Annotated in this window: 50 protein-coding genes; 19 read left to right on the forward strand and 31 right to left on the reverse strand. The window is 73.5% G+C overall.

Annotated features, from left to right (window positions below; genetic code table 11):
* Positions 1 to 111: 111 nt before the first annotated feature.
* The 3 genes from JFN87_RS09650 to JFN87_RS09660 all read left to right on the forward strand — a co-directional run bounded on the left by JFN87_RS09650 (position 112) and on the right by JFN87_RS09660 (position 2,832).
* Positions 112 to 1,284, forward strand: a complete 1,173-nt coding sequence (locus tag JFN87_RS09650; RefSeq protein ID WP_209339530.1) for an exo-beta-N-acetylmuramidase NamZ family protein — start codon at positions 112 to 114, stop codon at positions 1,282 to 1,284.
* Positions 1,285 to 1,573: 289 nt separating this feature from the next.
* Complete coding sequence (locus tag JFN87_RS09655; RefSeq protein WP_209339531.1) at positions 1,574 to 2,194, forward strand: hypothetical protein; 621 nt, start codon at positions 1,574 to 1,576, stop codon at positions 2,192 to 2,194.
* 173 nt (positions 2,195 to 2,367) lie between these two features.
* Positions 2,368 to 2,832, forward strand: coding sequence for a MaoC family dehydratase (locus JFN87_RS09660; RefSeq protein ID WP_209339532.1), 465 nt, complete (start codon positions 2,368 to 2,370; stop codon positions 2,830 to 2,832).
* Between the two features lie 19 nt (positions 2,833 to 2,851).
* On the opposite strand, the gene JFN87_RS09665 is transcribed toward JFN87_RS09660, so the two are convergent.
* Together JFN87_RS09665 and JFN87_RS09670 are read right to left on the reverse strand one after the other, a co-directional pair.
* On the reverse strand, positions 2,852 to 3,820 hold the full coding sequence (locus JFN87_RS09665) for a NifU family protein (protein ID WP_209339533.1): 969 nt from the start codon (positions 3,818 to 3,820) through the stop codon (positions 2,852 to 2,854).
* 237 nt (positions 3,821 to 4,057) lie between these two features.
* Positions 4,058 to 4,699, reverse strand: a complete 642-nt coding sequence (locus JFN87_RS09670) for a TetR/AcrR family transcriptional regulator (protein WP_209339534.1) — start codon at positions 4,697 to 4,699, stop codon at positions 4,058 to 4,060.
* 318 nt (positions 4,700 to 5,017) lie between these two features.
* Here JFN87_RS09670 and JFN87_RS09675 point away from each other — a divergent pair, with 318 nt between their 5' ends.
* Entirely contained in the window at positions 5,018 to 5,647 is a 630-nt protein-coding gene (locus JFN87_RS09675; protein WP_307865378.1) for an acetate uptake transporter, read from the forward strand.
* Positions 5,648 to 5,750: 103 nt separating this feature from the next.
* On the opposite strand, the gene JFN87_RS09680 is transcribed toward JFN87_RS09675, so the two are convergent.
* Entirely contained in the window at positions 5,751 to 6,902 is a 1,152-nt protein-coding gene (locus JFN87_RS09680) for an acyl-CoA dehydrogenase family protein (RefSeq protein ID WP_209339536.1), read from the reverse strand.
* A gap of 72 nt (positions 6,903 to 6,974) precedes the next feature.
* Between JFN87_RS09680 and JFN87_RS09685 the strand changes: the two genes are divergently transcribed.
* Positions 6,975 to 7,625, forward strand: a complete 651-nt coding sequence (locus tag JFN87_RS09685; RefSeq protein WP_209339537.1) for a TetR/AcrR family transcriptional regulator — start codon at positions 6,975 to 6,977, stop codon at positions 7,623 to 7,625.
* Positions 7,626 to 7,689: 64 nt separating this feature from the next.
* On the opposite strand, the gene JFN87_RS09690 is transcribed toward JFN87_RS09685, so the two are convergent.
* The gene (locus JFN87_RS09690) at positions 7,690 to 8,769 is read right to left on the reverse strand and encodes a zinc-binding dehydrogenase (RefSeq protein ID WP_209339538.1); all 1,080 of its coding nucleotides are present in this window, start codon (positions 8,767 to 8,769) and stop codon (positions 7,690 to 7,692) included.
* Positions 8,770 to 8,930: 161 nt separating this feature from the next.
* On the opposite strand from JFN87_RS09690, the gene hmgA reads away from it, so the two are divergent.
* The 3 genes from hmgA to JFN87_RS09705 all read left to right on the forward strand — a co-directional run bounded on the left by hmgA (position 8,931) and on the right by JFN87_RS09705 (position 12,582).
* Positions 8,931 to 10,331, forward strand: a complete 1,401-nt coding sequence (gene hmgA, locus JFN87_RS09695) for a homogentisate 1,2-dioxygenase (RefSeq protein ID WP_209339539.1) — start codon at positions 8,931 to 8,933, stop codon at positions 10,329 to 10,331.
* Entirely contained in the window at positions 10,328 to 11,236 is a 909-nt protein-coding gene (locus JFN87_RS09700) for a GntR family transcriptional regulator (RefSeq protein WP_209339540.1), read from the forward strand. Before hmgA ends, JFN87_RS09700 begins: the two co-directional genes overlap by 4 nt.
* Before the next feature lie 167 nt (positions 11,237 to 11,403).
* Positions 11,404 to 12,582, forward strand: coding sequence for a type ISP restriction/modification enzyme (locus JFN87_RS09705; RefSeq protein ID WP_209339572.1), 1,179 nt, complete (start codon positions 11,404 to 11,406; stop codon positions 12,580 to 12,582).
* Positions 12,583 to 12,790: 208 nt separating this feature from the next.
* Here JFN87_RS09705 and JFN87_RS09710 read toward each other — a convergent pair whose 3' ends face one another.
* Entirely contained in the window at positions 12,791 to 13,054 is a 264-nt protein-coding gene (locus JFN87_RS09710; RefSeq protein ID WP_209339541.1) for a hypothetical protein, read from the reverse strand.
* 326 nt (positions 13,055 to 13,380) lie between these two features.
* Positions 13,381 to 14,217, reverse strand: coding sequence for an SGNH/GDSL hydrolase family protein (locus JFN87_RS09715; protein ID WP_209339542.1), 837 nt, complete (start codon positions 14,215 to 14,217; stop codon positions 13,381 to 13,383).
* 635 nt (positions 14,218 to 14,852) lie between these two features.
* Between JFN87_RS09715 and JFN87_RS09720 the strand changes: the two genes are divergently transcribed.
* From JFN87_RS09720 to JFN87_RS09730, 3 genes are read left to right on the forward strand one after another with little or no spacing between them, the layout of a single operon-like run.
* A complete protein-coding gene (locus JFN87_RS09720) occupies positions 14,853 to 15,809 on the forward strand; it encodes a glycosyltransferase family 2 protein (protein WP_372449210.1) in 957 nt (318 codons plus the stop codon).
* The gene (locus JFN87_RS09725) at positions 15,806 to 16,843 is read left to right on the forward strand and encodes a glycosyltransferase family 2 protein (protein WP_209339543.1); all 1,038 of its coding nucleotides are present in this window, start codon (positions 15,806 to 15,808) and stop codon (positions 16,841 to 16,843) included. The genes JFN87_RS09720 and JFN87_RS09725 overlap by 4 nt, the downstream gene beginning before the upstream one ends.
* Positions 16,840 to 17,667: a polysaccharide deacetylase family protein gene (locus JFN87_RS09730; RefSeq protein ID WP_209339544.1), complete on the forward strand. Its 828-nt coding sequence runs from the start codon at positions 16,840 to 16,842 to the stop codon at positions 17,665 to 17,667. The genes JFN87_RS09725 and JFN87_RS09730 overlap by 4 nt, the downstream gene beginning before the upstream one ends.
* Before the next feature lie 787 nt (positions 17,668 to 18,454).
* Here JFN87_RS09730 and JFN87_RS09735 read toward each other — a convergent pair.
* A complete protein-coding gene (locus JFN87_RS09735; protein WP_209339545.1) occupies positions 18,455 to 18,826 on the reverse strand; it encodes a GntR family transcriptional regulator in 372 nt (123 codons plus the stop codon).
* Positions 18,827 to 18,906: 80 nt separating this feature from the next.
* Here JFN87_RS09735 and JFN87_RS09740 point away from each other — a divergent pair, with 80 nt between their 5' ends.
* Complete coding sequence (locus tag JFN87_RS09740) at positions 18,907 to 19,836, forward strand: GNAT family N-acetyltransferase (protein ID WP_209339546.1); 930 nt, start codon at positions 18,907 to 18,909, stop codon at positions 19,834 to 19,836.
* Positions 19,837 to 19,851: 15 nt separating this feature from the next.
* Here the strand turns inward: JFN87_RS09740 and JFN87_RS09745 are convergent, their stop codons facing one another.
* From JFN87_RS09745 to JFN87_RS09765, 5 genes are all read right to left on the reverse strand, one after another.
* Positions 19,852 to 20,967 carry a methyltransferase domain-containing protein gene (locus JFN87_RS09745; RefSeq protein WP_209339547.1) on the reverse strand — a complete coding sequence of 372 codons (1,116 nt, stop codon included), beginning with the start codon at positions 20,965 to 20,967 and terminating at the stop codon, positions 19,852 to 19,854.
* Positions 20,968 to 21,017: 50 nt separating this feature from the next.
* Positions 21,018 to 21,485: a GNAT family N-acetyltransferase gene (locus JFN87_RS09750; RefSeq protein WP_209339573.1), complete on the reverse strand. Its 468-nt coding sequence runs from the start codon at positions 21,483 to 21,485 to the stop codon at positions 21,018 to 21,020.
* 26 nt (positions 21,486 to 21,511) lie between these two features.
* A complete protein-coding gene (locus tag JFN87_RS09755; protein ID WP_209339548.1) occupies positions 21,512 to 22,471 on the reverse strand; it encodes a DNA polymerase Y family protein in 960 nt (319 codons plus the stop codon).
* The gene (locus JFN87_RS09760) at positions 22,468 to 25,986 is read right to left on the reverse strand and encodes a DNA polymerase III subunit alpha (RefSeq protein ID WP_209339549.1); all 3,519 of its coding nucleotides are present in this window, start codon (positions 25,984 to 25,986) and stop codon (positions 22,468 to 22,470) included. The genes JFN87_RS09755 and JFN87_RS09760 overlap by 4 nt, the downstream gene beginning before the upstream one ends.
* A 233-nt stretch (positions 25,987 to 26,219) precedes the next feature.
* Positions 26,220 to 27,320, reverse strand: a complete 1,101-nt coding sequence (locus JFN87_RS09765; RefSeq protein WP_209339550.1) for a S1 family peptidase — start codon at positions 27,318 to 27,320, stop codon at positions 26,220 to 26,222.
* A gap of 599 nt (positions 27,321 to 27,919) precedes the next feature.
* Between JFN87_RS09765 and JFN87_RS09770 the strand changes: the two genes are divergently transcribed.
* Complete coding sequence (locus JFN87_RS09770) at positions 27,920 to 28,357, forward strand: cell division protein SepF (protein ID WP_209339551.1); 438 nt, start codon at positions 27,920 to 27,922, stop codon at positions 28,355 to 28,357.
* A 58-nt stretch (positions 28,358 to 28,415) separates the two neighbouring features.
* Here JFN87_RS09770 and JFN87_RS09775 read toward each other — a convergent pair whose 3' ends face one another.
* Positions 28,416 to 29,612 (reverse strand): acyl-CoA dehydrogenase family protein, encoded by a 1,197-nt coding sequence (locus JFN87_RS09775; RefSeq protein WP_209339552.1) that lies wholly within the window; start codon positions 29,610 to 29,612, stop codon positions 28,416 to 28,418.
* A gap of 308 nt (positions 29,613 to 29,920) precedes the next feature.
* Between JFN87_RS09775 and JFN87_RS09780 the strand changes: the two genes are divergently transcribed.
* On the forward strand, positions 29,921 to 30,919 hold the full coding sequence (locus tag JFN87_RS09780) for a phosphatase PAP2 family protein (RefSeq protein ID WP_209339553.1): 999 nt from the start codon (positions 29,921 to 29,923) through the stop codon (positions 30,917 to 30,919).
* A gap of 50 nt (positions 30,920 to 30,969) precedes the next feature.
* On the opposite strand, the gene JFN87_RS09785 is transcribed toward JFN87_RS09780, so the two are convergent.
* Positions 30,970 to 31,185: an I78 family peptidase inhibitor gene (locus JFN87_RS09785; RefSeq protein ID WP_030907851.1), complete on the reverse strand. Its 216-nt coding sequence runs from the start codon at positions 31,183 to 31,185 to the stop codon at positions 30,970 to 30,972.
* 273 nt (positions 31,186 to 31,458) lie between these two features.
* Positions 31,459 to 32,304, reverse strand: a complete 846-nt coding sequence (locus tag JFN87_RS09790; protein WP_209339554.1) for a hypothetical protein — start codon at positions 32,302 to 32,304, stop codon at positions 31,459 to 31,461.
* Between the two features lie 270 nt (positions 32,305 to 32,574).
* On the opposite strand from JFN87_RS09790, the gene JFN87_RS09795 reads away from it, so the two are divergent.
* Positions 32,575 to 33,354, forward strand: a complete 780-nt coding sequence (locus tag JFN87_RS09795; protein WP_209339555.1) for a DUF8842 C-terminal domain-containing protein — start codon at positions 32,575 to 32,577, stop codon at positions 33,352 to 33,354.
* A gap of 164 nt (positions 33,355 to 33,518) precedes the next feature.
* The gene (locus JFN87_RS33585; RefSeq protein WP_245179073.1) at positions 33,519 to 33,800 is read left to right on the forward strand and encodes a hypothetical protein; all 282 of its coding nucleotides are present in this window, start codon (positions 33,519 to 33,521) and stop codon (positions 33,798 to 33,800) included.
* 76 nt (positions 33,801 to 33,876) lie between these two features.
* On the opposite strand, the gene der is transcribed toward JFN87_RS33585, so the two are convergent.
* From der to JFN87_RS09855, 11 genes are all read right to left on the reverse strand, one after another.
* Complete coding sequence (gene der, locus JFN87_RS09805; RefSeq protein WP_209339574.1) at positions 33,877 to 35,343, reverse strand: ribosome biogenesis GTPase Der; 1,467 nt, start codon at positions 35,341 to 35,343, stop codon at positions 33,877 to 33,879.
* Between the two features lie 103 nt (positions 35,344 to 35,446).
* On the reverse strand, positions 35,447 to 36,118 hold the full coding sequence (locus JFN87_RS09810; RefSeq protein WP_209339556.1) for a lysophospholipid acyltransferase family protein: 672 nt from the start codon (positions 36,116 to 36,118) through the stop codon (positions 35,447 to 35,449).
* Complete coding sequence (gene cmk / locus JFN87_RS09815) at positions 36,115 to 36,849, reverse strand: (d)CMP kinase (RefSeq protein ID WP_209339557.1); 735 nt, start codon at positions 36,847 to 36,849, stop codon at positions 36,115 to 36,117. The genes JFN87_RS09810 and cmk overlap by 4 nt, the downstream gene beginning before the upstream one ends.
* Positions 36,850 to 37,018: 169 nt before the next feature.
* A complete protein-coding gene (locus JFN87_RS09820; protein ID WP_209339558.1) occupies positions 37,019 to 38,104 on the reverse strand; it encodes a prephenate dehydrogenase in 1,086 nt (361 codons plus the stop codon).
* Positions 38,101 to 38,463 (reverse strand): chorismate mutase, encoded by a 363-nt coding sequence (gene aroH / locus JFN87_RS09825; RefSeq protein ID WP_209339559.1) that lies wholly within the window; start codon positions 38,461 to 38,463, stop codon positions 38,101 to 38,103. The genes JFN87_RS09820 and aroH overlap by 4 nt, the downstream gene beginning before the upstream one ends.
* Before the next feature lie 133 nt (positions 38,464 to 38,596).
* Positions 38,597 to 39,631 carry an ADP-ribosylglycohydrolase family protein gene (locus tag JFN87_RS09830; RefSeq protein WP_209339560.1) on the reverse strand — a complete coding sequence of 345 codons (1,035 nt, stop codon included), beginning with the start codon at positions 39,629 to 39,631 and terminating at the stop codon, positions 38,597 to 38,599.
* Positions 39,628 to 40,380: an NUDIX hydrolase gene (locus tag JFN87_RS09835; RefSeq protein ID WP_209339575.1), complete on the reverse strand. Its 753-nt coding sequence runs from the start codon at positions 40,378 to 40,380 to the stop codon at positions 39,628 to 39,630. Before JFN87_RS09835 ends, JFN87_RS09830 begins: the two co-directional genes overlap by 4 nt.
* A 44-nt stretch (positions 40,381 to 40,424) precedes the next feature.
* On the reverse strand, positions 40,425 to 41,510 hold the full coding sequence (locus JFN87_RS09840) for an AAA family ATPase (RefSeq protein ID WP_209339561.1): 1,086 nt from the start codon (positions 41,508 to 41,510) through the stop codon (positions 40,425 to 40,427).
* Positions 41,507 to 42,172: a nicotinamide riboside transporter PnuC gene (gene pnuC / locus JFN87_RS09845; RefSeq protein WP_209339562.1), complete on the reverse strand. Its 666-nt coding sequence runs from the start codon at positions 42,170 to 42,172 to the stop codon at positions 41,507 to 41,509. Before pnuC ends, JFN87_RS09840 begins: the two co-directional genes overlap by 4 nt.
* 132 nt (positions 42,173 to 42,304) lie before the next feature.
* Complete coding sequence (locus tag JFN87_RS09850) at positions 42,305 to 43,678, reverse strand: APC family permease (protein ID WP_209339563.1); 1,374 nt, start codon at positions 43,676 to 43,678, stop codon at positions 42,305 to 42,307.
* Entirely contained in the window at positions 43,678 to 44,532 is an 855-nt protein-coding gene (locus JFN87_RS09855) for a carbon-nitrogen hydrolase family protein (protein ID WP_209339564.1), read from the reverse strand. The genes JFN87_RS09850 and JFN87_RS09855 overlap by 1 nt, the downstream gene beginning before the upstream one ends.
* A 201-nt stretch (positions 44,533 to 44,733) precedes the next feature.
* Between JFN87_RS09855 and JFN87_RS09860 the strand changes: the two genes are divergently transcribed.
* Positions 44,734 to 45,336 (forward strand): TetR/AcrR family transcriptional regulator, encoded by a 603-nt coding sequence (locus tag JFN87_RS09860; protein WP_209339565.1) that lies wholly within the window; start codon positions 44,734 to 44,736, stop codon positions 45,334 to 45,336.
* Between the two features lie 69 nt (positions 45,337 to 45,405).
* On the opposite strand, the gene JFN87_RS09865 is transcribed toward JFN87_RS09860, so the two are convergent.
* The 5 genes from JFN87_RS09865 to JFN87_RS09885 all read right to left on the reverse strand — a co-directional run bounded on the left by JFN87_RS09865 (position 45,406) and on the right by JFN87_RS09885 (position 52,841).
* Positions 45,406 to 48,498 carry a glycoside hydrolase family 38 N-terminal domain-containing protein gene (locus JFN87_RS09865; RefSeq protein WP_209339566.1) on the reverse strand — a complete coding sequence of 1,031 codons (3,093 nt, stop codon included), beginning with the start codon at positions 48,496 to 48,498 and terminating at the stop codon, positions 45,406 to 45,408.
* 24 nt (positions 48,499 to 48,522) lie between these two features.
* On the reverse strand, positions 48,523 to 49,728 hold the full coding sequence (locus JFN87_RS09870) for a glycoside hydrolase family 76 protein (protein WP_209339567.1): 1,206 nt from the start codon (positions 49,726 to 49,728) through the stop codon (positions 48,523 to 48,525).
* A 14-nt stretch (positions 49,729 to 49,742) separates the two neighbouring features.
* On the reverse strand, positions 49,743 to 50,552 hold the full coding sequence (locus tag JFN87_RS09875) for a carbohydrate ABC transporter permease (RefSeq protein ID WP_209339568.1): 810 nt from the start codon (positions 50,550 to 50,552) through the stop codon (positions 49,743 to 49,745).
* Position 50,553: 1 nt separating this feature from the next.
* Positions 50,554 to 51,396 carry a carbohydrate ABC transporter permease gene (locus JFN87_RS09880; protein ID WP_245179077.1) on the reverse strand — a complete coding sequence of 281 codons (843 nt, stop codon included), beginning with the start codon at positions 51,394 to 51,396 and terminating at the stop codon, positions 50,554 to 50,556.
* Between the two features lie 107 nt (positions 51,397 to 51,503).
* Positions 51,504 to 52,841: an ABC transporter substrate-binding protein gene (locus tag JFN87_RS09885; RefSeq protein WP_209339570.1), complete on the reverse strand. Its 1,338-nt coding sequence runs from the start codon at positions 52,839 to 52,841 to the stop codon at positions 51,504 to 51,506.
* 256 nt (positions 52,842 to 53,097) lie between these two features.
* Between JFN87_RS09885 and JFN87_RS09890 the strand changes: the two genes are divergently transcribed.
* Together JFN87_RS09890 and JFN87_RS09895 are read left to right on the forward strand one after the other, a co-directional pair.
* Positions 53,098 to 54,849, forward strand: coding sequence for a class I mannose-6-phosphate isomerase (locus tag JFN87_RS09890; protein WP_307865380.1), 1,752 nt, complete (start codon positions 53,098 to 53,100; stop codon positions 54,847 to 54,849).
* On the forward strand, positions 54,846 to 55,688 hold an 843-nt coding region (locus JFN87_RS09895), incomplete at its 3' end, for an ROK family protein (protein WP_209339571.1). The genes JFN87_RS09890 and JFN87_RS09895, both read left to right, overlap by 4 nt.

The raw sequence follows: 55,688 nt of genomic DNA on the forward strand, positions 1-55,688 counted from the left end.
CGGGAGGGCGGCGCCGTCAGGGCGGCCGACCTCATCGAGGCGGAGCTGGCGGCGCACCCGCGACGGTGACCCCGCTCGGGGACGCGCCGGGCGCCCGCGGCCGCCGGCGGGGTGCTCGGCGGCGCGGGAGCCGGGGGGCGCGTGCGCACCGGTTTCGACCGGCTGAGCGCGGACGGCTACCGGCTGCTGTCGGGCCAGAAGGTCGGGATCGTCACCAACCCGACAGGCGTCACCCCCGACGTGCGGCACATCGTCGACGTGATGCACGCGGACGACCGCGTGAACCTCGTCGCGGTGTTCGGCCCCGAGCACGGCTTCCGCGGCACCTCGCAGGCGGGCGGCGGCGAGGGCACCTCGAAGGACCCGGCGACCGGGCTGCCCGTCTACGACACGTACCAGGTCAGCGGACGGCCGCTGGCCGACGTCTTCACGAAGTCGGGCGTGGACACGGTCGTCTTCGACATTCAGGACGCCGGCGCGCGCTTCTACACGTACATCTGGACGCTCTACGACTGCATGGAGGCGGCCGCGCTGGCCGGCAAGCGGTTCGTGGTGCTCGACCGGCCGAACCCGGTCACGGGACGGCAGGCCACGGGCCCGGTGCTGCACGAGGAGTTCGCCTCCTTCGTGGGCCGCAAGCCGATCTCGCAGCAGCACGGCATGACGGTCGCGGAGCTGGCCGCGCTCTACAACGGCGAGTTCCTGGCCCGCCCCGTCGAGCTGTCCACGGTCACCATGACGGGCTGGCGGCGGTCGATGTACTTCGACGAGACCGGGCTGCCCTGGGTGCTGCCGAGCCCCAACATGCCCACGGCCGACACCGCGCTGGTCTACCCGGGCACCTGCATGTTCGAGGCGACCAACCTGTCCGAGGGGCGCGGCACCACGCGCCCCTTCGAGCTGCTCGGCGCGGAGGGCCCAGGCAGCGCGTGGGCGAGGGCGGCGTCCGCCGAGGGGCTGCCCGGCGTGCACTTCCGCGAGGCGTACTTCGCGCCGACGTTCTCCAAGTTCAGCGGCAAGACCGTGGGTGGCCTGCAATTGCACGTCCACGACAGGGACGCCTTCGACTCGGTGCGCACCGGCATCGCGCTGCTGATCACCGCCAAGCGGGTGTACAAGGACTTCGCCTGGCGGGCGGACAACGACATCGCCACCCTCACGGGGTCGGACCTGGTCGGCACGATGATCGACGCGGGCGCGTCCACGGACCAGGTCGTCGCCGCCTGGCAGCGAGAACTCGACGCGTTCCGCGCGGTGCGTCGCCGTTACCTCGTCTACCGCTGATCCGCACGGCGGGCAGTACTCACAGCCTCTCGGCCCGCGCGCCGGATCGCACTACCCGGCACGCGGCTCGACGGCGGGCGCGGACCGTGTGAACGAAGGGGGGAGTTTTCGCACGCCAGTCGTCATACGGATGTAAAGCACCAGCTCACGGGAGTAATCGCCGGGCAAAAACCAGCGCGTTCGCATAATCGCCGGATCCGGTCTCTTTTTGATGGAGCCGAATGGGGCAGGCGTACGTCCATTCCACAACGCCGGTTTTCCGGAGATCCACTGACGGAGGTGGCATGTGATGGCCGGATTCAGAAGTCTCGCGAGACAAGTCCGCGACCCGCGCTGCGATCTGGCCTTGCGGCGGTATTCACTGCGCAAGTGCCTGGAGCGGTTCGCCCCGTACGGGCACCGGGCGACGTGGGACCACCTGTGCGCGAGGCACGGCATAGAGCCCGAGGACCGCTCCCCCGAGCCGGCGAGGCTGATCGCGGCGCTGGACGAGCTGGAGGCCGCGCGGGCGGTCTGGCTCGCCTACGAGGGCGACTTCGCCGAGCGCCGCAAGCGCGAGAAGCACGACGGGCTGCGCCGGCCCGGCAGCTTCGACGACTGGCACCGGCTCACCTGGGGCGGCAACGGCGTGGCACGCTGCGACGATCCCCGCGTCCACCCCTCGGGCTCGCTCGCCGAGGTGCTGCGCAGGCTGATCGCGGGCCTGGAGGGCGACCCCGGGGACGCGTGCCCCGTGTGCGGCGCGGTCCGCGGTCTCGTCTGGCGCCCCGCCCTCACGCACGCACACGGCTCGGGACCTGTCTGCACCGGCTGCGGCATCGTCGTGCCGCGCCCCGTACTGACGTCCGAGGCACTGGACCAGGTGCGGGCCGGACGCTCCTCCTCCGCCAGGACACTGACCGCGGCCTGACGCACCACGACAGACTCTCTTTCCCTCGCACGGCCGCGGCCTCGCACCGTACATCCACCCCACGACCACCACGCCCTGCCTCGTTGACAGACGTGCCGCGACGCGACCATTCTGAGCAAGCGCTTGGACAGTGGGCGGAGCGCCGCTCAGCACGACGACAGGGAGCCGGGGAAATGACCGAGCCGAGGACCTTCACCTCCGTCGAGGAGCTGCGCGCCGGGATCGGCGAGCAGCTCGGGTACAGCGAGTGGGTGGAGGTGGACCAGAAGCGCATCGACCTGTTCGCCGAGGCCACGGGCGACCACCAGTGGATCCACGTGGACCCCGAGCGGGCGGCGGCCGGGCCGTTCGGCACCACCATCGCGCACGGCTACCTGACCCTGTCGCTGCTGCCGCTGCTGCTGCCGCAGGTGCTGCGCGTGGAGAACGTGAAGATGGGCATCAACTACGGCACGAACAAGGTGCGCTTCCCCTCCCCCGTGCCCGTCGGCTCGCGGCTGCGGGCCACGGGCGTGCTGGCGGACGTGACCGAGGCGAGCGGCGGCGCGGTCCAGGTGACCGCGCGGGTCACGGTCGAACGCGAGGGCGGCGAGAAGCCGGCGTGCGTGGCGGAGTCCGTCTCCCGCTACTACTTCTAGTTCCCGGTCGCGTCGCGGGTCACGCCGCGGGCACCGCGACGGCGACGGTCGCGCCGTCGCTGAGGACCGGCAGCGGCTCCAGGTGGAGGCCGTCCTCGTCCAGGCAGGCGCCGGCGCCCCGCACGTCGTAGTGCGCGCCGCAGACGGGGCAGCTCAGTGCCGCGTCGCCCGGCGCGCCGCCGAGGTGCCTGGCCAGCACGGTACCCGTCAGCGGCCGCTCGCAGCGCGCGCACAGGTCGCGGAAGGCGAACAGGCCGGTGCCGACGCGGCAGCCGACCACCGGCACACGCCCGACCGTGAGGTGCCGCGTCTCGCCCGGCCCGAGGCCGGCGAACTCGGCGACGATCCGCCACGAGGAGCCGCCGCCGGCGGGGGCGCCCCTCTCGTACACCCGGTGGAACAGGGTGCCGGTGGGCGCGGCGGGGCCGCCCGTACCGTCCGGGCCCGTACCGGCGGCGTTCGTGCCGGCTGCGTTCGGGGCCTTGGACGGGGCCGCGACGTCGATGGCCGTGACCTCCGGGGCCGCCGCCTGGACCACGCCGCGCACCGCCAGTTCCAGCGTGGCCGGCGCGGAGGGGCAGCCGTCGCAGCCGCCGAGCAGCCGCAGCCGGACGGCGCCCTCGCCGGTGACGCCGAGCAGTTCGACGTCACCGCCGTGCGAGGCGAGGTAGGGGCGTACGGCGCCGAGCGCCTGCTCGACGCGGGTCTCCACGCCGTACGGGTGCAGGCCGTGCGCCAGCAGCAGGCCGGCGACCGCGTCGTCGTCGGCCAGCGCGGTGAGGATCTCGTCGCTCAGGGCGCCGTGCTCGTGGAGCACGTACAGGAGCCGTTCGAGGCCGTCGCCGTAGAAGCCGGTGACGAGCCTGACCAGTTCCTCGCTGCGCTCGCGGGCCGCGGCCCCGTCCCCGGCGCTCGCGGCGAGCAGCGCCTCGACGCGCTGCACGGTCTCGCGCCTGCGGGCAGCCCCGAGGGCGGCTTGTACGGGCATCGCGTTCGCCTCCCCGTTCCGGCGCCCCGGTCCCGCGCATCACTGGGTGCGCTCGCGCACCAGGGCGTGGTGCCGTCCCCATTGCTACCACCCACCGCCCGCCGAAACGGTTCGGCAACGCGGGTGGCAGTAGTTTTCACGCGAGCCGCGGGGCCGCGGACCCCCGGCGGGCCGGGCACCCGGCGGGCCAGGCGCGCGGCGAGGCCGGGCGCGCGGCGAGGCCAGGCACACGGCGGGTCAGGCGCGCGCGCCCACCATCCGCAGCACGAGGTCGGCGTAGAGGTCGCCGACCTCGTCGGGCGACCTGCGCCCCGCCTCGTCGAACCACCGCGCGACGTCGACGCAGAGCGAGAGCACCGCCAGCGTGGTGCCGCCGACGTCGGGCACGTCGAATTCGCCGTCCCGCACGCCGTCCTCCAGGATCCTGCGCACCACCGCGTCGCTCTGCCGCCGCAACTCCAGGATCTCGGGGCGGTGTTCGGGTCCGAGGGCGTCGAGTTCGTACTGGACCACCCGTGCGGTGGTGTGTTGCTCGGCGTGCCAGCGGACGAAGGAGCGCACGACGTCCGCCAGACGCTGCGCCGAGGTGCCACCGCCCGCCTCGGCCTTGCGCAGGACGGCCAGGGCGCGGTCGTGGCCGATCCTGCTGATCCGGTGCAGCAGTTCTTCCTTGGTCTTGTAGTGGATGTAGAGGGCGGCGGGGCTCATGCCCGCACGGCCCGCGATGTCCCGCGTGGTGGTGGCGTGGTACCCGCGCTCGGCGAACGCCTCGACGGCCGCGACCAGCAGCCTCCTGGCGGCCTCGGGAGAGACCTCGGCCCAGGCCGCGGTGGTAGCGCGGCGGCCGTCGTCGTCGCCGACCGGTTCGGCCGTACGCATGGTTCGCCCCTTCCGTCCGGTGCTGTGCTGCCGCAGGGCAGGACGAACACCATACCGCGAAGGTGAGCAAGCGCTTAGAAGCGCATGGCCGAGCCTTCGTTCGAACCGGTGATCGAAGGTGCAACGAAAGGTGCGTAGCTCCTTGACCGCCTCATGACACGAGGCCAAGATGATGTTCCCCCACACGGAGCGCAGCGCCGACCACGGACCGTTCCGACGCCACACCACACCCGGGGCCGGCACTTTCCCGGCGGGGCACCGCCACCGCCGGCGCGCGCCGGAGGTCCGTCAGGCGCATCTCGCGGAGAGGATCCACCCGTGGCATCAGCAGAACCGAAGACCGCTGCCGGCGACGCCCGGCCGCCCGCCCCACCCGCGTCCACAGAGACCATCGCGGATCCCGGCGCCCTCGGGCTCGCCGGCTTCGCGATGACCACCTTCGTCCTGAGCGCCTTCAATGCCGGGCTGCTCAGCGACACGCTGGAGACCGTGGTGCTCCCGCTCGCCCTCTTCTACGGAGGGCTCGCGCAACTCCTCGCCGGCATGTGGGAGTTCCGCAGGGCCAATACCTTCGCCGCCACCGCGTTCAGCTCGTACGGCGCGTTCTGGATCGGGTTCGCCTACTACATCACCCAGGTCGCGCCGAAGCTCCCGGCCGCCCACGCCTACCAGGCGACCGGGCTGTTCCTGCTCGCCTGGGCCATCTTCACGACCTACATGATCATCCCCGCGATGCGCACGAGCGGGGCCGTGCTCGCGGTCATCGCGCTGCTCGCCCTCACGTACATCCTGCTCACCATCGGCGCGTTCGCGCAGTCGACGGGCATCGACAAGGTCGGCGGCTGGGTGGGCTTCGTCACCGCGGTGGTGGCCTGGTACGCCTCCTGCGCGAGCGCCGCGAACAGCACCTGGAAGAGGACCGTACTTCCGGTGTGGCCGCTCGGCTGACGCGTCACCGGGACGGCTCCCGTCCCACCGCACGGCTGTGCCCCGCCCGCGTGGCGGGGCACAGCCGTGCGGCCGTGGTGCGGCCGGGGTGGGCGACGCACCGTCAGAAGGCGGACACGCCGGTGAGCGCGCGGCCGATGATGAGCTTCTGGATCTGGCTCGTGCCCTCGTAGAGCGTCATCACCCGGGCGTCCCGCAGCAGTTTGCCGACGGGGTACTCGTCGATGTAGCCGTAGCCGCCGAAGACCTGGACGGCGTTGTTCGCCGCGCGCACCGCCGCCTCGGAGGCGAACAGCTTCGCCTTGGACGCGGCCGTCGCGAACTCCTCGCCCCGGTCCACCAGGTCGGCCACCCGCCAGGTCAGCAGCCGCGCCGCGTCGACGTCCACGGCGATGTCGCTGATGAGCTCCTGGACCAGCTGGTAGTGGGCGATCGTCGAGCCGAACTGCTCGCGCTCGCCCGCGTACCCGACGGCCGCGTCGAGCGCGGCCTGCGCGATGCCGACGCTGCCGGCCGCGACCGCCATCCTCCCCTTCGCCAGCGCGGACATGGCGATCGAGAACCCCTTGCCCTCGGGCCCGAGCAGCGCGCCCGACGGCACCCGCACCCCGTCGAAGGCCAGCTCGGCCGTGGCCTGGCCGCGCAGCCCGAGCTTGCCGTGCAGGGTGCGGCGGGTCAGCCCGGGCGTGTCGGTGGGTACGAGGAAGGCCGAGACGCCGCGGTGGCCCGGCGCGTCGTTGGTGCGGGCGAACAGCAGGACCACATCGGCCCAGGTGCCGTTGGTGATGAACATCTTCGAACCGTCGATGACCCAGTCCCCGCCGTCGCGCACCGCGCGGGTGGCGAGATTGCCGGCGTCCGAGCCGGTGCCCGGCTCGGTGAGGCCGAAGCAGCCGATGGCCTCGCCCGACGTGATCCGCGGCAGCCACGCGCGCTTCTGCTCCTCGTCGCCCCAGGCCAGGATCGTCTTGCCGACCAGGCCGAGCGAGACGGAGACGATGCCGCGCACGGACGAGTCGCCGCGCCCCAGCTCCTCCGTGACCAGGCAGTACATCAGGTGGTCGCCGTCCGAGCCGCCGTACTCGGCGGGCACGGTCATGCCGAGCAGGCCGAGCGCGCCGAGCTTGCCGACGATGCCGCGGTCGACGCTCTCCGCACGGTCCCACTCCACCACGTGGGGGGCGATCTCGCGGGCCACGAATTCCCGCGCGAGCGCGCGTACGTCGGACTGCTCCTCGCTCAGCTCCAGGTCCATGGCGGGCGGCTCCTCGCTCCGGGTTTAATTAGCACTGCTAGTTTACGGCGGTCAGGCCCTACTATGTGCGCCATGGCCCGCCCGCGCAAGCCCATGCTGAGCAGAGAACGCATCGTCGCGGCGGCGGGCGCGCTCGTGGACGCCGAGGGCCTCGAAGCGGTGTCCACCCGGCGACTGGCCGCGGAGCTCGGCGTAAGCGGGCCCTCGCTGTACAACCACTTCCGCACCAAGGACGCGATCCTGGAGGCCGTGGCGGACGCGGTGAGCGGCCAGATCGACCTGTCGATGTTCGACGAGGGCGACGCCAGGGACTGGCGCACCGCGCTGCACGACTGGGCGGTGTCCTACCGCGCGGCGCTCGCCGACCACCCGCGTCTCGTGCCGGTGCTGGCCCGCGGCCCCGGGCGCCGCCCGGCGGGGCTCAGGGTGGCCGACGCGGTCTTCGGCGCGATGGTCAGGGCGGGGTGGCCGCCCGCGCAGGCGACCAGGATCGGCGCGCTGATGCGGTACTTCGTCACGGGCTCGGCGCTGTCATCGTTCGCGCAAGGATTCGTGGACGACGCGGCCGCCTACGACCCGCGGGAGTACCCGCACCTCGGCCAGGCGCACCTGCTCGCCGAGCACCACCACCGTGTGGACGAGGGCGCGTTCGAGACCGGGCTGCGCGCCCTGATCGACGGGCTCGCCCTGGAGTACGAGCGGCAGCGCGGCGCGGCGCCGTAACGCGTCGGAATAGCACCCGCCAGGACAGCACGCGCCACGACAGCTCGGGTCAGAACAGCTCGCGTCAGAACAGCACGAGCGCGCGGCCGCCGCGTCCCGCCGGCATCGCGTCGAGCGCCGCGGGCACGTCGTCGAGGCCGATGCGGTCCGTGACCATGAGGCCGAGGTCGAAGCGGCCCGCCGTGATGTGGCCGCCGATCACCGGCAGGTCCCTGGCCGGGTCGCTGTTGCCGTAGACGCAGCCCGCGAGCGTGCGGCCCCAGGTGAAGATCTCCAGCGAGTTGAACGTGACCTGCTGGTCCTTGCCGCCGATGCCGACGACCGTCGTGCGCCCGCCGCGCCGCGTCGAGCCCCAGGCCGCGCGGATGGTGTCGCCGCGGCCCACGCAGTCGATCGCGACGTCCGCGCCCCGTCCGCCGGTCAGCTTCCTGATCTCCTTGGACGTGGTGTCCGATGCCACGACGTACGAGGTGGCGCCCGCGGCGCGCGCGAGGTCCTCCTTGTGGGGCGAGACGTCGACCGCGACGACCTCGGCCGCGCCGGCGATCCTGGCGGCCTGCAGCACCGCGAGGCCCACGCCGCCGACGCCGAAGACCGCGACGCTCTCGCCGGCCCGCACCCGTGCCGCGTTGTGCACGGCGCCGTAGCCGGTGAGCACGGCGCAGCCGAGCAGGGCGGCGTCGGTGAGCGGGACGCCGGGCGGCAGCGGCAGCACGCAGTTCGCCGCGACGACCGTCTCCTCCGCGAACGCCGCCACATTCAGTCCTGGGTGCAGCGGAGTGCCGTCCGACGCCGTGGCGTGCACGGCGGACGCGCCGGCCAGCGCATTGGCGCACAGCCAGACCTCGCCGTCGGCGCACGCCGGGCAGGCGCCGCAGGACGGCGCCCAGTTGAGCACCACCTCGTCGCCCGCGGCCAGGTGGCCGGCGCCCTCCCCCACCGCGACCACCGTGCCCGCGCCCTCGTGGCCGAGCACGGCGGGCACGGGGACCCGCATGGTGCCGTCGGCCAGCGAGAGGTCGGAGTGGCAGACGCCCGCGGCGGCGAGGCGGATACGCACCTGCCCGGGCCCGGGCGCCGGCAGCTCGATGTCGTCGATCCGCAGCGGTGCTCCCACGGCGGGCAGGACGGCGGCGCGGGTCATGGGGCATGCCTCCTCGTCGGCGGGTTCGCGGCCGGGGGCCGCGAGTGACTCGTCCGAAGGTACCCGCGGGCGCCCCCGGCGCCCAGGGCCGTTGACGGGCCCAATCCTCTGGTGAACCATAGGATTGGCAGGCAGGGTCCGATCCTCACGAGGGAGTGGCGATGAGCGGCAGCGGCGGCACGGCGGGCGCGGGCGGCGCGGGGCGGTCCACGGGCGGCGGCGAGGCGGCGGGTACGGACGCCGTCGAGCGGGCGAGGAAGGCCGCGGGCGGTCTCGCGGGGCTCTCCGGCTTCGGCAACGAGCACAGCTCGGAGGCGGTGCCCGGCGCCCTGCCGACCGGGCGCAACGCCCCGCAGCGCGCGCCGCTCGGCCTGTACGCGGAGCAGCTGAGCGGCACGGCGTTCACGGAGCCGCGCGCCCACAACCGCCGCTCCTGGCTCTACCGGATCCGGCCGTCGGCCGCGCACCCCGCCTACCGCAGGATCGACAACGGCACGCTGCGCGGCGCCCCGTTCACCGAGACGGAGCCCGACCCCAACCGGCGGCGCTGGGACCCGCTGCCCGAGCCGGCGCCCGGCACCGACTTCCTTGCGGGTCTGTGGACGCTGGGCGGCAACGGCGACGCGACGCAGCGTGTCGGCATGGCGATTCATCTCTATGCCGCCAACGCCCCCATGCGGGACACGGTGTTCGGGAACGCCGACGGCGAGCTGCTGATCGTCCCCGAGGATGGGGGGCTGCTGCTGCGCACCGAGTTCGGGCTGCTGGCGGCGCGTCCCGGCGAGGTCGCGCTCGTCCCGCGCGGCGTCAGGTTCCGCGTCGAGCCACTCGACGGGACTGTCAGGGGCTACGTGTGCGAGAACTACGGCCGCCCCTTCGAGCTGCCCGAGCTGGGCCCGATCGGCGCCAACGGCCTGGCGAACGCACGGGACTTCATGGCGCCGGTGGCGGCGTACGAGGACGTCGAGCGCCCCGTGCGCGTGGTGCACAAGTTCTGCGGGAACCTGTGGGCCGCCGAGTACGACCACTCGCCGCTCGACGTGGTCGCGTGGCACGGCAACCACGTGCCGTACGTCTACGACCTGCGGCGCTTCAACGTGATCGGGTCGATCAGCTACGACCATCCCGACCCGTCGATCTTCACGGTGCTCACCTCCCCGTCCGACACCCCGAGCCTCGCGGGCGTCGACTTCGTGGTGTTCGCGCCGCGCTGGCTGGTGGGCGAGGACACGTTCAGGCCGCCCTACTTCCACCGCAACGTCATGAGCGAGTACATGGGCCTGGTGGAGGGCGCGTACGACGCGAAGCAGGCGGGCAAGGGCGGGTTCGTGCCGGGCGGCGGCTCGCTGCACAACATGATGTCGGCGCACGGGCCCGACCGCACGACCTACGAGCGTGCCAGCACCGCCGAGCTGAAGCCGCAGAAGGTCGACGACGGCCTGGCGTTCATGTTCGAGACCCGGTGGCCGGTCACGGCCACGGCGCAGGCGGCCGGCGCCTCCCAGCTTCAGCCGGACTACGACCGGGTGTGGCAGGGCCTGGAGCGCCACTTCCGGGCATGAGCGGCGTCGCGGACGGCCCAGGCGGCCGGAGCGGCCGGGACAGCCGGGACGGCCGGGACGGCCGGGGGACGGAAGACGCGGGCGCGGGGGTCCCGGCGGGCGGCGCGGGGGCCCCGGCGGCGGTGGGGAACGCGGGGGCCCAGGCGGGCGGCGCCGGGGCCGGCGCGTTCGCGCCCGACTCGCTCGTCCTCAACCGCAAGCTCCCGCTCTGGTACCAGGTCTCCCAGTCGCTGCGCGCCTCGATACTCGGCCGGCACCCGGGCGACCCCCTGCGGCTGCCCACGGAGGAGCGCCTGGCCGCGCACTACGGCGTCGGTGTCCTCACGATGCGCCAGGCGCTCGGCGAGCTGGAGACCGAGGGCCTGATCAGCAGGCACCGGCGGCGCGGCACGTTCATAGAGCCGGGGGCGCGGCGCAGCGCCCCCCGGCGCCTGCTGGGCTCGGTCGACGCGGTCGTCGCGCAGCAGTCGGGCGATGTGACGACGGTGCTCGGCCACGGCCCGGGGAAAGTCACCGGCGAATTGGCCGAATACTTTCCCGATCTGGCCGAGATCATGTCGTACACCCGGCTGCGCCGCGACCGGGCCACCGACGAGCCCGTGAGCTGGGCGGAGAACGCGGTACGCCCGGACGTCGCCGCGCGCCTCGACGCCTCCGACCTGGTGGACGCGCCGATGACGAAGGTGCTGCGCGACGTCGCGGGGGTCGCCATCGGCAGGATCACCGACACGGTTCGCGCCACCCTGGCCGACCCGGTGACCGCGGACCTGCTCGGCGTGCCGCTGCTCAGCCCGATCCTCCACTACACCGGCGTGACGCACGACGAGGCGGGCAGGGTGGTGGACGTCGCCAGGATCCGTTACCGCGGCGACCGGTTCTCGTTCTCGGTCACCGTGGAGGCATGACGGCCGGGAGGCGTCCGGGGTCGTTGGGTCCGGGGTCGTTGGGTCCAGGGTCATTGAGCGTCCGGGGTCGTTAGGCTTCCCGGCGGGACCGCCGACCGATCAGGAGGGGGTACGGGGTGGCCGACACGTCCGGGGTGCCAGCCGGGGCTCCGCAACTCGCCGACCTCATGCCCTGGTCCGTGGCGCCGCTGCGGCTCGGCAGGACGTGGGCCATGGCGCCCGACGCGGCGTCGCTGACGGCGCGCTGGGACCGGCTCGTGCGGGCGGAGGGCGCCGAGCGCGACGCGCTGTTCGCCCCGTCCCGCGCACGCACCCAGCACACGCCGGTCGCCGCGCTGCCCGGCGGCGCGCCGTCCACGACGCGCTTCGCCCGGGAGGACGGCCGCTGCCCGCCGCCGCTGCGCGTGGCGCACGGCCCGTTCGACGAGCAGTGGCTGATCCCCGACCACCGGCTGATCGACGTGGCGCGCCCGGAGTTGTGGCGGGTCGCCGACGAGCACCAGGTGTTCGCCGTCGAGCAGGGGCACGTGCCGGGCGACGAGGGCCCGTCCCTGCTGGTGTCGGCGACGCTGCCCGACGGCCGCTCCCCCGCCGGGCGGCCGGGCCGAATCCGCCCGCTGTACCGCAGGCCGGGCGGCACGGAGGCGAACATCGCGCCCGGGCTCACGGCCCTGCTCTCCGCGCGCCACGGGCGCGACGTCGGCGCGTACGAGGTGCTCGCCTGGGCGCTGGCGGCGGCGCGTACCACCCCGCGGGGGTGCGCCGTGCCGCTGCCGTCGGACGCCGCGCTGTGGGAGCGCGGCGTGGAACTGGGCGGCGAGCTGGCGCGGATACAGACGCGCGGCGCGCGGGGCGGCGAGCGTCCCAGGCTGCCCGGCGGGCGGCGCCCCTACGTGCGGGCCGCGCTCCCCGCGCGCCCCGGAGGCCTGACGTACAGCCCCGAGGACGAGACGCTGCACGTGGGCGACGCGGGCCGGATCTCGCCGGTCCCCGAGGGCGCGTGGGCGTACCGGGCGGGCGGCGTCCGGGTGCTGGAGCTGTGGTTCGAGCGGCGCACGGCACGCGGCGAGCCGGGCACGCTGGACGCGATCGTCCCCGCGGTGTGGCCGCAGGCGTTCACGTCGGAGCTGCTCGAACTGATCACGGTCCTCGCACTGCTCGCGGATCTCGCGCCCCGCCAGGAGGCGCTGCGCGCCGAGCTCGGGGCCGGCCGGGCGCGCACCACGATCGGGAGGGCCGAACTGCGGGCGGCGGGTGTGCTGCCGGTACCGGCAGCGGCGCGGCGCCCCGCGTCGGTGCTCGACCACTACGAGGAGGGCCCGGACGGGCAGTTCGCCCTCATCTGAGCCATCTGAGCCAGGGACGCCCGCACCAGGCCCGTACGGCGCCGGGTGGGCTCGTACGCCGCCGGGTGGGTGGGGAGGCGGCGGACGAGGACGGCGCGGCGCGCCTGACGGGCCGTCGACAAGGACAGGCCCGTCCCGGGCGAGCGGGCCCGGGTCAGGCTGCGGGCTTGGATCGGGACGCGGGCTCGGATCGGGCCGGGGGCCCGGGTCAGCCGCGGTTGCCGAACAGGGAGCGGCGAAGCCGCCTGAGAGGCGCGAACAGCGAGACCATGGCGCCCTTGCGCGTACGCGTCCGCGTCTCGTCGCGCGAGGTGAGCTCGCGCATCAGCAACGTCGCCTCCGCCGACTCGCGCGGAGGCACGGCGGGACCGCCGAGCACCGCGAGGTGCCGGTCGAGACGCGAGCTCGTCGCGCTCGTCCCGCACGTGATCGCAGGGACTCGCGCCCTGCTGTGCGCCGTTATCTGCTTCATCTCACTCCCCACCCGTACGACTGGGCCCGGCCCCGGGCACATTAACCCTATCGCTACACCGCGACACCCGTGTATCCCGTCTCAGGCACCAAGCACACCCGTACGAGTCGGGCCGGCGTCCGTTCTGTACTGGCTATTTCAGGGCGAGTTGGACAGATCGGCTGCCAACTCCCGGCAGGATGTCCGGTTCATGCGGTTACGCGCGAGATCGCACCCCCGAAAAGAATGCCGTGCGCGGCTGGAATTCCCGTGCACGGCTGGAACGCCACACGTAGCTCCGGCCCGCCCGCCGGGCGGCTGCGGCAGGCGGGCCGGGGACGCCGGCGTCAGGAGGCGGCGGAGGTGAGGACCGGCAGGTAGCCGCCGGACTGGCCGGCCGCCGTCGGGTGGTACGACTCGCTGATGTGCAGGATGTTCACGCTGTGCAGCCATGAGGTGCCCGAGGAGCAGATCTCGTGGCCGGCGAACCTCTGGGTGACGTCGCCGAAGGTGAAGCCGTGGTCGGCGGCGCGCTTGGCCGTCACGGAGTTGAGGTGGTCGGCCGCGTCGTTGATGGCGGACCGTTCGGTCTCGCTGAGGCCGACGAAGCACGAGCCGTTCAGCTCGTAGAAGCGCGGATAGCCGAGGACGACGACATGGGCGCCGGGCGCCTTGGCGCGGATGGCGTCGTAGAGACTGTCGAGAGAGCCGGGAAGCGTCTTGTCGATATAGCTGTTGGCGGTGGCGAGGTCGCTGAGGCAGGTCGACTCCGACTTGAGCACGCACGCCGTCATGACGTCGGAGAATCCCGCGTCGTTGCCGCCGATGGTGATCGAGACGAGATCGGTCGCCGAGGACAGCGACGAGAGCTGGCTCGCCTTGACGTCACCCGTACGAGCGCCGGAGCAGGCGGCGAACGTGAACGTGGCGGGCGCGTGCGCGGCCGCCCAGAGGGCGGCGTAGGCGCGCGGGGTGCGCTTGCAGTCGCCGCTCGCGCTGTCGTAGTCACCGGAGCCGAGGCCGGAGGAGTACGAGTCGCCGAGCGCCACGTAGTCGACGCCGGCCGCGGCGGGCGCGGCGTGCGCGGCGGCCGCCCCGGTGAAGGCCAGGGTCACTCCGAGTGCGAGCGAGGTCGCGAGGGCCGCGAGTCTGGAACGCGTACGCCGTGTGGTGGGACGTTGCATGAGACCTCCCGTAGCAGTTTCTGCCGCCGCTCAGCGGTGTGCCGCCGTCAACGTTGGTACCAGCAGAGCCGCTTCACCGGTAGTGGACATGACAGGATCGTTACCGGCGAGTACCGGGGACGCCGGCGCCGCGGATACCCGTACCGTAGATATCGGACGCCACTCCGTCCCGCAGAAACGCTGGTGACTTCGATACGCGTGGGGCGGAAGAAACTTCTGGGGCGGAATGGACGATCGAAGTCGACCGCCTCTTTACGTAATCGACCGTCGAAGAACGGCCAATGTACGGAAAAGCCCAGCCGCCCTCCGGGTCTTGCCATACAGTCCCTTTCGTCAATACCGTCGTACATCCACCGGCATCGGTTCTTGATGTACACCGGCCCAAGGGGAGGGCTCAGAAGCCGGAAAAGGACCGGAGCGGGGCGCGGTAGGGGGGTGCCGTGCTCGGTTGTCCTCGGACAGTCCTGTCCGCGGGCAGCGCCGAGTCGCGGGCCGCGCGCGGGAAGTAACACCAGCTCAGCAGGGTGCACGGAGCTCGCTTCCGCATGCCCTGGCTGAGAACCCCCCTTTCGAACCGGTAACTCAGCCGGACCGCCCGGGGGTGGGCGGTCCGCCGGACGAGAGGGAAATGACTCGTGAGCTCCATTCTGCGCCCGGCCGCCTCGGGCCTCGATCGGTTGACTTCTCCCCGCCGCGAGGCACGGGACTACCGGCCGATCTCCTCCCACCTCGCGATCGCCCCGCCCGTCAGTGTGGTCATCCCGGCCATGAACGAGGCGGAGAACCTTCCGTACGTGTTCAAGACGCTGCCCGACTGGATTCACGAAGTCGTCCTCGTGGACGGCAATTCGACGGACGGCACGATCGACGTGGCGAGACGCCTGCGGCCGGACGTCAAGGTCGTCGAACAGCGCGGCAGAGGCAAGGGGGACGCCCTGATCAGCGGCTTCGCCGCGTGCACCGGGGACATCATCGTGATGGTGGACGCGGACGGCTCGGCCGACGGCCAGGAGATCGTCAGCTATGTCTCGGCGCTCGTCTCCGGCGCGGACTTCGCCAAGGGCTCACGCTTCGCCAACGGCGGCGGCACCGACGACATGACGTTCGTCCGCAAGCTCGGCAACCGCGTCCTGTGCGCCACGGTGAACGCCAAGTTCGGGGCGAGATACACCGACCTCTGCTACGGGTACAACGCGTTCTGGCGCCACTGCCTGGACGCCATCACGCTGGACTGCACGGGCTTCGAGGTCGAGACCCTGATGAACATACGGGTCGTCAAGGCAGGCCTCAGGGTGCAGGAGATACCGAGCCACGAGTACGACCGCATCCACGGGGTCAGCAACCTGAGCGCGGTGAGGGACGGGTTGAGAGTGCTCAAGGTGATACTCAAGGAGAAGGGCGTACCGCGCTCGGGGCGCCGCTGGACGGGCCGCCCCGGCGCGTTCGGCAGGGCGCCGCTCGGCGTCGTCGCGGGCGGCGCGGCCGCCGGGGACGACGGGCGCGGCGAGACGCGGCTCGGTGAGGCACGGCTCGGCGAAGCACGGCTCGGCGAAGCACGGCTCGGCGAGGCTCCCGTCGGGGAGGCCCAGTGAGCCGACGCTCCTGCTCGGTGGTGATCTGCGTCTACACCGAGGAGCGGTGGGCGGACATCCTCGCGGCGGTCGACTCGGTACGCGCACAGGACCCGGCACCGCTGGAGACCCTGCTCGTGGTCGACCACAACGAGGCGCTGCGTGCGCGGCTGACCGCCGCGTTCGCGGCGGCCGGAGGGGTGCGGGTGCTCGCGAACGCGGGCCCCCGCGGCCTGTCAGCGGGGCGCAACACCGGTGTGGCGGCGGCACGCGGCGAGGTCATCGCCTTCCTCGACGACGACGCCGTGGCCCAGCCGGGCTGGCTGCGCCACTTCGACGAGGCGTACGACGACCCCCGGGTGCTCGCGGTCGGCGGCCGCACACTGCCCGCCTGGGCGTCGGGGCGGCGCCCCGGCTGGTTCCCCGAGGAGTTCGACTGGGTCGTCGGCTGCACCTACCGCGGGCTGCCGGCGGGCCGGGTCCGGGTGCGCAACGTGCTCGGCGGCAACGCGTCGTTCCGGCGCTCGGCGTTCGACGCCGCCGGCGGGTTCGCGACGGGCATCGGACGCGACGGGGACCGGCGGCCCCTCGGCTGCGAGGAGACCGAGCTGTGCATCCGCCTCGCGCGCGCGGTGCCGGACGCGGTGGTGCTCATCGACGACAGGGCCGTCATCCACCACAAGGTGCCTCCCGCGAGGGAGCGGTTCGGCTACTTCCGCACGCGCGCGTACGCGGAAGGGCTGTCCAAGGCGCTCGTCGCGCGAAGCGTGGGGGCGGGCAAGGGCCTGGAGTCGGAGCGCCGCTACGCGACGCGCGTCCTGCCGGCCGGGATCGTACGGGGGCTGCGCGACGCGGCGCTCCTGCGGCCCGGCGGCGCGGCCAGGGCGGCGGCGATCGTCGTGGGCGTGCTGACGACGGCGGGCGGCTACGCGGTCGGCCGGGCACGCACGCGCGGCGGCGCCGCCACGTTCTCGTCGGGGCCGATCGCGCCGGCGGCGCCCTCGGCGCCCGCACCCGCACCCGCGCCCTCGCCCGGCGGGGCGGAGGCGGCATGAGGGCGGCAGCGGCGGGCACGGCCCCCGTCCCGATCCTGATGTACCACGCGGTCGCGCGGACGCCGTCACCCGCGGCCCGCGCGCTGTCGGTTACGCCGGAGGCGTTCGCCGCGCAGATGGCGCTGCTCAGGGAGCGCGGCCGCACACCGCTGACGACGGCGGCGCTCGGCGAGGCGTGGCGGCGAGGCGGCGCGCTGCCGCCGCGCCCCGTGCTGATCACCTTCGACGACGGGTACGAGGGCGTGCACCGGCACGCCCTGCCGGTCCTCGCCGGGCACGGCTTCACCGCGACGGTGTTCGTGTCGACGGGATGGCTGCGCGGCGGCCACGGAGCGGGCGGCGGCGCGCCCGACACCATGCTCGACTGGGACCAGGTGCGCGAACTCGCCTCGGCCGGCCTGGAGATCGGCGGCCACAGCCACACGCACCCGCAGCTCGACCAGCTCGGCGAGGGGCGGCTGCGCACGGAGATCGAGCGCTGCCGCACGATCACGGCGGAGGAGACGGGCACGGCGCCCGTGTCGTTCGCGTACCCCTTCGGCTACTCGGACCGCCGGGTGCGGCGGGCGGTGCGGGAGGCGGGCTTCGCCCAGTCCCTCGCGGTGCGCAACGCGCGAGCCGTCCGCGGGCAGGGCCCTTACGCCCTGGCCCGGCTGACGGTACGCCGCAGGACGGGCATCGAGGAGTTCGGCCGGCTGATCGACGGGGTGGGCGTGGCCCGGGCGTTCGCCGTGGACCACGCGCTGACGAAGGGATACGCGGCGGTACGCAGAGCACGAGCGGCAACCCGCACGCTCACCACGGCGGGCGCAGCCCGCCACTGACCCCGCGGGCCCGGGGGGCCTGGGGCCGTTGGTCACCCCGTCATGCGCTGACGGCCGGAGCACCCGAACCCGAGACCGCGCCGAGCAGTCTGCCCGGGGACCCGACGGGCGGAAGCCAGGGCGCCCGGGGCGCGCCGCCCGTCCGCGCGGGGCCACGAGACGGCCACCGCCGCCGGCCGGAGGCCCGGGGCCCCGCCCTCGTGCCGGGCGCGTGCGGCCTCGGGCCGCCACGGCCCGGCTCCCGGTGTGTTGACGGCACGGGGCAGGTGACGGGCCGCCCAGGGAAGTCCTGCCCGGGACACAGAGCTGGGCCCCGAGTCGGCCACCGCCGCCGACCAGGCACACGGCCGGAAGGCCCGGGGCCCCGCCCGACGCCGGGCACTAGCGACCTCCGGCAGCCAAGGCACCGGCCCCGGCCGTGTTGACCACACGGGGGTAGGCGACGGGCCGCCCGGAGAAGCCCTGCCCGGGACACACCGGCTACCCGAGCGGGGCCACGAGTCGGCCACCGCCGCCGACCGGGCACACGGCCGGAAGGCCCGGGCCCCCGCCTGACGCCGGACACCGGCGACCTCGGGCAGCCAAGGCCCGGGCACCCACAGGGCCTCTCGGCCACACGCGCCCGGGCTGAGTCCGCACCCCGCGCGTCGGCCCGTCACGCACCGGCGGCCGTACGGCCCCGCCGCCCACTGCCCCGCCTCAGCCGGGCGGCCCGGAGCCCGGATGCCCGGGATCCATTCCCGGCATGGCGCGACCCGGGGGCGTAGCGCCCCCGGTCCGGGCGGCGCTACGCGTATGCCGCGCGCAGGGCCGCGTCGAGCGCGTCCCGGGCCTCGCTCGGGGTCAGGCCGAGGCGCCGTGCCCGGAGGGCGAACGCGCGGGCCGCCTCCGCCACCTCGCGCGCCGCCGCGTCCCCCGCCGCCGCGACGAACGTGCCGTTGCGGCCGCGCGTCTCGATCACGCCGTCCGTCTCCAGCGCCCGGTAGGCCTTCGCCACCGTGTTGGCCGCGAGGCCGAGGTCGGCGGCGAGGCCGCGCACGGTGGGCAGCTTGTAGCCCACGGGCAGCTCGCCCTCGCGCACCAGCTCCGCGACCTGGGTCCTGAGCTGTTCGTAGGGGGCGTCCGCGCCCTCGGGGTCGATCACGATACGCAACGTCACGCCGCCGATTGTCCTCCCCTCCCCGCCGCGGGGAAAAATGGCGCGCGCCAGGGCGGCCGCACCGCGTACGGTCTCCGGCCATGGCCTTGATCGTCCGTGACTTCCGCACCGACGACCCGGAGGACGCCGCGGCCGTCGTCCGGGTCAGGCTCGCGGCCGTGCCGCACCTGGTGCTCAGCGAGGAGTACGTCAGGTACCGGGCCACGACGGCCCACCCGGCCGAGTGCTTCCGCATCTTCCTGGCCGAGGAGGACGGCACCGTCGCCGGCGTCTGCGAGACGCTGCTCTTCCACGACAGCCCTGTGCCGGGGCAGGGTTCGGCCAACCCGCAGGTGCATCCCGGCCACCGTGGCCGGGGCGCCGGCGCGCTGCTGCTGCGCGCGGCGGAGGACCATCTGGCCGCCGCCGGGGCGAGCGCGGTCTTCTCCTGGGTGCTGGACGAGCCGGCCCCGCGCGCGTTCGCCGCGCGCCACGGCTACCGCCCGGGCAGGAGTGCCCGCTTGCAGCACCTCGACCTGACGGCCGCGCGGCTGCCCGAGCCCGGCCCGCTGCCCGCCGGGGTGCGGCTGCGCACGTTCGCCGGGTACGCGGGCGACCCACGCCCGCTGTTCGCGGCGGACGCGGAGGTCACGGCCGACGAACCGGGCGACGTAGCGGCCGAGTTGGCGGACTTCGACGACTGGCTGCGCCACACCTGGCACGACCCGCGCCTCGACCGGGACCTGACGTCCGTGGTCGAGGTCGACGGGCAGGTCGCCGCGTTCTCCCTCGCGCACACCGACGGAGGCAGCCGCTACTGGTCCGGCATGACGGGCACCCGGCGGGCGTACCGCGGCCGCGGCCTCGCCCGGCTGGCGAAGACGGACTCGCTGCGCAGGGCGCGCGCCGCGGGCTTCACCGACGCCCACACGGGCAACGACGCGGAGAACGCCCCGATGCTGGCGGTCAATCGCCGCCTCGGCTACCGCGTCTCGGCCACGGAACTGCGCCACGTCAAGGCCCTCGGCTGACGCTCTCCCCGTACATCACCCCCGCCCCGGCAGCCGGCTGAGCGGCAGCGCGACCGCCCGCGAGGGGCCGTCCGGCGCGTAGGCGATCGTGTCGCCGTCCTCGTGCCAGTGCAGCACGAACCGCTCCCCCGCCCGGTAGGCCGCGAGGCCGGCGGCGCAGTACGCCACCATGTCGCCGGGCAGGTCGGCGAGCGGATGCCAGGACAGGCCCGCGCACTTGTCCGGCTCCCTGTTGCGCGGCTCGGTGTCGGGCGCGATCCCCGCGCCGTACTCCGCCTCGAAGAACCAGCCGGTGCGCGGGGCCCCGCCGGGGCCGCGGTGCTGCATGACGAGTGCCGCCCTGACGTCCTCCGGGGCGAGGCGCACCCCGATCTCCTCCCAGGTCTCGCGCAACAGGGCGGCGCGCACGTCCTCACCGTCCTCCACGTGTCCGGACGGCGCGTGCAGCAGCCCGTCCGCGTACCCGGTGCCCGAGCGGCGCGCGAGCAGGACCTCGTCGCCCCTGCGCAGGATCAGGTGGACGTCCACGATCTCCGCGTGCCGCCCGGTGGAGGCCGCGCCGCCGAGTACCGCGTAGCGGTCGTCGTCGACCTCCTTGCCCCACAGGGCGCTGTCGGCGGAGAGCGGGACGTGCTGGACCCTCTCGACCAGCGGGGCGAGTGCCTCGACGACCCGTTCGTGCGGCAGGCCCGCGCCGTGCCATACGCCCTCCACGAGCACCAGCCGGCCGCCGGGCCGCAGCAGCGAGACCCAGTGGCGCAGGACCGCGTCCGGGTCGGGCAGCGCCCACAGCACGTGCCGTACCAGCACCACGTCGAAACGGCGGGCGCCGACCGGTGGCTCCGCGGCATCGCCCAGCAGGACCTCGGCGTCCGTGCCGGCCAGCTTGGTGCGCGCCCGCTCGGTCATGCGCGGCGACAGGTCGACGGCCGTGACGTGGTGGCCGCTCTCGGCGGCGAACAGCGCGAGCGAGCCCGTGCCGCAGCCGAGGTCGAGGACGGCGGACGCCTTGGCGGGCAGCCAGTCGGCGAGGCGGGCGGCCCAGGCCGCGCGTACCTCGGGCCGCTTCAGGCCGTGGTCCGGTTCGTCGTCGAAGGTGGCGGCCGCCGCGTCCCAGTCTGTGGTGGTCATGGTGCGATGGTGCCGCACGCCACTGACAACGGGCCCCGGTCCCGAGTACGTCAGGACCCGGGAGGGGCGACGGCCTTGCGGTAGTGCACGCGGTCGTAGCGGCCCTCCGTCGCGCGGCCCGTGCGGACGTAGCCGATCCGCTCGTACAGCGCCTGGTTCTCCGTCATCAGCGCGTGCGTGTACAGCCTCACCTCGTGCAGGCCGAGCGCGGCGGCCCGCCGCTCGGTGAACTCCAGCAGGGCGCGGCCCGCGCCCGTGCCGCGCGCGTCGGGGTGGACGGCGACCGACGCGAGCAGGAGGTGGTCCTCGTGCGGCTCGATGACGAGGACGCCGGTGACGGGCCGGCCGGTGACGAACACCCGCCCCGCGGCGATGTCCGCCGCGTGGTCGGCCTCCATCGGCACGGGCGCCAGGCCGATGCGGGCGACGTAGGGGCGGTACGCCGCGTCCGTGACGGCCGCCACGCGCGGGGCGTCGGCGGTGACGGCGGCGCGCACCGGGTGGTCGTGGTCGTCCATACCGGCACCGTACGCCGGCGCCTCACTCACGCCGCGAGCGTGCCCGGGCGGATCGCCGACGGGCCGAAGCGCGCGCGTGCGCGGTCGGCCGTCTCCTCCAGGCGGCGGGCGCGTTCGTCCGCGGGGTCGAGGGTGAGCTGGCGGGTGGCCCTGGCCTCGGGGGCCAGCCCGTCGGCGCGCAGGGAGAACGCCCGCACCCTGGCCCGCTGCAGGCCGAGCGCGTCGTGCATGCGGTACGCGGTGGCGGTGAGGGCCGGCGAGTGGGCGGTCGCCTCGGGGAGGGTGCGGGTGCGCTGGGTGGTGGAGCCGTCCGCGTAGCGCACCACGAGCGTCAGCGAGCGGCACACCTGGTGGGAGTCGCGGAGTCGGCCGCCCAGTTCGCCGGCCGCGGACAGCAGCGCGCGGCGCTGGGCGTCGCGGTCCACCTCGTCGTGGCCGAAGGCGCGCTCGGCGGCGAGCGTGCGGGCGCCCTCGTCGGGGACGACGCGCGTGCGGTCGATGCCGAGCGCCTTCTCGTGCACCTCGCGCCCCACCCGTACGCCGAGGAGCCGCTGGAGCGTCGCCAGCGGCACGCCCGCGGCCTTCCCGACGGTGTCGAGCCCGTAGGTCCGCAGGGTCCTGGCGGTGGCGGCGCCGACGCCCGGCAGCGCGGTGACCGGCTTCGGCGCGAGGAACGCGGCCAGTTCGCGCGGGTCGTCCGCCACGACGAGCGTCGTGCCGTACGCCGCCTGCCTGGCCGCCATCCGCGCGGGCAGCGGGGTGGCGGCCACGCCGATGGCGCAGTCGGCGCCGGCGTGCGCGAGCGCGCGCACCCGCAGCACCGAGGCGATCCCCGCCGCGTCCTGGCCGAAGTAGCGCCGCGCGCCCGCGACGTCGATGAGGGCGGTGTCAGGCGGCAGCGCCTGGGCCACCGGGCTGATGTCCTCGGCCACCCCGAGCAGGTCGGGCAGTGCCGCGCCGTCGCGCAGCCGTACACAGATGATCATCTTCCCGCGCTCCCCGGGCTCGAATGCCACAACTTCCTTCCCGTGGCCGGGCCTTCGCCGGCGGGGCGCAGGTCGGCCCAGGGGTTCATCTCATAGCCGGTCGGCAGCTGGATCCTGCGGCCGCCGCCAGGTGCGGGCGCGCCGTCGCCGGACGCGCCGTCGCCCGCCACGGGCGCCGCGAGCGCCGCCGCGACCGCGTCGAGCCCCTCACGCTCCCGCAGCTCCACCAGTTCCGCGAGGTTCCAGGCCCTCGCGCCCACCACGCTCAGGCTGCGCGGCCCGCGCCGCTGCACGACCCCGCGCACCAGCAGCAGCCAGGAGTGGAAGACGGGGAACGCGCACGCGTCGTGCGAGTCGTCGAAGAACGCCAGGTCCACCAGGCCCGTGCCGTCGTCGAGCGTGGTGAAGATGACCCGCCTGCCGGACCGGATCGGCGGCGTCTGGGTGGCCACCTTGGCGCCCGCGACCAGCACCGTGCTGCCGTGCGGCGCGTCCCGCAGCCGTTTCGCCGAGTGGACGCCGAGTTCGGTGAGGAAGGCGTGGTGGTCGTCCATCAGGTTCCTGGACGCGTCCATCGACAGCACGCCGAGCTCGGCGCTCAGCCGCTCCGTGTCGTCCAGGTCGGGCAGCCCGGCCGCCGCGGTGCCCCGCCCCTCCCCCAGCGGCAGCTGCGCTCCGCCGGCCGCCTTGCCCCGCTGCGCGCCGTGCAGTTCGGAGAGGTGCAGCAGCAGGTCGCGCCGGTTGGCGCCGAACGCGTCCAGCGCGCCGACCTGCGCGAGCCGCTGCGCCACCGGCCTGCCGGGGCGGGCGCGCTGCCAGAAGTCGAGCAGCGAGGCGTACGGCTGTCCCGCCTCGATCCGCGCGCTCTCCGCCTCGCTGATGCCGTGCACGTCGGACAGGGCGAGCCGGAGTCCGTACCGGCCCGCCACCGGGCCGTCATCAGACACCAGTTCGATTCGATGGGCGACCGCCGACCGGTTCACGTCGAGGGGCAGCACCGGCACCCCGCGCCGCCGCGCGTCCGCGAGCAGCAGCCGCTTGGGGTACATCCCCGGGTCGTGGGTGAGCAGTCCCGCGTAGAAGGCCGCCGGGTGGTGGGCCTTCAGCCACGCGGACTGGTACGTCGGCACGGCGAACGCCACCGCGTGCGCCTTGCAGAAGCCGTACGAGCCGAACGCCTCGACGATCTCCCAGGCGCGCGCCACGGTCTCGGGCGCGTAGCCCTTCTCCCCGGCCGCCCGCTCGAACCAGGCGCGGATCCTGCTCTGCGACTCGGGGTCCGACAGACCGCGGCGTATCCGGTCGGCCTCCTCCAGGCCGCAGCCGGTCATGGTGTTCAGCATCCTGATGATCTGCTCGTGGAAGACGACCACCCCGTACGTCTCACGCAGCGCGTCCTCCAGGTCCTCGTGCGGGTAGCGGGCGGGCGCCTTGCCGTGCCGCGCCTCGATGAAGGGCCGCACCATGTCGGCGGCGACGGGTCCTGGCCGAAACAGCGAGATGTCCACGACCAGGTCGTGGAAGGTGGCGGGCTGGAGCCTGCCGACGAGGTCGCGCTGGCCGGGCGACTCGATCTGGAAGCAGCCGAGCGTCTCGGCGGAGCGGATCAGCCGGTACGTCTCCCGGTCGCCCTCCGGCACCTGCGCCGGGTCGTCGAGGTCCACCGCCCTGCCGGTGGCCCGGCCGATCTCGGCGACGGCGTGCGCCATCGCCGACTGCATCCGCACGCCCAGCACGTCCAGCTTGAGCAGCCCCAGGTCCTCGACGTCCTCCTTGTCGAACTGGGACATGGGGAAGCTCTCCCCGCTGGTCGGCACCACCGGGGTGCGGCGCAGCAGCGAGGCGTCGGAGAGCAGCACGCCGCAGGGGTGCATGGCGACGCCGCGTGGCAGCGCGTCCAGCGACTCCACCAGGTCCCAGAACCTGCCGTAACGTTCCTTCTCCTCCGCCAGGTCCTTCAGCTCGGGCAGCTCCGCCAGCGCGGCGCGCGCGTCGCGCGCCCTGATGTGCGGGAACGCCTTGGCGATCCTGTCGATCTCGGCCGGGTGCATGGACAGCGCGGCGCCGACGTCCCGCACGGCGTGGCGCACCCGGTACGTCTCCGGCATCGCGACGGCCGCGACCCGCTCGGGACCGAACCGGGCGAGGATCGCGCGGTAGACCTCGAGGCGGCGCGCGGACTCCACGTCGATGTCGATGTCGGGCAGGCCGGGGCGGCGGCTGGAGAGGAACCGCTCCATCAGCAGGCCGTGCGCGACGGGGTCGGCGGGCGCGATTCCCAGCAGGTGGTTGACCAGGGATCCCGCGCCGGAGCCGCGGGCGGCGACCCGGATGCCCATGTTCCTGATGTCGTCGCTCACCCCGGCGACGGTGAGGAAGTACGAGGCGAAGCCGAACGCGTCGATCGTGCGCAGCTCCTCGTCCATCCGCCGCCAGTACTCCCGGCGGTCGGGGCGCAGGTCGTAGCCGCGCGCGACCATCCCGGCGGCGGCGCGCGAGCGCAGCACGCGGGAGGCGGTGCGGCGGCCGGCGCCGACCAGGCGGGGCTCGGGGAAGTGCACGTTGTCCTCGCCGAACCCCTTCGACGGCTCGATCAGGCCGATGTCGTCCGCCGGGTCGACCAGGCAGGCGGCCGCGGTCCGCTCGGTCGCGGCGAGCAGGCGGTGCGCGGCGTCCCGCCCGAGGCCCGCGGCCTCGGCGACCAGGCCGGCGGTGCGCGCCATCGCCGCCGCGTCCTTCAGCCACCGCTCCCCCGTGTCGAGGCCCCTGCGGGGGTCGACGGGGACGAGCCGGCGTGCCGCGTCGAGCACGTCGGCGACCGGCCCCTGCCCGGGGTCGGCGTACCGCACGGCGTTGCCGAGCACCGCCCGCACGCCCTGCTCGGCGGCGAAGCCGAGGGTGCGGGCGGCATGGCGCAGCGAGCCCGGCCCCGCGCCGGTACGGCCGTGGTGCACGACCTCCAGGCGCAGCGCGTCGCCGTACGCCTCGCGCCAGGGAGCGAGCAGCCGGGCGGCGCGGTCGGGCCGGCCCGCGGCGAGGGCGCGGCCGACCTCGGAGTCGGGGCCGAGGAGGACGGTGAGGGCGTCGCCGTGGTTGTCGCGCCAGGTCAGCAGCGGTCCCGACGATCCCGTGCCGTGCGCGGTGGACACGAGCCTGCACAGGTCGGCCCACCCGTCGGCGCCGTCGCGCGCGAGGAAGACGGCGCGGGCCGCCGACTCGTCGACGAAGGCGCCGCCCCGTACGGGGGTGGCGCGGCGCCGCGCCGCGGCTTCGCCCGGGCCCGCGGCGCCGGGGAGGGCGCCCGCCACGGCGAGGTCCACGCCGAACACCGGCCGCACCCCCGAGGCCTCGCACGCCTTGGCGAACCTGACGGCGCCCGCGAGGGTGTCGCGGTCCGTGAGGGCGAGGGCGTCCATGCCGCGCTCGCCGGCGCGCTCGGCCAGCAGCTCCGGGTGGGAGGCGCCGTAGCGCAGGGAGTACCCGGAGGCGGTGTGCAGATGCGTGAACGTCTCCACCTCCACCTCCCGCGCTGTCCGAAACTCGCCCCCACGGTCCCCACCATAACCAGTTTCGAACGCTCGTGCGAATGATGTGAGGGGGCTCGCCCCTGGCGGCTCCGAGCCCGCTTCCACCTGGGCGAATGCCACCCCGGAGGGGCCGGGACAGGAGGAGGGGCGGACGGGAACAGTCCCGTCCGCCCCTCCCGCGCCCCGCGGGCCGGCCGCGGCGCCAAGGCCGGCCAGGCGTGTCAGCCGATCTGCGCGCCGAACGCCGACAGCGCCGCGGGCACCGGCTGGAAGAACGTCTCGCCGCCCGACGTGCAGTCGCCGCTGCCGCCCGACGTCAGGCCGATCGCCGAGCTGCCGGAGAACAGCGAGCCGCCGCTGTCGCCCGGCTCCGCGCACACGTCGGTCTGGATCAGCCCGTTCACGACGTCGCCGTTGCCGTAGTTGACCGTGGCGTCGAGCCCCGTCACGGTCCCGCCGTGCACGTGCGTCGTGGAGCCGCTGCGCTGCACGCTCATGCCGACCGTCGCGTCGGCGGCGCCCGTGATCTTCTGGGTGCTGCCGTTGTAGAGGTCGACCTCGCTCGGGTGCGGGGTGCCGGGCGACGCGTACTTCACCAGGCCGTAGTCGTGGCCGGGGAAGTCCGACCCGGCGTTGGAGCCCAGCTCGTTGCCCTGCGCGTCCGTCCAGTCCTGGATGGCCTGGGTGCAGTGACCCGCCGTCAGGAAGTACGGCTGGCCGTCCTTGACGACGTTGAAGCCGAGCGAACACCGCCCGCCCGAGCCCTGGATGGCGTCGCCGCCCGCGATGAACGGCTTGAACTCCCCAGCCGTCCGCTTCAGCTCGACCTTGGAGCCGAGCCCCTTCACCACGCCGCTGAGCCTGGCCAGCTCGTCGCCCTTGACCGTGCGGTCCGCGGTGACGACGACCTTGTTCGCGACCGGGTCGATCGACCAGGACGTGCCGGCCACGGACGACGCCGCGCCGGAGAGGGTCTTCCTGGCGCTCTTCAGCTCGCTCAGCGAGTTCGCGACGACTCTCGCCCTGCCGCCGGCCTCGCGCACCGCGTCCGCCGCGTCCTCATTGAGGACGTTCACCACGAGCGCCTTCGACTTCGCGTCGTAGTACGAGCCGGCGGAGTCGTTCACGCCGAGGTCCTTGACGAGCGAGGAGGAGAGCTTTCCGGCCGCCAGCGGGGTCAGTGACTTCACCGTGGACTGCGGCGACCCCTCGGACGCGTTCGCAGTCTGGAAGGTGATGCCCGCCAGTACGAGCGCGGCCACAGCACCTCCCGCGACGGCGGTGCGCCTCCCGGTTATTCGCCTGTGCTGACCATCTTTCATGTACGAGCCTCCTGTGGGGGGACCGCACCGAAGCCATGTGGGGTGCTCCGATACGGAAGATGTGGCCGCCCACTATGGCGAAACCCGCGAGTAACCCACAAGACCCCCTTCAGGACTCGTCTGTGGCGAGTACCACATCGGCGCGCCGGCCCGCCTCGGCAGGAGCAGCCGTGGTCGTTCCGATCGCGAACACCGCGTGCGATCACAGCCACAGCACAGGGTGATGATTCCGGATGGCCGAAAACAGTCCATGCGCCTGTGCGGCACCTGTGGGCCCGTCAGGATCCGGACGGTCAGGGCCCGATCGCGTGAAACCCGTGGCCCGGAGGCGAGAGCAGGGGCGGCGGCGGTCCGGGGCGCGCGGCACGGTCCGGGGTCACCCGGACGCCCGATAGATCACCCGTCTGGGCCGAAATTCATATTTCGTGCTGATTCATCGTCTCCGCAGGGGAAGAACCCTGACGAACCGCCATATCCTGTGTGCCAGAAGCGTCACGAATCATCTGCACGGCGGTTATCCCCTTGGCGCCGGATCAGCATGATGGATGACCATAGAGGGGATGCGGAACCACAAGTGACCGCGGTGAAAGGAGGCGTCCATGGGATCGGTGCGCAAGGCGAGCGCCTGGCTGGGCCTCGTCGAGGACAATGACGAGCGGTACTACGACGACGACGAGTACTCCGAGGGTGTCGAGAGCGGCGACGCCTGGAAGACCGACCTCCGTCTCCGCGGCGCGTCGGAGGCCGCCCAGGAGCAGGACCGCAGGATCGCGACCGTGTCGCCGGACAGCTTCCGGGACGCGCGCGGCATCGGCGAGCTGTTCCGCGACGGCATCCCCGTCATCGTCAACCTGACGGCGATGGACCCGTCGGACGCCAAGCGCGTGGTCGACTTCGCCGCGGGCCTGATCTTCGGCCTGCGCGGCTCCATCGACCGCGTCGCCAACCGCGTCTTCCTGCTGACCCCCGCCCACACCGAGATCGTCTCCGACGACGGCAGCAGCCACCCCCAGGACGGTTTCTTCAACCAGAGCTGAGCAAGGGCCGCTCACCGGCCCCGGTGCGTGCCCCGGCGGGCACCGCCGGGACGCGCCCTCACCGGAAGGCGTCGAGACCGGTGAGCGCCTTGCCCAGGACCAGCTGGTGCATCTCCACGGTGCCCTCGTAGGTCAGCACCGACTCCAGGTTCGTCGCGTGCCGCATCACCGGGTACTCGAGCGAGATGCCGTTGGCGCCGAGGATCGTCCGCGCGGTCCTGCAGATCTCGATCGCCTCGCGCACGTTGTTCAGCTTGCCGAAGCTCACCTGCTCGGGGCGGAGCGTGCCCGCGTCCATCCGCCGCCCGAGGTGGTGGGCGAGCAGGATGCCCTTGTGCAGTTCGAGCGCCATGTCGGCCAGCTTCGCCTGGGTGAGCTGGAAGCCGCCGATGGGCCTGCCGAACTGCTCGCGCTCGCGCGCGTAGCCGAGCGCGGCCTCGAAGCACGCGCGCGCGGCACCCATGGCACCCCACACGATCCCGTAGCGCGCCTGGTTCAGGCAGCTGAGCGGCCCGCCAAGACCCCGGGCCTCGGGCAGTTCGGCGCCGGCGGGCAGCCGCACACCGTCGAGGACCAGTTCGCTGGTGACGGAGGCGCGCAGCGACCACTTGTGCTTGATCTCCGGCGCGGAGAAGCCCGGCGTGTCCGTCGGCACCACGAACCCGCGCACTCCCTCGTCGGTGGCCGCCCAGACCACGGCGACCCCGGCGACGCTCCCGTTGGTGATCCACATCTTGCGGCCGTCGAGCACCCAGTCACCGCCGTCGCGGCGCGCCCTGGTGCGCATCGCCGCGGGGTCGGAGCCGTGGTCGGGCTCCGTCAGGCCGAAACAGCCGATCGTCTCGCCCGACGCCATGGACGGCAGCCACCGTGTCTTCTGCTCCTCCGAGCCGAAGCGGTGGATCGCGTACATCGCGAGCGAGCCCTGCACGGAGACGAGGGAACGGATGCCGGAGTCGGCGGCCTCGAACTCCAGGCAGGCGAGTCCGTACTGCACCGCGCTCGCGCCGGCGCATCCGTAGCCCTCCAGGTGCATGCCGAGCGCGCCGAGGCCGCCGAGCTCGCGGGCGAGCTCGCGCACGCCGGGCAGCTCGCCGCGCTCGTACCAGTCGGCGATGTCGGGCAGGACGCGGTCGGCCGACCAGGCGCGCACGGTGTCGCGCACCGCGAGGTCCTCGGGACCGAGCAGGTCGTCGATGCCGAGGGGGTCGCCCGGGTCGAAGGGCGGGCGCTTGGCGGCGGACGGCTTGGACATGGTGTTACCTCCGGCGGCACCTGAAAACTAGCAGTGGTAGTCAACGGCCGTGCCCGACGTTACGGGCAGTGCGGCCGGGGCGTCCAGGGCGAGCGGACGGGAAATCCCGCGCGACGCTTCCGTGAACCAATTCACGGCAGCACGGGGAATCGCCTCGCACGGTGTGTCGAATAAAAAGAACAAGATCACTTGTATTTCGGGAACCGCTTCGGATAAACCGTGATCTGAGACATACTCCACATCACATCGTCATCACAAAGAGACCTGATCGACCTGCCCGCTCACTCACTCGCTGTAACGTCGATTGGGTGCGTACCGACATCTTTGCCCGCCTCGACCGGGAGCCGGTGCCGCCGAAGATAGTGATCCCGCGGATGAGCTCCACCCGCACGGCTCTCTTCGGCGGGACGTTGGCGTTCTACGTCTTCGTCGTGGCTGCCGTGCTCACCGACTCCTGGCTGGTGGCGCTGGACTGGAAGACCTTCCTCTTCCGGCCCTACCAGCAGTGGCCGGGGCTGCACGCGTTCCTCGACTACTTCGTGGTCCTCGGGCAGCGCGGGCCCACGGCCGTGATGATCGCCGCCTGGCTCGGCTGGCGGTCGTGGCGCCAGCACACGCTGCGGCCGCTGTTGGTACTCGGCACGTCGCTGCTGCTGCTGAACGTGACGGTCGGCGCGGTGAAGCTGGGGCTCGGCAGGCAGGGCCCGCACTACGGGACGCAGGTCGGTTCGCCCGAGCTCTTCTCCGGCGGCGACATATTTCCCTCGGGCCACACCGCCAACGCGGTCGTGACCTGGGGCATCCTCGCCTATCTCGCCACCACCCCGCGCACCCGCCGCTACCTCTCGCTCGGCTCGTCCGCGCTCGCCCTCGGCGTCGGCGCGACGACCGTCTACCTCGGTACGCACTGGGTCAGCGACGTCCTGCTCGGCTGGGCGGCCGGCCTGCTGATCCTGCTGGCCATGCCCTGGTTCGAGCCGATGATCGGCCGCGCCGAGCTGGCGATCTTCGCCGCACGCGACCGGCTGCGCGCCTACCGCGGTGCGAGAGCGGGCGCGCCGGCGTCGCCGGGCGAGGACGAGCCGCAGCCGCCAAGGCGGCCCAGTGACGGCGAGCCGCCGCGCAGGCCGGTCGGGGCCGCGCGCTCGGGGCGTGCGGGAGCCGCCGGCTCCTCCGTCGCGCCGGGTCAGGCCAAGGGCACGCTGGCGCAGTCGCGGACGCACCACCCGGTGCGCTCGGACCGCCCGCCGGTCACGCCCGCGGGCAACCGCAGGCCGCCGCAGTCCCGGCAGATCGCCGGCGGCTGACCAGAAGGGCCGTGCCTGGCGTCGGCGGCGTCCAGCGGTGGCGGCAGGCGTCAGCCGCGCCAGCAGCGGACCACGGAGCCGTCGTCCACCTCGAAGTTCAGGCGGCCCTCGCGGAACTCGAGCGTCACGACGGAACCGGGCGGCAGCGCGCGCACCGTGGTCCAGCCGTGCTCCCGTGCCCTGCGCTCCGCGCTCTCGGCGTCGAGGCCGACGTACGCCTCCGTGGCGTCGTCAGGGCCCTGCTGGGGTCGGGGTGTCGGTGCCATGCCCTCACCGTAGGTCGGCCCCGCCCGCGGCGGAAGGCGGCGGCCGGTGCGCGAGGGCGCGGCACCCCCTTTCGGCCCACCGGAGTCACACTTCTGTCACAGGATCTCGACAGCTGGCAGAGGGTAATGGCGAAGCGGACACCGGGCCGCCATATACCGTCCCCCTGAATTTCACGCGGCCGGGACCGGAGAAATTCCGTTTACCGCATTACTCGTGTCCATGACGACTCGCCGCGGCAGCACTTTCGAATACCGGAACGTGCGGTAATTCGCTCACGAGGTGGCGGCCGCGAGGTGCGCCGGTTCCAGCCGCACGCTCAGTCCGTTGTCCTCCGTGTAGCACGGCAGGGCGCTGACGCCCGCCGACTCGTGCGCCGGACCGACCGTCCAGCGCCGCTTGTCCCACACGTCGTCGAGGATCCGGGAGATCCGTGCCGCCGGGAGGCCATCGCCCGGCACCAGCCATAGGTCCCACCACTGACGCCGGCCCGCGCACGCGCGGGCGAGCGGCCTGTACGGCAGCGTGAAGGCGAAGACGCCGCCGCGCCCGGTGGCCGGCACCCGGTGCACGAGCCCGCCGCCGCGCAGCCGCGCCTCGACGACCGCGCCGCCCGACCCGCCCGCCGTCCCGTACGAGACTCCCTCGACGGTGACGGCGCCCGGCAGGCAGTGGATCTCGCCCGCCTCCGCGTGCGGCTCCCTGACCCAGCTGCGCACCGCCAGGCCGCCGTCCGCCGTGGGGTACGGCAGGCGGACCGAGACGGGGCCGGCCTCGGGCACCCGGCCGACCAGGGCCCGCACGTCCCGCACCCCCGTGCGCAGCGGCTCGTCCGCCTCCGGGGTGTCGCAGCGGACGTCCCAGTGGCCCTCGGCCAGCTCGACGGTGGAGGGCAGGACGGCGCGCCTGCGGCCGTCGTCGGCGGCCATGAGCGGCAGCCTGACGTCGGCGCGTCCACCGCCGTCCCCGCCGCCGTCCCCACCGCGGGCCCCCAGCACGAGGACCGCGCGCTCGGGCAGCCCGTCGCACGGGATGTCGAACGTGATGCCGCCCGCCGAGTCCGCTCTGCAGTCGACGGCGTACCCGGTCGCCGGCGCGATGTGCTCGGTGGAACCGTTCATGCGGTCTGGCTTCCTCGTTCTTCCGCTGTCTGGTGGCTGGAGTCCGGCGCACGGCACCGCGCGCGTCCCGGCGGGCCACGGCGGCCCGCCCCACGAGTGAGATGCGGAATACGGACGTTCGGTGCCGTTTCCCCGAAGATCGGTGCCGTTTCCCCGAAGATTCGACCCTTCTGTGCGGCGCCGCAGCGTGACCCCGGCCACTGATCGCCCGTTGTCTTCGTACGAGCCGGGAAGAACCCGGCGCCACGTACCGAGTTCGAGGAGCCACCCGTGCCGCGCATGCTCGACGTCAGCGAAGACGTACGCGCCGAGATCGGCGACGAAGAAGCCGAACGGCTGCTCACCGGCGACAACTCGCCCGGAAGCTACGACTGCACCTCCTGCCGCACGCCCGGCGACTCGGAGCAGGAGCGTACGAGCACCGTGCTGTTCGTCGGCGAGGAGACCGCCGTGCTCGCCTTCGCCCACGCATCCTGCATCCCTTCGCAGGTCGTGCAGGTGGCGGAGGACCAGCTCCAGGGGGCGGTCAGGTCCATCACCGGCGGCGAGGGCGATGCCGCCACCCCGTCGGGCCGGCCCGAGCAGGCCGTGCTCGGCGTCACCAGCGGGCTCGTCCTGATCGACGGCGCCCTGCACCCCGCCCTGGTGGTCGAGCCGACGGCGCCCATCGCGCGCCCCGGCACGACGGGCCCCGACCAGTTCCTCGAACTGCTCGTGGAACAGGGCTTCCAGTCCGTGCACGACCTGTCCGCCGCGCCCGAGGCGCTGCCCGGCTGGTCGGTGCTGCTCGCCATGGGCAAGCTGCACGCGGTGCTCCAGCCCGGCGCGAACGGCGGCGGGCAGGTCGCCTGGTGGCAGGCGCACCAGCCGCTCCAGGTCACCGAGGGATGGCGGGCCGAGGCCAGCAAGTCGAGCCGGGTACTGGTCTTCGCCGCGCCCGTCGGCTCGATCGGGCAGCAGCCGCGCGAGGATCTGCTGCGTGACGCGCTGGACAAGGCAGCGGCCAACGGCCGCCTCGTCGCCGCCGCCATGCCGCTGGCGGGCACGTGACGGGCCGTCACACGGCCGGCCACCGGCGGCCCGACGAGCCGCCGGTGGCCGGGGACCCGTACAAAAACAGGGCAATAACGCCCGATACCCCGCATCCCGAAGGTCGCGGGGTCGTTGGGCGTCACGTGTACGCCTACGAACCGACCCGCGCCCACCTTCCCTCGATGCGCCCCGCGCAGGACCTCGTCGACGGGTACAGCACGACGCCGATCTACGACGCGCTGTACTCCGAGTACCTGAGGTCGTTCAGAGCCCTGCCGGGTGACAGGAGCGGTGAGGAGGACCTCGGCTTCACCGCCTTCGGGATCCGTCCCGTCCCGCGCGGCGGCTACGCCGGCCGGTACGGGGAGCGGGCCGTCCAGCCCGGGGGGTGGCAGCGCGACCCGTACCAGCAGCCGCGCCACGCGCAGGCCGCGCTGCCGCCCGCGCGGCGGCGCCCCGTGTGAACGTCCCGCGCCGCGGCGCCCCTTGTGAGGCGCCCCGGCCACGGGGCTGAACGCGGCCGCTCGGCCGTCGCCGGAATCACTTCTTGCGGCCGCGCTTCTCCCGCACCCGTACGGAGATGTGGATCGGGGTGCCCTCGAACCCGAACTCCTCGCGGAGCCTGCGCTCGATGAAGCGCCGGTAGCCGGCCTCGATGAACCCGGACGCGAACAGCACGAACCGGGGCGGCCTGGTGCCCGCCTGGGTGCCGAAGAGGATGCGCGGCTGCTTGCCGCCCCTGATCGGGTGCGGGTGGCCCGCGACGAGCTCGCCGAGGAAGGCGTTGAGCCTGCCGGTCGGGACGCGCGTCTCCCAGCCCGCGAGCGCCGTCTCGATCGCCGGGACGAGCTTCTCCATGTGGCGTCCCGTGCGCGCCGACACGTTCACCCGCGGCGCCCAGGAGACCTGCCCGAGCTCGGAGTCGATCTCGCGCTCCAGGTAGTACCTGCGCTCCTCGTCCAGCGTGTCCCACTTGTTGTACGCGATGACGAGCGCGCGCCCGGCGTCCACGGCCATCGTGAGGATCCGCTGGTCCTGGACGCTGATGGACTCGCTGGTGTCGATGAGGACGATCGCGACCTCGGCCTTCTCGACGGCCGCCGCGGTGCGCAGGGAGGCGTAGTAGTCCGCACCCTCCTGCATGTGGACACGGCGGCGGATGCCCGCCGTGTCGATGAACTTCCATGTCGTCCCGCCGAGTTCGATGAGCTCGTCGACCGGGTCGCGGGTGGTGCCCGCCAGTTCGCTGACGACGACGCGCTCCTGGCCCGCGACCTTGTTCAGCAGGGACGACTTGCCGACATTGGGCCTGCCGACGAGCGCGATGCGGCGCGGGCCGCCGACGGCGCCGCCGAACGTCTCCTTCGGCGCGTCGGGCAGCGCTTCGAGCACGGCGTCGAGCATGTCGCCCGTGCCGCGCCCGTGCAGCGAGGAGACCGGGTGCGGTTCGCCCAGGCCCAGCGACCAGAGCATGGCCGCGTCGGCCTCGCCGCTCGGGCCGTCGACCTTGTTGGCGCAGAGCACGACCGGCTTGCCTGCCTTGCGCAGCAGCCTGACGACCGCGCCGTCGGTGTCGGTGGCGCCGACCGTCGCGTCCACGACGAAGATCGCGGCGTCGGCCGCGTCCATCGCGTACTCGGCCTGGGCGGCGACGGAGGCGTCGATGCCGAGGACGTCCTGCTCCCAGCCGCCGGTGTCGACGACCTTGAAGCGCCGGCCCGACCACTCGGCCTCGTAGGTCACCCGGTCCCTGGTGACGCCGGGCCTGTCCTCGACGACCGCCTCGCGGCGGCCGATGATGCGGTTCACGAGAGTCGACTTGCCGACATTAGGGCGGCCGACGACGGCGACGACGGGAAGCGGCCCGTGGCCGGCCTCGTCGAGCGCGCCGTCGACCTCCTCGGGGTCGAACCCCTCCTGCGCGGCGATCTCCATGAACTCCGCGTACTCGGCGCCGCCGAGCTCCCCGTGCTCGTCGCCCGAGCCGGTCCCGATCTGGTCGTCCATGAAGTGCGTTCCTCGTTCGTGGTGGTCGGTGGCCGCCGGGAGGCGGTCCACCGGGTGAAGTGTGTGCGGCCGCGCCGGGTGCGCGGCGCGTGCCCGGCGCCCTCTACCGGCCGGTGAGCTGCCGGGCGGTCTTCAGGTGGCTGGTGAGCCGCTCCTGCACCCGCACGGTGGCGTCGTCGAGCGCCGCGCGCGTGCGCCGCCCCGACGGCACCTCGAAGGGGTCGCCGAAGACGATGTCGACACGGCTGCGCAGCGCCGGCAGCTCCCGTATCAACCGTCCGGGCCGCTCCGCGCTTCCCAGCACGGCGACGGGCACGACCGGCGCCCCGGACCGTACCGCGAAGTACGTGAGTCCCGCGCGCAGCGCTCCGAAGTCGCCGCCCCCTGCCCTGGTGCCCTCGGGGAATATCCCCAGCACCTTGCCCTCGGCGAGCACGCCGAGCGCGTCCGTGACGGCCGAGCGGTCGACTGCCTCGCGGTCGACGCTCAGCTGGCCTATGGAGCGCAGGAACGTGCCGAGCGGGCCCGCGAACGCCTCCTTCTTTATGAGGAAGTGCACGGGCCGCGGTGCGAGCCCCATCAGCATGGGCCCGTCGACGTTGTGCGAGTGGTTGACGGCGAGGATCACGGGGCCCTGCGCCGGCACGCGCCAGGAGCCGAGGACGCGCGCGTTCCACAGTGTGTTGATCAGCCCGATGCCGAGGCCGCGGCCGAAGGCCGCGCCGCGCTCCGACGCGCTGTTCCGCCGCTCGCGCGAGGTGCCTGATGTGCTCACTTCGCGGCTCGTTTCTCCTCGACGAGGGCGACGATGCGGTCGATGACCTGGACCAGCGTGAGGTCCGTGGTGTCGATCTCGGTCGCGTCGCCGGCCTTCGCGAGCGGTGAGGTCTTGCGTCCCGAGTCGGCCGCGTCCCGCTTGATCAGCGCTTCCCTGGTGGCGGCGACGTCCGCGGTGGCGGTGGACCCGAGCTCGCCGCTGCGGCGTGCGGCGCGCGCCTCGGCCGACGCGGTGAGGAACACCTTGACGTCCGCGTCGGGCAGCACCGTCGTGCCGATGTCGCGGCCCTCGGCGACGATGCCGTGGGGCGCGGCCGCGGCGATCGAGCGCTGCAGCCGTGTGATGACCGCGCGCACTTCGGGCACGGCGCTGACGGCGCTGACCTTCGCGGTGACCTCGGGGGTGCGGATCGGCCCTGACGCGTCCGCGCCGTCCACGGTGATGGAGGGGGCCGCGGGGTCGGTGCCCGAGTCGATGACGGGCTTGTGCGCGGCCGTGGCGACGGCCGCGGTGTCCGTCACGTCGATGCCGTTGCTGATCATCCACCAGGTCATGGCACGGTACTGGGCGCCGGTGTCGAGGAAGCTCATGCCGAGCCTCGCCGCGACGGCCTTGGACGTGCTCGACTTGCCGGTGCCCGAGGGACCGTCGATGGCGACGATCACCGCCGGCCCGGTGGCGGGGGCGGTGGTGGCGGCAGTTGCGGCGGTTTCCACGGGGGCGGGCACCTTCCTGGGTGGCGCGGGGTACGCACGGTGTGTACAGCGGCGGCGCGGCACACACGTGTCCCGCGCGTCGAGTTCCTCCGTAGAGGTTACCGAGTACCCGGCGCGGGCGATGCACTCGTTCGGCACAGTGCCGCCGCGCCGCCGTACGGACGCGGCCGGCGCCGCGTGATCACTGCCGGATGGACCAGCCGCGTTCGCGGAGCGCGGCGCTGAGCACCGGGGCCGCCGACGGCTCCACCATGAGCTGCACGAGGCCCGCCTGCTGGTCGGTCGCGTGCTCGATCGAGACGTCCTCGACGTTGACGCCGGCGGCGCCCGCGTCCGCGAAGATCCGCGCCAGCTCGCCGGGGCGGTCGGTGACGAGCACGGCGACGATCTCGTAGGCGGCGGGCGCCGCGCCGTGCTTGCCCGGCACCCGGCTGCGGCCCGCGTTGCCGCGGCGCAGCAGGTCCTCGACGGCGCGTACGCCGCCCTGCCGCTTGTCGTCGTCGCAGGACTCGAGCGCCCGCAGCGCCTGCACGGCCTCCCCGAGGTCGACGGCGACGTCCGCGAGCACGTCGGCGACGGGGCCCGGGTTGGCGGTGAGGATGTCGATCCACATGCCGGGGTCGGAGGCCGCGATCCTGGTGACGTCGCGTACGCCCTGCCCGCACAGGCGTACGGCGGACTCCTCCGCGCCCCGCAGGCGCGCGGCGACCAGGGAGGACATGAGCTGCGGGGTGTGCGAGACGAGCGCCACGGCGCGGTCGTGCGCCTCGGCGTCCATCACGACGGGGACGGCGCGGCAGAGCGAGACGAGTTCCAGCGCGAGGTTGAGCGCCTCGGTGTCGGTGCCCTTGCCGGGCGTCAGCACCCAGGGGCGTCCCTCGAAGAGGTCGGCGGTGGCGGCGAGCGGCCCGGAGCGCTCCTTGCCCGCCATCGGGTGCGTGCCGAGGTACGAGCCGAGGTCGGCGCCGAGCGCTTCGAGCTCGCGGCGCGGCCCGCTCTTGACGCTGGCGACGTCGATGCAGGCGCGGGCGAGGCCCGCGCGGATCGCGCCTGCCACCGTGGCGGCGACGTGCGCGGGCGGTACGGCGACGACGGCGAGGTCGACGGGCCCTTCGGGCGGCTCCTCGGTGCCGGCGCCGAGCGCGGCGGCCGTGCGCGCGGTGCCCGGGTCGTGATCGGAGAGGTGGACGGCGACACCGCGGGCGGCGAGCGCGAGCCCGACCGAGGTGCCGATGAGGCCCGTCCCGATGACGAGGGCGGTTCTCACTGCGCGATGTCCTTGCGCAGGCTCGCGGCGGCGCCGAGGTAGACGTGCGAGAGGTCGGCCTTGGAGCGGTCGGACTCGATGTGGGCGAGGATCCGCACGACGCGGGGCATGGCGCCCGCGATGTCCAGCTCCTGGGCGCAGATCAGCGGCACGTCGACGATGCCGAGCTCGCGCGCGGCGACCGCGGGGAAGTCGCTGTGCAGGTCGGGGGTGGCGGTGAACCAGATGCTGATCAGGTCGTCCGCGGTCAGGCCGTTGCGGTCGAGGATCGCCGTGAGCAGCTGTTTGACCTGGTCGGCCATGTGTCCGGCTTCGTCCTGCTCAAGCTGTACCGCTCCACGAACCGCTCGTACCGCCACAACGCGCTCCTCAGTGATCGTCTGCCTCCCTTTCAGCGTAGTGTCCGTGACCGCCCGCCGGACATCGCCTCTCGCCCTGCGAGACGGGCGGAGACGCGGCGGGCACGCGGAGGCTGTTGTCCCACCGGACGGCTCAGGCGTCCCAGAGCGCCCCGAAGGACAGCAGTTCGGTGCGGTACTCGATGCGCTCCGCCCAGGCGGCCGGCCAAACCCCCGGGCCGAGGTGGGCGCCCGCGAAGGCCCCGGCGAGGCAGGCTATGGAGTCGGAGTCGCCGCGGGTGCAGGCCGCCCTGCGCAGGGCGGTGACGGGTTCGCCGGGGAAGAGCAGGAAGCACTGCAGCGCCGTGGCCAGCGCCTCCTCCGCGATCCAGCCGTCACCTGTGGTGAGGCAGGGGTCGGTCTCGGGCGAGGGGGTGCTGAGGGCGTCGCGCAGCCGGTCGAGCGCGGCGAGGCAGTCGTCCCAGCCGCGGGCGATGAACTCGCCGGGGGTGGCGTCGCCTGCCTGTTCCCACAGGCCGCCCAGCCAGTCGTGGTGGTAGCGGGTGCGGTTCTCCCAGGCGTAGGAGCGCAGCCGCCCGACGAGGCCGGCCGGGTCGGCGCCGTCCGCGAGCAGGCGGACGGCGTGCGCGGTCAGGTCACTGGCGGCGAGCGCCGTGGGGTGGCCGTGGGTGAGGGCGGACTGCTGCTGCGCGGCGCCCGCCCGCTGCTCCTGGCTCAGTCCTGGCACGAGACCGATCGGTGCAACGCGCATGTTCGCGCCGCACCCCTTGGACTCCATGCGGGCGGCCCGCTGCCACGGTTCGCGCGGCCGGTCGAGGTGTTCGAGTACGGCGCAGGCGCTCAGGCAGGTGTTGCCGGGCGCGCGGTTGTTCTCGGGGTCGCGGTACCAGCTGACGTAGGCGTCGCCGGTCTCCTTCGCGAGCCGTTCGGGGTCGAGGCTGCCGCCTTCCGTGCTCGCGCGCAGCGCCCTGGCGAACGCGAGCGCCATCTGGGTGTCGTCGGTGACGAAGGCGGGGTCCGGCAGCTTCATCTCGCGCCAGGGGCCGCACTTCGCGAGGATCGCCGGGACGCTGCTGAACTCGGTGGGGAAGCCGAGTGCGTCGCCGAGGGCGAGCCCGGTCAGCGCGCCCGTCGCGGCCTGTCTCGTCGGTGTTCCTGTCGGTGTCACGGGGTGGGTCCTTCCGGTCGCAGCAGTGGTGGGTGGAGCGCGGCGGCGTCGCCCGCCCGGTAGAGGACGGCGGGTTTGCCGCGGCCGCCCGTCCTGCGCCTGCCGCCTCGCGCGGGGGTGACGAACTCGGGTGTCGCGAGGACCTTGCGGCGGAAGTTGGGCCGGTCGAGGGCGACGCCCCAGACGGTCTCGTACACCTGCTGGAGCTCGCCGAGGGTGAACTCGGGCGGGCAGAACGCGGTGGCGAGTCCGGTGTACTCCAGCTTGGCGCCGACGCGGTCGTGGGCGTCGGCGAGGATGCGGTCGTGGTCGAAGGCGAGGCGCCGCGCCTGCGCGAGCGGCGTCCAGCCGGCGCGTGCGGCGTCGCCGCCGCCGCGGGGCTCCGGCAGGTCGGGCACGAGCGCCGCGTAGGCGACGGAGACGACGCGCATCCGCGGGTCACGGCCGGGGTCGCTGTAGGTCGCCAGCTGTTCGAGGTGGAGCGCGCCCGCGGTGCCGCCGCCGAGCCCGGTCTCCTCGGCGAGCTCGCGCCGCGCGGCCGCCTCGGCGGACTCGCGGGGGCGCAGGAACCCGCCGGGCAGCGCCCAGCGGCCCCGGTACGGCTCCTCGCCGCGCTGGACGAGCAGGACGTGCAGGAGCGCGTCGCGCACCGTGAACACGGCGAGGTCGACGGTGACGGCGAACGGCTCGAACGCGCCCGGGTCGTAACCCTCGGGCGCGACGTGCCCCGCGCGGGGCGGTGCATTCAGCTGCGATGGCGTGTGGTCCCGTGGTACGTGCTCGGGTGGTGTGTTCAACGCTTCTCCGGCAGGGGTGGTGCGAAGTCCCAGCCGCGGCCGAGCAGTTCGTCGACGGCGGTGACGGCGGCCGCGAGGCGCGCCGTGCGGGACCCGTGCATGAGGCGGAACGTCCTTCCCATGCGGGTGAGTTCCGCGCGGAAGCGGTCCGTCATCCACGGTCTGAGGTGTTCCCCGTCGCGCAGTCCGTCGTCCTCGAACGGCACGCCGCGGTGGTCGGTGAGCAGCCACAGGTGGTGCGTGGCGCGGTCCGCGACCGCCTCGACCGCGGGGTTGCGCGTGCCGAGGTAGCGCTCGTGCCAGACGGTGGTGGCGAAGGAGTCCGTGTCGCAGACGAGGAGCGGCGATCCGGTGCGCGCGGCCGCTTCCTCGGCCGCGTTCTGCCGCTCGGCGATCAGCGGGAACTCGTCGCTGGTGAAGGCGACGTCGCTCCAGTGCGCGCCGGGCCGCGCGGCGCGCAGGGCGGCGAGCTTGTGCGCGCTGAGCTCGCGCCCGTACTCGGGTACGCACCGGGTGCGCGCCCACACGCCGCCGCGCCGCCGGTAGTGGGCGGCGAGGTCGCGGGCGAGCGTGGTGGTGCCGGTGGACTCGGCGCCGACGACCACGACGCGGCGGGCGAGGGCGGCGCGCACGGGCGGCGCGAGGAAGTCCCAGCGGCCGGCCGGGTCGGCGCGTACCGCCGTGCCCGAGACGGGGTGGGTCAGGCGCTCGGGGTCGACCTGCTCGGACACCGCGCCGAAGCGGCGGGCCAGCTCGCCGCCGTACGGCTCGGACGTGAAGACGGCGTCGACGGGCCCGGGCACGGCGGCCCGGAACACGGCCATGTGCGCGTCCCAGACGGCTGGGTCGTGCAGGTCCATCGGCACGTCGTCCACGGCGCCCACGACGGTGGCGTCCGGGTGCGTCTCGCGCATCCAGGCGACGCGGTCCGCGAGCGGCACCGACTCGACGGACGCGGCGCACACGAGCACGGTGAGCCGGGCGCAGCGGGCGCGCGCGGTCCGCACCAGGTAGTGGTGGCCCGCGTGCGGCGGGTAGAACTTGCCGAGGACCAGGCCGTGCGGATACGGGACGTGGCTCACGCCGGCGCCCCCTGCCGGGGCCGTACGGCGGCGCCGGCGGCCGCGAGGTCGCGGCGCCAGCCGCGCAGCCCCGTGACGCACAGGGCGACGAACCCCACGTAGAGCAGTGAGGTGAGGTACAGGCCCTTGTACGCGTACAGCGGCACGTAGACGAGGTCGGCGGCGATCCACAGCCACCAGGACTCGAGCAGCTTGCGGCACTGGCCGTAGGTGGCGGCCAGCGAGAGCGCCGTGGTCAGCGCGTCCCAGAAGGGGACGGTCGAGTCGGTGAACCGGCCGAGCAGCAGCGTGAGCGCCGCGGTCCCCACCGTCCCCGCCGCGCACAGCAGCGCCCATTCGGCACGCGTGCTGCGGCGCACCGGCAGGTCGCCGGCGGATTCCGGGCCACCCCCGTGGGCCCAGACCCACCAGCCGTACGCGGCGAGGACGATGAAGACGATCTGGAGGCCCGCGTCGGCGTACAGGCCGGTCTGCGCGAACAGCAGGAGGTAGAAGAGGTTGTTGGCGATGCCGACCGGCCAGTTGGCGAGGTGCTGGCGGGCGACGAGCCACACGCACAGCGCGCCGCTGCCGAAGCCGAGGACCTCGGTCCAGCTCACGGTGGTGCCGAGCACGGTCACCAGGGGGTGCTGAAGGGGCGCGAGTATGCCCGAGACGCTCATGACCGCCTCCTTAATAGTCACCCTGACTATAAAAAGGAACCGACCGCTGTGGCAAGGGCATTGACGCGGCGGTGCTACGAGACGGCCACGGCCGGGTGGTGCTGCGAGGCGGCCCCCGGCCGGGCGGTGCGGCTACTCCGCGAGGTTCATCGCGGGCGGCGGCCTCCGGAAGCCGCGGGTCAGCGCGACCAGGTACACGATCCCGAGGGCCAGCCAGCCCGCTCCCAGCCAGATGGCCGTGGAGCTGAGCTGCGTGAGGAGGTAGACGTCGACGGCGGCGCCGAGCACGGGCAGCACCACGTGCCCGAACAACGGGAGCCCGGCACCGGTGCCGCGGTTGCGCACGAAGTGGGCGACGACGCAGACGTTGACCATGGTGAACGCGGTGAACGCGCCGAAGTTGATGAACGACGTGGCCGTCGCCAGCGACAGGCTCAGCGCGATGAACGCCGCGGCGCCCACCAGCAGCAGGTTGAGCACCGGGGTCTTCAGCCGCGCGTGCAGCCGGCCGAAGAACCGGCGCGGCAGCACCCCGTCGCGCCCCATGACGTACATCAGGCGGCTGGTGCTCGCCTGGATGGCGAGGCCGGAGGCGAAACCGCCGATCAGCACGACGACGTTGACCACGTCGGCGAACGTGCGGCCGCCGACGAGCACCGACATCGTGTAGGAGGCGGTCGACTCGTCCGCGAAGTGGCCGCCGGGGTGCACCCACTGCATCACGTACGCGACGACGACGAAGACGAGGCCGCCCGCCAGGACCGTCAGCACGATGCCGCGCGGGATGGTGCGCCCGGCGTCGACGGTCTCCTCGCTCAGGGTGGACACCGCGTCGAAGCCGAGGAACGAGTAGGCGGCGATGGCGGCGGCCGCTGAGACGGCGCCGACGGTGACGTGCCCGCTCCACAGCGGTGCCGCGGCGCTGCCCGCCGAGCCGCCGCCGAGGTGGTGCAGGCACATGACGACGAAGGCGGCGATGCCCGCGACCGTCAGCCCCATCAGCACCTTGTTGACGCGGTCGGCGAGTACCGTGCCGAGGATGTTGATGCCGGTGGTCACGACGATGTTCGCGATCAGCCAGCCCCATACGGGGACCGCGGGGAACTGGGCGTTCAGGTAGAGGGATTGGATCAGCCAGGCCACCATGGGCAGGAAGAAGTAGTCGAGCAGGATCGCCCAGCCGACCAGGAAGCCGACCCGGGAGTCGATCATCTCCCGTGCGTAGGTGTACGCGGATCCGGACGCGGGCAGGATCCGCGCCATCTTCCCGTAGCTCAGCGCCGTGATGAGCATGGCGACGGTCGCCACGACGTAGGCGGTGGGCGCGGCGCCGCCGCTGGTGGAGGAGATGACACCGAAGGTGGTCATCACGATCGACGGCGACATGTAGGCGACGCCGAAGAGCACGACCGAGAGCAGGCCGAGCCTGGCCGCGAGTGCCGGTGTGCGCGGTGCCGCCGCGTGTTCTGCCGCCGTGCGTTCTGCCGCCGTGCGTTCTCGCGCCATCAGGGCCTGCCTCCCTTTCCCGCGCGCCGCCAGGTGGCCGGGTCGATCCGGCCCCCGTACAGCGGCAGTTCGAGTGCGACGTCGGTCTCGCCGAACTGGTCCCAGACCCGGTTCAGCGCGGCCGTGCCGTAGGTGCGTACGCGGTCGACCTCGTCCAGGTCGATGACGTCGCTGAGTACCGCGCGCGGATCGCCGCCGGATTCGGCGCGCACCCGGCCCTGCGGATCCACGAGCAGGCTGCGGCCGATGCCGTGCGGCGGGGCCGCGTTGACGCTCGCGACGAAGACCTGGTTGACGATGGCGTTGGCGCGGGCGAGCACCAGCTCCTGCTCGCGGTCCGCTGTCGGCGTGCGCACCACGTTGAGTACGAGCTCGGCGCCCATCCACGCGAGGTGGCGGGTGACCTCGGGGAACCACGCGTCGTAGCAGACCGAGAGGCCGACCCGGCCGTACTCCGCCATGTCGAAGACGACGAACCGGTCCCCCGGCGCGGTCGTCTCGTACGGCCGCCAGGGGAAGACCTTGCGGTACTGGGCGGCGCGGCGCCCTTCGGGCGAGTAGACGACGGCCGTGTTGTACACGCGCCCGTCCTCGCCGCGCTCGTACACGCTGCCGGGCGCCAGCCAGACGCCGAGGTCGCCGGCGAGCTCCCGCAGGGCCTTGTCGCACGGCCCGTCCAGCGGCTCGGCCGCGTCGGGCCCGTCCGTCGCGCACAGGTGCAGCTCGGGAAAGACGAGCAGGCGGACGACGGGGTGGCTGCGCGTCAGCGCCTCCACCTCGGCGGTGAAGGCGGTCAGGTCGCCCGGGGCGTGGGCCGGAGCCTGGACGAGCGCGAGGGGAAGAGCTCTTGACATGCGTATCTGGCCAATCGGACGGACCCGCGGACAGCCCGCGGCGCTATTCGTTAAACGAAATTTATTTAACGTATGTCCGGCCGTCAATGGTTCGGAGGGCCCGAAAAGACGTGGGCGGGCCGGGCCACGCGGGGCCTGCCGGGCCGGCCGGGCGCCGCACCGGCCCACGGCGCCGTGCGGGGCTCATGGGATCATCGGTCCATGCCGCGGCAGAAGAACCAGGTCGAGCGGAGGCTCCAGCTCATGGACGCCGCCGCGCGCGCCGTCCTGCGCCACGGCTCCACCGGGGCCCGCCTGCGCGACATAGCCCAGGAGGCCGGGCTCACCGCGGCCGCCGTCCTCTACTACTACCCGGACGTCACGGAGCTGCTCGCCGCCGTGTACGAGCGGGGCTACGCGCAGTACTGCCTGCGCCGCGAGGACCACGTGGCGCGCGCCGAGTCGGTGCCCGAGCAGCTGCGCGCCTGCGTCAGGTCGGGCGTCCCGCGGCCGGGGCCGACGGAGGAGACGAGCCGCCTGCTGTACGAGCTCACCCCGGTCGTGCTGCGGGACGAGACGGCGGCGGCGCAGAACGCGGTCTTCATCGCCCGGCAGGCCGCGCTCTACCAGGGCGTGCTCGAACGGGGCGCCGGCAGCGGCGACTTCCGGCTCGTGGCGCCGCCCGCGGTGCTGGCGCGCGGGTTCGTCGCGCTGGAGGACGGGTACGCCCTCGACGTCCTGACCGGCGCGTCGAGCGCCGACCAGGTCGAGGAGTGGCTGCTGCTGCACGCGGACGTCGTGACCGGCGGCGCGGGCCGCGCGTAGGGCGCGGTCCCTTCGCCGCGCCGCCGGTCGTGGTGTGCCGCTCGCCGCGGCTCAGCCGGCGGCCGTCACTCAGCCGGCGGCCGTCACCAGCAGGGCCGCCGTCCCGCGCGTGGGAACGCGCACCCGCAGCGAGCCGTCCGGCTCGGGCGCGAGGGGAGCGGCGTTCTCGCCGAGGTAGGAGCAGGCGAGCGCGGTGGTGTACGGCAGGCCGAGACGCAGGCCCGCGGTCACCGGCTCGTCGGCGAAGGACTGCAGCCGGATCAGGAACGTGCCGGTCCCCTCGGCCGACAGCCCGGCCACCCGTACGTCCGGACGGTCCACGGCCACCAGCGACGCGGCGGGCGCGCCGCCGGGCGGACCGTACGCACGGACAGCGTGCAGCGGGTGGCTGGGCTCGGCCGTCCGCATGCCGAGCGCCGCGGGCTGCGCCGGGTCGCCGTCCCCGCGGACGGCGACGCTGTAGCGGAAGGTCTGCTCGAACGCCTGCTCGCTGGGGAAGTTGGTGTCCCAGATGTTGTTGTGCACCCAGGAGTACAGGGTGCCCGGCTCCTGCCCCGGCACCGACGGCGGGTACGGCACGTACGGGACGGCGATGTTGCCGTGCTGCACGAGGGGCGCGTCGTGGGTGGCCCAGCCGACGGCGGTGGGGCCGGCGGTCAGTGTGGCCCAGCGGCGTATCGCCCTCATGTGCCGGGCGGATCCCGGGACGAGCGGCAGGTCCGTGCCGGCCACGCCACCGCTCGCCTCCGTACGCACCACGGGGTCCGCGAGCGCGAAGGGGAAGGCGAAGAAGGCGCTCTCCTTGGTCATGGTGGCGGGTTTGACGAGGTGGTTGGCGATGTCGAGGCGTGCCACCCCGTGCGCCAGGGTGAGGGTGGTGCGCAGCCTGGCGGCGCCGGGCGGCACGCACTCGTAGACGAGGGTCTCGGCCACGGCCGACGAGGTGCGCTCCACCAGCACGGCGGCCGGGGCGACTTCGCGGCCCGCGAGCAGGTGCATGGAGTCGTCGGCCACCGTCTTGCTCGACTGGTGGTTGAATCCGCCGGCCGTCGCGTACTGGTCGTAGACGTAGCCGTTGAAGCCGAACACCGCCTCGGTGTTGACGAGTTCGGTGCCGGTCGCCTTGTCGACGACGGACGCGACGCGGCTTTGGCGCAGGTCGACGCGTACGGCGAGGAACTCGTTCTCCAGCACCGGGCTGTCGTGCGGCACCGGCTCCTGGCGCCTGTCCGCCGGGAAGACGTCGAGCCGTACCGTGCCGAGGGGCGGCACGTCCGCGACCGTGACGTGCAGGAAGCGTCCGGCGGACCGGTGCAGCGGGTTGGTCTGCTTCTCCTCGGCGACGGGCAGGGCGCGGCCGGTGCGGCCGTCCGCGACCCGTGCGGGCACGTCGAGCGGCAGCACGCTCTCCGGCAGGAAGAACCGCACGACGTCGGTCCGTACCCGGCTGCGGGTGTTGACGACGTGGAAGCTCGCCCGTGCGCCGTGCGCCCGCGGCAGCGCACTGCCCAGCCGGTGCGACGCCCGCTCCAGCAGGGCGAGCGCCCCGTCGTGCGCGCGTACCGCCTGCCCGTACTTCCAGTGCCACTGCTGCTCGCCCGACTGGTGGGCGCGGCAGCCGTACGTCCACGGGTCGCCTGCCCCCCAGGTGTGCTCGTTGAAGAGGGACACCGCCCGGTAGACGTCGCCGATCTCGGTGGCGCCCGCGGCCTCGCCCTCGGCGCCCCGCAGGCCGGCGAGGGCGTCCAGGGTCCGGGCGTCCGCGAGCGCGGACTGCGCGGTGCGGTTCATGGCGAGCGGCGCGGCGCCCGCGCCTACGCCGTCGACCCACCAGTCCGACCAGTCGCCCTCGAACGTCTCGAGCCTGTCGCCCAGCCGCTGTTCGGCGTCGGCGAAGAAGTCCTCGTGCCGGGAGATCCGCAGTTGCGGGTAGGCCCAGGTCTCGTTCCACCGGCGCACGGTCTCGGCCGCGACCAGGCGCGGCGGCCCGTTGTCGGCGAACGTGCCGAGCACCCGCAGGTGCAGGACGTCCCAAGGGTAGGGGTCGGCCTCGTAGGCGGCGTCGAGGATCGGGAAGCCGGGGACGCCCTTGCCCCGGTGCGGCACCGGCCGCTCGGCCAGTGCGGTCAGGTAGGCGGGGAACAGGTCGTCGACGGCCGCGTGCGACTCGTCGAAGCCGATGATCGAGCCCTCCATGTAGGCGAGGCCCTGCGGGGTGTCGGTGCGCCAGACGAGTACCGAGCGGCCGTCGGCGGTGCGCCAGCGGAACAGCCGCGGCAGCCGCGCGCCGCCGACGAGGTGCGGTGCAGCACGTCCGGCCCAGTTGTGCGCGACGGACAGCCGGCCGAAGCCGTGATCGGCCAGCGCGTCCTGCAGGCCGGTGACCTGCCCCGGAACGTCGGTCTGCATGGCCGTGCTCAGGGGGACGCCGTAGCGCTTCCTGACGTCGACCGCGTCCCGCAGCAGTTCGTGCAGCTCGTCCACCGAGCACGTCTCGCTGTGCAGGTTGAACGGCATCGCCGTCAGCTCGATGCGGCTCTCCCGCACCCGGCGGACGAACTCGGCGACCCGGCTCGGCGGACGGTGCGCCGCCCAGTCGGTGAAGGTGCTGAGCCCCTCGACCGACCAGCGGTACCTGGCGTGCTCCGGCCAGTCGTCGGTGGCCCGTATCAGGTCGAGGACGGTGTCGAGGGAGGCGCGGCCCTCGGCCAGCACCGTGCCCTGCGGGTCCGTGTAGCCGATGTCCAGGTGCGCGTGCTGCACCAGGTGCACCGTCCAGCGGCGCTGCGGGCGCAGGCGCAGCTTCACCGGTTCGGGCAGGTCGAGTTCGGGCAGGTCGAGGGTGGCGTCCACCTCCTCGTCGACGGCGGGCACGAGCACGCGTACCGATCCCGCGGGGCCATCGGCCACCTCGCAGTCGATCGGCGCGCCGCCGGCGATGCGCACCGCGGCGGAGCGGATCGGCCGCCGCGGGAACGGCTCGACGGCGACGCGCACCGACTGGGTGAGGCCGCCCGCCGGCGTGCGGCGCAGCAGCGGTTCAAGGGACAGCCTGACGGTCGTCGCGCCGTGCCGGTGCACGTGGGTGACGGCGCCCTCGCGCAGCGCGTCGCGGGCGATGGTGGAGTCCCACCAGGAGGGGCGGGTGTGGCGGTCGCTCATCTGATGCGTGTTCCTCGGGGTGGCTCAGCTGGTGCGGTCGTAGTCGTCGGGGTCCCAGGCCAGCAGGGAGAGGAGCTGGACGGCGGCGGCCTGGTTGAGCGTGCCCACCGGCTGGGCCGGGTCGGGCGCGCCGCCGTTGCTCGCCTGGAAGTGGAACAGGCCGGTGGCCGGGTCGCGGTTGTCGGCCCACAGCCGTTCGGCGTAGGTGCTCAGGGCGGCGCGGTAGCGCGGGTCGTGGTGCTGGGAGTCGAGCAGCAGCAGGTCCTGGAAGAGGAAGGAGTTGAAGACGGCGGGCTGGTTGTACAGCCGGTCGTCCGCCGTCCAGTACGCCAGTGCCCCGTCGGCGTCCTCGACGGCCTGGTCGAGGTAGTGGCGGTCGCCGGTGGCACGGTACAGCTCGGTCGCGGTGCCGATCATGGCGCCCGAGTTGTACGTCCACAGGGTGGTGTTGACGCTGCCGTCGTCGTCGCGGTCGTTCTGGTAGAGGCCCGGAGCCTGCCGCAGGCAGTCGCGGTTCCAGTCGTAGGCGCGCCGTGCCCAGTCGAGGTACCGCGGCTGGTGGGTGATCTGGTAGAGCCCGGCGGACAGCTGCGCGAACAGGCCGGTCACGTTGGCGGCCCGCATGGTGTTGGCGCTGCTCTCCACCCAGTGCATGCCGCCGGGGCACTCCTTGGCGGGGTCGTCGTCCCAGGCACGCAGGTCGGTGGTGAACGCGGCGCGCGCGCCGTCCAGCATCGCGTGGCCGCCGCCGGCCCGGTAGCCGGTGAGGTACGAGAGGCCGACCACGGCGTTGTCGTCGAAGAAGAGGTCGCCGCCGGTGCCGAGCGGTGCCGGCAGGTAGGAGTCGTAGCCGGGGTGCGCGGGGTCGGTCGAGGCGTACTGCCGCAGGGCGGCGAACCGGTCGGCGACGTCCTTGCCGTACCGGCCCGCGTCGTGCGGGATGCCGCGCACGTACAGGGTGGCCTGCGTGGCCTCGCGGAACTCCCACAGGTACGAGTACGGGTTGCCGCCCGGCGCGGCGGGGGTGGACTCGCGGTACAGGCCGTGGCCCGTGGGGCCGAGGTAGAGCTCGTGCTGGAGCGCGCGGTAGCTCGTCTCGGCGCGGGCCGCCCAGTCGGCGGGCCGGGAGCCCGCGGCCTGGGCGGCGGGCGCCGAGAGGAGGCCGGCCGCGGTGGTGGCCAGCGCGGTCAGCAGCAGGCCGGCGCGGCGGATGGTGCGGGCTTTCGCCATGGCGGGGCTCCCTGTCAGACGTTGAGTTTGAGGCTGGAGACGAAGAACCGCTGGGAGAGGAAGAAGATGATCACGGTGGGCAGCGACACGACCAGCGCGCCGGCCAGCACCACCGGCGGGCCCACGTTGGAGTAGTTGCCCTGCAGATCGGCGAGCGCGGCCATGATCGGCCGGATGTTGCGGCTGGTGGCGAGCGTGATGCCGAAGAGCAGGTCGTTCCAGACGGCGACGAACTGGAAGACGAAGGCCGCGACCATCGCGGACTTCGACAGCGGCACGTAGACGCTGCGGAACAGCCGCCACCAGGACGCCCCGTCGAGCCGGGCCGCCTCGATCACCTCGGGCGGCAGGGTGACAGCGAAGTTGCGCAGGACGAAGAAGGCGAACGGGATGGCGATGGCCACGTAGATGACGACCATGCCGGCCTGGGTGTCGTACAGGCCGGTGTTGGCGTAGGCGAGGAAGAGCGGCCGCAGGAACACCTGGAGCGGCAGCAGGGTGCCGCCGTAGATGAGCCAGAACCACAGCGCGCGGCGCCTGACCGGCATGATCGCGGCCGCGAAGGCGGCGAGCGAGGCCAGCAGCACGGCGCACGCCGAGCTCACCGCCGAGTAGTAGAGGCTGTTGGCCATGGCCGGGCCGAGGTTCGCCGTCTTCCAGGCCGCCTCGATGTTGGCGAACAGGCCGAAGCTGTTCGGGTACCAGTTGGGGCTGCCCGAGTAGCCGCTCACCGAGGTCACGCCGTTGACCAGCAGCAGATAGGTGGGCACGAACCACAGCAGCGCCACGAGGACGACCACGCAGTTACGGACGATTCTGCTCATGTCACACCTTGCCCTGGGTCGGCAGCTGGCGGCGCAGGTACGTCCAGGACGCCAGCAGCACGATGATCGTCAGCAGCACGGCGATGGCGGCGCCCGCGCCCGGCCGCAGGAAGAGGAACGTCTCCTGGTACATCGACACGGCCAGGGTCTCGGTGGCACGTCCTGGGCCGCCCTGGGTGAGGACGAAGATCAGGTCGAACGCCTTGAGCCCGTTCACGAGGCTCATCCCGATGACGATGATCGACACGGGACGCAGCTGCGGGAAGACGACGTGGCGGAACCTGGCCCAGGGGCCCGCGCCGTCCAGCGCGGCGGCCTCCAGGGTCTCCGGCGGGACGCCCTGCAGGCCGACCATGAAGAGGATGACCGCGACGCCGGTGGCCTGCCACGAGCTGGCGATGATCATCACGATGGTGTTGCCCGGCCAGTCGAGCAGCCAGTTGCCCGCGAGGCCGCCGAGGCCGAGGCCCTTGAGCGCGCCGTTGACCGCTCCGTCGCTCGTGAGCATGAAGTTCCACACCACGGCGACCGCCGAGCCGGAGATCGCGTACGGGATCGTCACGGCCAGCCGGGCCGCGCGGCTCCACCGGGTGGCGTTGGTGAGCATCGCGATCAGCAGGCCCATCCCGGTGGGCAGGACGATCGCGCCGCCGACCCACATCAGCGTGTTCTCCAGCGACCGCAGCAGGTTGGGGTCGGTGAAGAACGCGCCGTAGTTGGCGAAGTCGTTGAAGGTGGAGTGGGTGTAGTCGCTGAAGAGGCTGCGGTAGAGCGTGTAGCAGAAGGGCGCGATCAGCACCACCGCCACCAGGATCACGGCCGGCAGCAGGAAGCCGCCCGACATCAGCCGCTCCCGCCACGGCGCCCCTGGCCCGCGCCGGGGAGCCGTGGGCCGCTCAGGGCGCGCGTGCGGCAGTCCCCGCCGGCCCCGGACCGGATCGGTCGTCACACTCATGAGCCGCCCTTCCGCCAGATGTCCCACTCCTCGTCCGCGCGCTTCTGCATCGAGGCGAGCGTCGAGCGGATCTGAGTGGGGTGGATCATGAAATTGCCCAGGTCGAGGATGTTCCCCTGGATGAGGTTGGGCGGGCTGGCCTCGTTGTAGCGGGTCAGCAGCGTCCGCCGGTTGCGCGTGATGTCCTGCTGCACGGCCTCGATCACCGGGTTGCCGGCCGGCACGGTGGGGTTGGCCGAACTGTCCTGGAGGAAGTCCGACCACACGCGCTGCACCCGCGGGTCGAGCCAGTGGGAGACGACGGCCATGCCGCCGTCGTGGTTCGCCGCACGCTTCGGCACGGCGAAGACGCCCGACTCGGTGATCACGGACCGCTTGGTGCCTGAGTGCACCGTCGGCATGATGAACGCGCCGTAGTCGACGTCCGGTTTCAGGCCCGCCGCCGCGATGGCGGCCGACTCCCAGCTGCCGTGCAGGAACATCGCCAGCTTGCCCGCCTTCATCTGCGCGGGCCCGTTGGCGCCGTCGAAGTCGGGCGAGGTCATCCAGCCCTTGGCGTAGAAGTCGCGCCAGATGGTCATGGCCTCCACGGCCGTGTCGTCGGTGTACTTGGCCTTGCCGTTGACCAGCCGGGTGTAGAAGTCCGGGTCGAGCTTGCTGACCAGTTCCTCGAACCACTCGAAGGCGGGCCAGACCCCGTTCTGGGTGGCGAGGAAGGGCGTCACGCCGTTCTTCTTCAGCACTTCGGCGTTGTGCGTGAACTCGTCCCAGGTGGCGGGCTCGCGCAGCCCGTACTTGTCGAAGACCGGCTTGGCGTAGAAGAACACGTACGACGACTGGTACAGCGGGATGCCGTAGACCGTGCCGTCGAAGGTGACCGCCGGCTTCAGCTGGGGCGAGACCCAGCCGTGCCCCACCGCGTCGTCCCACGCCGCGCCGAGCCCGGTGAGGCCGCCCGAGCGGGCCAGCGAGTAGAGCGGGTAGCCGGACGCCCACTTGACGACATCGGCGGCCCGGCTGGTCTGCACCGAGGTCTGCACCACCTCCTGGTACGAGGTCGTGGAGGCGTTCGAGAGCGGGCGCAGGTCGAAGCCGCACACCCGCTTGAGCACCGCACCGGCCTTCTCGTACCCGTCCGACCAGGTGGCGTTGTCGTTGTAGAGGTTGGCGGCGCCCGGCACGCTCGTGGTGGAGCTGCCGCGGGCGCAGCCCGCCAGCGCGGCCGCGGCCGTGAGGCCGCCGAGCCCGGCGAGCAGCCGCCGTCGGGTGGGACCGCCTGTGGGGCCCTTCGGGTCCGGGGGCTCTGTCCCGTGATCAACGCGGCCAGGTTGCATCGGCCTGTCCTTCCGTCGTGTGCTCCCCTGGCCGGAAACGGTTGCCGGGTGCACGGCCGACTTGAAGGTAACGGTACCAACGGGAGGTGACAAGGCTTCGTTCCACGGAAATGTGAAACTTCCTCGTTGAGTGGCACTTGGAGCGAAGACACCATGGACATCCAGGGGCGGCGCGATATGGTACCGATACCGAAGCCGGTGACACGACGCCGGACGCCTCGGAGAACAAGCGACGCGAACGACGAAAGGTGTCCCCGTGCACCACGACGGCAGTGGCCTGCCCTACCAGCCCAACCCGCGCTACGACGCCGTCGGGGCGCCGGTACTGCGCGGCTGGCCCGCGGCCCTGGCCGAACTGCCCACCGAGACCCGGGTGGTGGCCGTCGACGGCCCCTGGGCGCTGGACTGGGACGGCGTGCGCGCGTCCCTGACGGCCGCACGGCCCGGCCTCGCCACGGTCGACATGCGCCCGCACCTGGCGCCCTGGCAGGAGATACAGGCCCGTACCGAGTCGGGGCCGCTCGCCGGCGACCCGCACTTCGCCGCGCTGTCGCAGGCGTCACTCGCCGACTTCTTCGCCTCGCTGCCGTCCGTGCCGCAGGCCGAGGGGCTGATCGTCGTGTACGGTCCCGGCGCGGCCCTCGTCGAGCACGACGCGCTCTGGTACGCGGACCTGCCCAAACGCTATGCCGAGGCGGCGGTCACGGCAGGTACCGTTACCAACCTCGGGCAGCGGCCGTCCGACGGCGCGGCCGGCACCCGGCGGCTGTTCTACATCGACTGGCCGGTTCTCGACCGGCACCGCGACGCCCTGGCCGGACGGATCGACCGCTGGCTCGACCTCCAGGACCCGGCCGCCCCCGCCTCGCTCGACGGCGCCGCACTTCGGGCGACGGCCGCGCGTCTCGCCCGCCGCCCGTTCCGCACCCGGCCGACCTTCAACACCACGCCGTGGGGCGGCCAGTGGGGCCGCCAGGAGCTCGGCTTCAAGCCCGAGGGCCCGAACACCGCGCTCGGCTACGAGCTGATCGCGCCCGAGTCCGGCGTCCTGATCGGCGGCGACGGCCTGGACGACCGGGACAGCGCCCGCGAGGGCGAGCGTGCGGGCGGCCACTCGCCGCAGGTCGAGGTGCCGTTCCAGCTCCTCGTCTCCCTGCACCCCGAACTCGTCCTGGGCGAAGGCGTGCACGACATGTTCGGCACCTCCTTCCCGATCAGGTTCGACTACCTCGACACCGCGGGCGGCGGCAACCTGTCGGTCCACTGCCACCCGCGACCGGACTACATGAAGGACGTCTTCGGCTGGCCCTACACCCAGCACGAGACCTACTACCTGATGGTGGGCAGCGAGCAGAACACCGTCTTCCTCGGCCTGCGCGGCGACGCCGACGTGGACGAGTTCCACCACCGCGCCCACGAGGCGGACGCCGGCGGCACCCCCTTCCCGATCGACCGGTTCGTGCAGACCTTCCCCGCCACCCCGCACCAGCTCTTCCTCATCCCCGGCGGCACCCCGCACGGCAGCGGCGCCGGCAACGTCGTGCTGGAGGTCAGCGCCACCCCGTACCTGTACTCGCTGCGGTTCTACGACTGGCTGCGCCGCGACGCCGAGGACCGGCAGCGCGCCGTCCACGTGGAGCACGCCTTCCGCAACCTCGACACCGAACGCACCGGTGACGCCGTCGCCCGCGACCTCGTACAGTCCCCACGGATGCTCCGCAAGGGCGAGGGCTGGACGGAAGAGGTGCTCGGGCAGCTGCCCGAGATGTTCTTCGTCGTCCACCGGCTGGCGGTCGACGCGCGTGCCACCGCGCCCGACAGCACGGAGGGGCGCTTCCACGTCATCAACGTGGTGGAGGGGGACGGCGTGCTGGTACGCACCGAGGCCGGCGACGCACACCGGGTCGGGTACGCCGAGACGCTCGTGATCCCGGCGGCGGCCGGCGCGTACACGGTGACGGGGCTCGGCGAGGCCGGGAGCCTGGTCGTCAAGGCGTTCGTGAAGTGAGCGGCGGGCGCACGGACCGGCCGGGCCTGGACGGGGTCACGGTCCCGGTCCTGGAGATCGGGGGCACCCATGTGACGGCCGCGCTGGTGCGGATCGGCCACGGGCCCGCCGAGGTGGTCGCGGCACACCGCGAACCGCTCGACGGGGACGGCACGGCCGACGCGATCACCGCCACCCTGCTGCGCGCGGGGCGTGCGCTGCCGCCGCTGCCGCCGGCCCGCTGGGGTGTCGCGCTGCCCGGTCCCTTCGACTACGGCCGCGGCATCGCCCGCTACCACGGCGTCGGCAAGTTCGACGCGCTGGACGGTCTCGACCTCGGCGCCCTGCTGCGGTCAGGACTCCCCCGGTGCACGGGCGCCGCCTTCCTCAACGACGCCGAGGCCTTCGCCCGCGGCGAATGGGCCGAGGGCGCGGGGCGCGGGAGCTCGGCGCTCGCCGCCGTCACCCTCGGGACCGGCGTCGGATCCGCGTTCCTGCGCGACGGCGCGGCCGTCACCAGCGGCCCGGCCGTGCCCCCGCAAGGACGCGCCGACCTGCTCAGCCACCAAGGCAGGCCGCTGGAGGACACCGTCTCGCGGCGCGCCCTGATGGCCGCTTACGAGCACGCTCGCGGGCGCCGCCTCGACGTGCGCGAGATCGCCGCCGCGGCCAGGGAGGGCGAGGCGGCGGCGAACCGCGTGCTGAACGGCGCCTTCGGTGCGCTGGGGCGTACCCTCGCGCCCTGGCTGCGCCGCTTCGGCGCGGACGCGCTCGTCGTCGGCGGTTCGATGACCGGTTCCTGGGACCTGGTCGGACCGGCGCTCGCGGCGGGGCTCGCCGCGGACGGCACGGGCGTGCCG

Origin of the sequence: Streptomyces montanisoli (assembly GCF_017813245.1) — a bacterium.
Classification (GTDB): Bacteria; Actinomycetota; Actinomycetes; order Streptomycetales; family Streptomycetaceae; genus Streptomyces; species Streptomyces montanisoli.

Coding starts and splice junctions, on each gene's coding strand:
- JFN87_RS09655 (WP_209339531.1), top strand. CDS start 1,574: ATGGCCGGATTCAGAAGTCTCGCGAGACAAGTCCGCGACCCGCGCTGC.
- JFN87_RS09660 (WP_209339532.1), top strand. CDS start 2,368: ATGACCGAGCCGAGGACCTTCACCTCCGTCGAGGAGCTGCGCGCCGGG.
- JFN87_RS09665 (WP_209339533.1), bottom strand. CDS start 3,820: ATGCCCGTACAAGCCGCCCTCGGGGCTGCCCGCAGGCGCGAGACCGTG.
- JFN87_RS09670 (WP_209339534.1), bottom strand. CDS start 4,699: ATGCGTACGGCCGAACCGGTCGGCGACGACGACGGCCGCCGCGCTACC.
- JFN87_RS09680 (WP_209339536.1), bottom strand. CDS start 6,902: ATGGACCTGGAGCTGAGCGAGGAGCAGTCCGACGTACGCGCGCTCGCG.
- JFN87_RS09685 (WP_209339537.1), top strand. CDS start 6,975: ATGGCCCGCCCGCGCAAGCCCATGCTGAGCAGAGAACGCATCGTCGCG.
- JFN87_RS09690 (WP_209339538.1), bottom strand. CDS start 8,769: ATGACCCGCGCCGCCGTCCTGCCCGCCGTGGGAGCACCGCTGCGGATC.
- hmgA (WP_209339539.1), top strand. CDS start 8,931: ATGAGCGGCAGCGGCGGCACGGCGGGCGCGGGCGGCGCGGGGCGGTCC.
- JFN87_RS09700 (WP_209339540.1), top strand. CDS start 10,328: ATGAGCGGCGTCGCGGACGGCCCAGGCGGCCGGAGCGGCCGGGACAGC.
- JFN87_RS09705 (WP_209339572.1), top strand. CDS start 11,404: ATGCCCTGGTCCGTGGCGCCGCTGCGGCTCGGCAGGACGTGGGCCATG.
- JFN87_RS09710 (WP_209339541.1), bottom strand. CDS start 13,054: ATGAAGCAGATAACGGCGCACAGCAGGGCGCGAGTCCCTGCGATCACG.
- JFN87_RS09715 (WP_209339542.1), bottom strand. CDS start 14,217: ATGCAACGTCCCACCACACGGCGTACGCGTTCCAGACTCGCGGCCCTC.
- JFN87_RS09730 (WP_209339544.1), top strand. CDS start 16,840: ATGAGGGCGGCAGCGGCGGGCACGGCCCCCGTCCCGATCCTGATGTAC.
- JFN87_RS09740 (WP_209339546.1), top strand. CDS start 18,907: ATGGCCTTGATCGTCCGTGACTTCCGCACCGACGACCCGGAGGACGCC.
- JFN87_RS09745 (WP_209339547.1), bottom strand. CDS start 20,967: ATGACCACCACAGACTGGGACGCGGCGGCCGCCACCTTCGACGACGAA.
- JFN87_RS09750 (WP_209339573.1), bottom strand. CDS start 21,485: ATGGACGACCACGACCACCCGGTGCGCGCCGCCGTCACCGCCGACGCC.
- JFN87_RS09755 (WP_209339548.1), bottom strand. CDS start 22,471: ATGATCATCTGTGTACGGCTGCGCGACGGCGCGGCACTGCCCGACCTG.
- JFN87_RS09765 (WP_209339550.1), bottom strand. CDS start 27,320: ATGAAAGATGGTCAGCACAGGCGAATAACCGGGAGGCGCACCGCCGTC.
- JFN87_RS09770 (WP_209339551.1), top strand. CDS start 27,920: ATGGGATCGGTGCGCAAGGCGAGCGCCTGGCTGGGCCTCGTCGAGGAC.
- JFN87_RS09775 (WP_209339552.1), bottom strand. CDS start 29,612: ATGTCCAAGCCGTCCGCCGCCAAGCGCCCGCCCTTCGACCCGGGCGAC.
- JFN87_RS09785 (WP_030907851.1), bottom strand. CDS start 31,185: ATGGCACCGACACCCCGACCCCAGCAGGGCCCTGACGACGCCACGGAG.
- JFN87_RS09790 (WP_209339554.1), bottom strand. CDS start 32,304: ATGAACGGTTCCACCGAGCACATCGCGCCGGCGACCGGGTACGCCGTC.
- JFN87_RS33585 (WP_245179073.1), top strand. CDS start 33,519: ATGCGCCCCGCGCAGGACCTCGTCGACGGGTACAGCACGACGCCGATC.
- der (WP_209339574.1), bottom strand. CDS start 35,343: ATGGACGACCAGATCGGGACCGGCTCGGGCGACGAGCACGGGGAGCTC.
- pnuC (WP_209339562.1), bottom strand. CDS start 42,172: ATGAGCGTCTCGGGCATACTCGCGCCCCTTCAGCACCCCCTGGTGACC.
- JFN87_RS09850 (WP_209339563.1), bottom strand. CDS start 43,678: ATGGCGCGAGAACGCACGGCGGCAGAACGCACGGCGGCAGAACACGCG.
- JFN87_RS09855 (WP_209339564.1), bottom strand. CDS start 44,532: ATGTCAAGAGCTCTTCCCCTCGCGCTCGTCCAGGCTCCGGCCCACGCC.
- JFN87_RS09860 (WP_209339565.1), top strand. CDS start 44,734: ATGCCGCGGCAGAAGAACCAGGTCGAGCGGAGGCTCCAGCTCATGGAC.
- JFN87_RS09865 (WP_209339566.1), bottom strand. CDS start 48,498: ATGAGCGACCGCCACACCCGCCCCTCCTGGTGGGACTCCACCATCGCC.
- JFN87_RS09870 (WP_209339567.1), bottom strand. CDS start 49,728: ATGGCGAAAGCCCGCACCATCCGCCGCGCCGGCCTGCTGCTGACCGCG.
- JFN87_RS09875 (WP_209339568.1), bottom strand. CDS start 50,552: ATGAGCAGAATCGTCCGTAACTGCGTGGTCGTCCTCGTGGCGCTGCTG.
- JFN87_RS09880 (WP_245179077.1), bottom strand. CDS start 51,396: ATGTCGGGCGGCTTCCTGCTGCCGGCCGTGATCCTGGTGGCGGTGGTG.
- JFN87_RS09885 (WP_209339570.1), bottom strand. CDS start 52,841: ATGCAACCTGGCCGCGTTGATCACGGGACAGAGCCCCCGGACCCGAAG.